Source organism: Aliiroseovarius sp. D2-2, from assembly GCF_055809455.1.
This window is the reverse complement of the sequence record NZ_CM147913.1, coordinates 1,483,868-1,539,926: the sequence shown is the minus strand read 5'-3', so window position 1 is coordinate 1,539,926 and position 56,059 is coordinate 1,483,868. Positions and strand designations below refer to the sequence as shown.

The 56,059-nt window shown below is 56.1% G+C and carries 56 protein-coding genes, 2 tRNA genes and 2 pseudogenes (2 of these 60 cut by a window edge); 20 read left to right on the top strand and 40 right to left on the bottom strand.

The features are described from left to right. The 4 genes from AC0L6A_RS07630 to AC0L6A_RS07615 form a co-directional block, all read right to left on the bottom strand. Positions 1-403 carry the 5' portion of a 6,7-dimethyl-8-ribityllumazine synthase gene (locus AC0L6A_RS07630; RefSeq protein WP_473293246.1) on the bottom strand. 149 nt of this gene lie to the left of the window's left edge, so only the first 403 of its 552 coding nucleotides appear in the window; the start codon lies at positions 401-403; its stop codon lies beyond the left edge, outside the window. Between the two features lie 3 nt (positions 404-406). Beyond that, a complete protein-coding gene (gene ribB / locus AC0L6A_RS07625; RefSeq protein ID WP_473293245.1) occupies positions 407-1,537 on the bottom strand; it encodes a 3,4-dihydroxy-2-butanone-4-phosphate synthase in 1,131 nt (376 codons plus the stop codon). A gap of 100 nt (positions 1,538-1,637) precedes the next feature. After that, positions 1,638-2,603 carry an MBL fold metallo-hydrolase gene (locus AC0L6A_RS07620; protein ID WP_473293244.1) on the bottom strand — a complete coding sequence of 322 codons (966 nt, stop codon included), beginning with the start codon at positions 2,601-2,603 and terminating at the stop codon, positions 1,638-1,640. 82 nt (positions 2,604-2,685) lie between these two features. Continuing rightward, positions 2,686-3,279, bottom strand: coding sequence for a riboflavin synthase (locus AC0L6A_RS07615; RefSeq protein WP_473293243.1), 594 nt, complete (start codon positions 3,277-3,279; stop codon positions 2,686-2,688). A 204-nt stretch (positions 3,280-3,483) separates the two neighbouring features. Here AC0L6A_RS07615 and AC0L6A_RS07610 point away from each other — a divergent pair, with 204 nt between their 5' ends. The 3 genes and pseudogenes from AC0L6A_RS07610 (at position 3,484) to AC0L6A_RS07600 (ending at position 8,079) form a co-directional block, all read left to right on the top strand. Further along, complete coding sequence (locus AC0L6A_RS07610) at positions 3,484-4,776, top strand: capsule biosynthesis protein (protein WP_473293242.1); 1,293 nt, start codon at positions 3,484-3,486, stop codon at positions 4,774-4,776. Between the two features lie 84 nt (positions 4,777-4,860). Continuing rightward, positions 4,861-6,003, top strand: coding sequence for a polysaccharide biosynthesis/export family protein (locus tag AC0L6A_RS07605; RefSeq protein WP_473293241.1), 1,143 nt, complete (start codon positions 4,861-4,863; stop codon positions 6,001-6,003). An 8-nt stretch (positions 6,004-6,011) separates the two neighbouring features. Further along, positions 6,012-8,079, top strand: a pseudogene (locus tag AC0L6A_RS07600) (capsular polysaccharide biosynthesis protein). Here AC0L6A_RS07600 and ribD read toward each other — a convergent pair. Together ribD and nrdR are read right to left on the bottom strand one after the other, a co-directional pair. Beyond that, positions 8,076-9,149, bottom strand: a complete 1,074-nt coding sequence (ribD, locus tag AC0L6A_RS07595; RefSeq protein ID WP_473293240.1) for a bifunctional diaminohydroxyphosphoribosylaminopyrimidine deaminase/5-amino-6-(5-phosphoribosylamino)uracil reductase RibD — start codon at positions 9,147-9,149, stop codon at positions 8,076-8,078. The pseudogene AC0L6A_RS07600 and the gene ribD sit on opposite strands and share 4 nt — an antisense overlap. A gap of 41 nt (positions 9,150-9,190) precedes the next feature. Next, positions 9,191-9,664 carry a transcriptional regulator NrdR gene (gene nrdR / locus AC0L6A_RS07590; RefSeq protein ID WP_473293239.1) on the bottom strand — a complete coding sequence of 158 codons (474 nt, stop codon included), beginning with the start codon at positions 9,662-9,664 and terminating at the stop codon, positions 9,191-9,193. 215 nt (positions 9,665-9,879) lie between these two features. On the opposite strand from nrdR, the gene AC0L6A_RS07585 reads away from it, so the two are divergent. After that, positions 9,880-10,083 carry a dodecin family protein gene (locus AC0L6A_RS07585; protein ID WP_473293238.1) on the top strand — a complete coding sequence of 68 codons (204 nt, stop codon included), beginning with the start codon at positions 9,880-9,882 and terminating at the stop codon, positions 10,081-10,083. A 64-nt stretch (positions 10,084-10,147) separates the two neighbouring features. Here AC0L6A_RS07585 and AC0L6A_RS07580 read toward each other — a convergent pair whose 3' ends face one another. The 4 genes from AC0L6A_RS07580 to AC0L6A_RS07565 form a co-directional block, all read right to left on the bottom strand. Further along, the gene (locus AC0L6A_RS07580; RefSeq protein ID WP_473293236.1) at positions 10,148-10,567 is read right to left on the bottom strand and encodes a secondary thiamine-phosphate synthase enzyme YjbQ; all 420 of its coding nucleotides are present in this window, start codon (positions 10,565-10,567) and stop codon (positions 10,148-10,150) included. Between the two features lie 652 nt (positions 10,568-11,219). Then, the gene (gene rpoD / locus AC0L6A_RS07575) at positions 11,220-13,202 is read right to left on the bottom strand and encodes an RNA polymerase sigma factor RpoD (protein ID WP_473293235.1); all 1,983 of its coding nucleotides are present in this window, start codon (positions 13,200-13,202) and stop codon (positions 11,220-11,222) included. A 192-nt stretch (positions 13,203-13,394) separates the two neighbouring features. After that, positions 13,395-15,362 (bottom strand): DNA primase, encoded by a 1,968-nt coding sequence (dnaG, locus tag AC0L6A_RS07570; protein WP_473293234.1) that lies wholly within the window; start codon positions 15,360-15,362, stop codon positions 13,395-13,397. A 37-nt stretch (positions 15,363-15,399) separates the two neighbouring features. Next, positions 15,400-15,987, bottom strand: a complete 588-nt coding sequence (locus AC0L6A_RS07565; RefSeq protein ID WP_473293233.1) for a TetR/AcrR family transcriptional regulator — start codon at positions 15,985-15,987, stop codon at positions 15,400-15,402. 146 nt (positions 15,988-16,133) lie between these two features. On the opposite strand from AC0L6A_RS07565, the gene AC0L6A_RS07560 reads away from it, so the two are divergent. From AC0L6A_RS07560 to AC0L6A_RS07515, 10 genes are all read left to right on the top strand, one after another. After that, a complete protein-coding gene (locus AC0L6A_RS07560; protein WP_473293232.1) occupies positions 16,134-16,421 on the top strand; it encodes a hypothetical protein in 288 nt (95 codons plus the stop codon). Between the two features lie 116 nt (positions 16,422-16,537). Continuing rightward, positions 16,538-17,830: a homoserine dehydrogenase gene (locus AC0L6A_RS07555; protein WP_473293230.1), complete on the top strand. Its 1,293-nt coding sequence runs from the start codon at positions 16,538-16,540 to the stop codon at positions 17,828-17,830. Positions 17,831-17,913: 83 nt separating this feature from the next. Beyond that, positions 17,914-18,675 carry a ceramidase domain-containing protein gene (locus tag AC0L6A_RS07550; RefSeq protein ID WP_473293229.1) on the top strand — a complete coding sequence of 254 codons (762 nt, stop codon included), beginning with the start codon at positions 17,914-17,916 and terminating at the stop codon, positions 18,673-18,675. Between the two features lie 100 nt (positions 18,676-18,775). Then, a complete protein-coding gene (glpX, locus tag AC0L6A_RS07545; protein ID WP_473293228.1) occupies positions 18,776-19,747 on the top strand; it encodes a class II fructose-bisphosphatase in 972 nt (323 codons plus the stop codon). Continuing rightward, positions 19,747-20,154 carry an isochorismatase family protein gene (locus AC0L6A_RS07540; RefSeq protein ID WP_473293226.1) on the top strand — a complete coding sequence of 136 codons (408 nt, stop codon included), beginning with the start codon at positions 19,747-19,749 and terminating at the stop codon, positions 20,152-20,154. Before glpX ends, AC0L6A_RS07540 begins: the two co-directional genes overlap by 1 nt. Beyond that, entirely contained in the window at positions 20,054-20,299 is a 246-nt protein-coding gene (locus AC0L6A_RS07535) for a cysteine hydrolase family protein (protein WP_473293225.1), read from the top strand. Before AC0L6A_RS07540 ends, AC0L6A_RS07535 begins: the two co-directional genes overlap by 101 nt. Then, positions 20,296-22,044, top strand: a complete 1,749-nt coding sequence (recJ, locus tag AC0L6A_RS07530) for a single-stranded-DNA-specific exonuclease RecJ (protein ID WP_473293224.1) — start codon at positions 20,296-20,298, stop codon at positions 22,042-22,044. The genes AC0L6A_RS07535 and recJ overlap by 4 nt, the downstream gene beginning before the upstream one ends. Before the next feature lie 88 nt (positions 22,045-22,132). Continuing rightward, a tRNA-Glu gene (locus AC0L6A_RS07525) sits at positions 22,133-22,207 on the top strand. Between the two features lie 129 nt (positions 22,208-22,336). Further along, on the top strand, positions 22,337-23,818 hold the full coding sequence (locus tag AC0L6A_RS07520) for a DUF4403 family protein (protein WP_473293223.1): 1,482 nt from the start codon (positions 22,337-22,339) through the stop codon (positions 23,816-23,818). Positions 23,819-23,916: 98 nt separating this feature from the next. Next, a tRNA-Glu gene (locus tag AC0L6A_RS07515) sits at positions 23,917-23,991 on the top strand. A 78-nt stretch (positions 23,992-24,069) separates the two neighbouring features. Here the strand turns inward: AC0L6A_RS07515 and AC0L6A_RS07510 are convergent. From AC0L6A_RS07510 to AC0L6A_RS07490, 5 genes are all read right to left on the bottom strand, one after another. Then, complete coding sequence (locus AC0L6A_RS07510; RefSeq protein WP_473293222.1) at positions 24,070-24,438, bottom strand: hypothetical protein; 369 nt, start codon at positions 24,436-24,438, stop codon at positions 24,070-24,072. Between the two features lie 75 nt (positions 24,439-24,513). Further along, positions 24,514-25,428, bottom strand: coding sequence for a GGDEF domain-containing protein (locus tag AC0L6A_RS07505; RefSeq protein ID WP_473293221.1), 915 nt, complete (start codon positions 25,426-25,428; stop codon positions 24,514-24,516). A gap of 62 nt (positions 25,429-25,490) precedes the next feature. Beyond that, positions 25,491-26,081 (bottom strand): heme NO-binding domain-containing protein, encoded by a 591-nt coding sequence (locus AC0L6A_RS07500; RefSeq protein WP_473293220.1) that lies wholly within the window; start codon positions 26,079-26,081, stop codon positions 25,491-25,493. 75 nt (positions 26,082-26,156) lie between these two features. Further along, positions 26,157-26,849, bottom strand: coding sequence for an HAD family hydrolase (locus AC0L6A_RS07495; RefSeq protein WP_473293218.1), 693 nt, complete (start codon positions 26,847-26,849; stop codon positions 26,157-26,159). Between the two features lie 48 nt (positions 26,850-26,897). Further along, positions 26,898-27,176, bottom strand: a complete 279-nt coding sequence (locus AC0L6A_RS07490) for a DUF3572 domain-containing protein (RefSeq protein WP_473293217.1) — start codon at positions 27,174-27,176, stop codon at positions 26,898-26,900. 92 nt (positions 27,177-27,268) lie between these two features. Here AC0L6A_RS07490 and AC0L6A_RS07485 point away from each other — a divergent pair, with 92 nt between their 5' ends. Continuing rightward, positions 27,269-28,654 (top strand): diguanylate cyclase domain-containing protein, encoded by a 1,386-nt coding sequence (locus AC0L6A_RS07485; protein WP_473293215.1) that lies wholly within the window; start codon positions 27,269-27,271, stop codon positions 28,652-28,654. Positions 28,655-28,676: 22 nt separating this feature from the next. Here the strand turns inward: AC0L6A_RS07485 and AC0L6A_RS07480 are convergent, their stop codons facing one another. The 4 genes from AC0L6A_RS07480 to AC0L6A_RS07465 form a co-directional block, all read right to left on the bottom strand. Continuing rightward, entirely contained in the window at positions 28,677-29,207 is a 531-nt protein-coding gene (locus tag AC0L6A_RS07480; protein ID WP_473293214.1) for a periplasmic heavy metal sensor, read from the bottom strand. Continuing rightward, entirely contained in the window at positions 29,204-29,617 is a 414-nt protein-coding gene (locus tag AC0L6A_RS07475; protein ID WP_473293213.1) for a hypothetical protein, read from the bottom strand. The genes AC0L6A_RS07480 and AC0L6A_RS07475 overlap by 4 nt, the downstream gene beginning before the upstream one ends. Beyond that, positions 29,604-30,191 (bottom strand): RNA polymerase sigma factor, encoded by a 588-nt coding sequence (locus tag AC0L6A_RS07470; RefSeq protein ID WP_473293211.1) that lies wholly within the window; start codon positions 30,189-30,191, stop codon positions 29,604-29,606. Before AC0L6A_RS07470 ends, AC0L6A_RS07475 begins: the two co-directional genes overlap by 14 nt. Positions 30,192-30,271: 80 nt before the next feature. Beyond that, positions 30,272-30,850, bottom strand: coding sequence for an EF-hand domain-containing protein (locus AC0L6A_RS07465; RefSeq protein ID WP_473293209.1), 579 nt, complete (start codon positions 30,848-30,850; stop codon positions 30,272-30,274). A gap of 194 nt (positions 30,851-31,044) precedes the next feature. Here AC0L6A_RS07465 and AC0L6A_RS07460 point away from each other — a divergent pair, with 194 nt between their 5' ends. Further along, positions 31,045-31,467 carry a DUF983 domain-containing protein gene (locus AC0L6A_RS07460; protein ID WP_473293208.1) on the top strand — a complete coding sequence of 141 codons (423 nt, stop codon included), beginning with the start codon at positions 31,045-31,047 and terminating at the stop codon, positions 31,465-31,467. Positions 31,468-31,486: 19 nt separating this feature from the next. After that, positions 31,487-32,188 (top strand): NUDIX hydrolase, encoded by a 702-nt coding sequence (locus AC0L6A_RS07455; protein ID WP_473293206.1) that lies wholly within the window; start codon positions 31,487-31,489, stop codon positions 32,186-32,188. A gap of 3 nt (positions 32,189-32,191) precedes the next feature. Here AC0L6A_RS07455 and AC0L6A_RS07450 read toward each other — a convergent pair whose 3' ends face one another. From AC0L6A_RS07450 to AC0L6A_RS07435, 4 genes are all read right to left on the bottom strand, one after another. After that, entirely contained in the window at positions 32,192-33,094 is a 903-nt protein-coding gene (locus AC0L6A_RS07450; protein WP_473293205.1) for an EamA family transporter, read from the bottom strand. Between the two features lie 44 nt (positions 33,095-33,138). Further along, positions 33,139-33,666, bottom strand: coding sequence for a lipocalin family protein (locus AC0L6A_RS07445; RefSeq protein ID WP_473293204.1), 528 nt, complete (start codon positions 33,664-33,666; stop codon positions 33,139-33,141). Between the two features lie 37 nt (positions 33,667-33,703). Further along, positions 33,704-34,747, bottom strand: coding sequence for an aldo/keto reductase (locus tag AC0L6A_RS07440; protein ID WP_473293203.1), 1,044 nt, complete (start codon positions 34,745-34,747; stop codon positions 33,704-33,706). A gap of 69 nt (positions 34,748-34,816) precedes the next feature. Beyond that, positions 34,817-35,596: an SDR family oxidoreductase gene (locus AC0L6A_RS07435; RefSeq protein WP_473293202.1), complete on the bottom strand. Its 780-nt coding sequence runs from the start codon at positions 35,594-35,596 to the stop codon at positions 34,817-34,819. A 103-nt stretch (positions 35,597-35,699) separates the two neighbouring features. On the opposite strand from AC0L6A_RS07435, the gene AC0L6A_RS07430 reads away from it, so the two are divergent. The 3 genes from AC0L6A_RS07430 to AC0L6A_RS07420 all read left to right on the top strand — a co-directional run bounded on the left by AC0L6A_RS07430 (position 35,700) and on the right by AC0L6A_RS07420 (position 39,582). Next, positions 35,700-37,307 (top strand): peptide chain release factor 3, encoded by a 1,608-nt coding sequence (locus tag AC0L6A_RS07430; protein ID WP_473293200.1) that lies wholly within the window; start codon positions 35,700-35,702, stop codon positions 37,305-37,307. Between the two features lie 3 nt (positions 37,308-37,310). Then, complete coding sequence (locus tag AC0L6A_RS07425) at positions 37,311-37,934, top strand: hypothetical protein (protein WP_473293199.1); 624 nt, start codon at positions 37,311-37,313, stop codon at positions 37,932-37,934. A 178-nt stretch (positions 37,935-38,112) separates the two neighbouring features. Continuing rightward, the gene (locus AC0L6A_RS07420; protein WP_473293198.1) at positions 38,113-39,582 is read left to right on the top strand and encodes a DEAD/DEAH box helicase; all 1,470 of its coding nucleotides are present in this window, start codon (positions 38,113-38,115) and stop codon (positions 39,580-39,582) included. A 91-nt stretch (positions 39,583-39,673) separates the two neighbouring features. On the opposite strand, the gene AC0L6A_RS07415 is transcribed toward AC0L6A_RS07420, so the two are convergent. The 17 genes and pseudogenes from AC0L6A_RS07415 to nuoF form a co-directional block, all read right to left on the bottom strand. Further along, on the bottom strand, positions 39,674-41,335 hold the full coding sequence (locus AC0L6A_RS07415) for a ribonuclease J (protein ID WP_473293197.1): 1,662 nt from the start codon (positions 41,333-41,335) through the stop codon (positions 39,674-39,676). Beyond that, positions 41,332-42,111 carry a type III pantothenate kinase gene (locus tag AC0L6A_RS07410; RefSeq protein WP_473293195.1) on the bottom strand — a complete coding sequence of 260 codons (780 nt, stop codon included), beginning with the start codon at positions 42,109-42,111 and terminating at the stop codon, positions 41,332-41,334. Before AC0L6A_RS07410 ends, AC0L6A_RS07415 begins: the two co-directional genes overlap by 4 nt. Positions 42,112-42,122: 11 nt before the next feature. After that, positions 42,123-42,875 (bottom strand): biotin--[acetyl-CoA-carboxylase] ligase, encoded by a 753-nt coding sequence (locus AC0L6A_RS07405; RefSeq protein WP_473293417.1) that lies wholly within the window; start codon positions 42,873-42,875, stop codon positions 42,123-42,125. A 4-nt stretch (positions 42,876-42,879) separates the two neighbouring features. After that, positions 42,880-44,316 (bottom strand): NADH-quinone oxidoreductase subunit NuoN, encoded by a 1,437-nt coding sequence (nuoN, locus tag AC0L6A_RS07400; protein ID WP_473293194.1) that lies wholly within the window; start codon positions 44,314-44,316, stop codon positions 42,880-42,882. Between the two features lie 12 nt (positions 44,317-44,328). Then, positions 44,329-45,874, bottom strand: a pseudogene (locus AC0L6A_RS07395) (NADH-quinone oxidoreductase subunit M). After that, positions 45,874-48,021 (bottom strand): NADH-quinone oxidoreductase subunit L, encoded by a 2,148-nt coding sequence (gene nuoL / locus AC0L6A_RS07390; protein ID WP_473293193.1) that lies wholly within the window; start codon positions 48,019-48,021, stop codon positions 45,874-45,876. The pseudogene AC0L6A_RS07395 and the gene nuoL overlap by 1 nt, the downstream one beginning before the upstream one ends. A gap of 6 nt (positions 48,022-48,027) precedes the next feature. After that, entirely contained in the window at positions 48,028-48,333 is a 306-nt protein-coding gene (gene nuoK, locus AC0L6A_RS07385; protein ID WP_108856011.1) for an NADH-quinone oxidoreductase subunit NuoK, read from the bottom strand. After that, positions 48,333-48,890 carry a hypothetical protein gene (locus AC0L6A_RS07380; RefSeq protein WP_473293191.1) on the bottom strand — a complete coding sequence of 186 codons (558 nt, stop codon included), beginning with the start codon at positions 48,888-48,890 and terminating at the stop codon, positions 48,333-48,335. Before AC0L6A_RS07380 ends, nuoK begins: the two co-directional genes overlap by 1 nt. Next, the gene (locus tag AC0L6A_RS07375; RefSeq protein ID WP_473293189.1) at positions 48,890-49,504 is read right to left on the bottom strand and encodes an NADH-quinone oxidoreductase subunit J; all 615 of its coding nucleotides are present in this window, start codon (positions 49,502-49,504) and stop codon (positions 48,890-48,892) included. The genes AC0L6A_RS07380 and AC0L6A_RS07375 overlap by 1 nt, the downstream gene beginning before the upstream one ends. Beyond that, positions 49,501-49,908, bottom strand: coding sequence for a carboxymuconolactone decarboxylase family protein (locus AC0L6A_RS07370; RefSeq protein ID WP_473293188.1), 408 nt, complete (start codon positions 49,906-49,908; stop codon positions 49,501-49,503). Before AC0L6A_RS07370 ends, AC0L6A_RS07375 begins: the two co-directional genes overlap by 4 nt. A 9-nt stretch (positions 49,909-49,917) precedes the next feature. Continuing rightward, on the bottom strand, positions 49,918-50,409 hold the full coding sequence (nuoI, locus tag AC0L6A_RS07365) for an NADH-quinone oxidoreductase subunit NuoI (protein WP_473293187.1): 492 nt from the start codon (positions 50,407-50,409) through the stop codon (positions 49,918-49,920). A gap of 3 nt (positions 50,410-50,412) precedes the next feature. Next, positions 50,413-51,450: an NADH-quinone oxidoreductase subunit NuoH gene (gene nuoH / locus AC0L6A_RS07360; RefSeq protein ID WP_473293185.1), complete on the bottom strand. Its 1,038-nt coding sequence runs from the start codon at positions 51,448-51,450 to the stop codon at positions 50,413-50,415. 14 nt (positions 51,451-51,464) lie between these two features. Further along, positions 51,465-52,223, bottom strand: a complete 759-nt coding sequence (locus tag AC0L6A_RS07355; RefSeq protein WP_473293184.1) for a hypothetical protein — start codon at positions 52,221-52,223, stop codon at positions 51,465-51,467. A gap of 17 nt (positions 52,224-52,240) precedes the next feature. Then, complete coding sequence (nuoG, locus tag AC0L6A_RS07350; RefSeq protein ID WP_473293183.1) at positions 52,241-54,259, bottom strand: NADH-quinone oxidoreductase subunit NuoG; 2,019 nt, start codon at positions 54,257-54,259, stop codon at positions 52,241-52,243. 60 nt (positions 54,260-54,319) lie between these two features. After that, positions 54,320-54,739: a DUF5333 domain-containing protein gene (locus AC0L6A_RS07345; protein WP_473293181.1), complete on the bottom strand. Its 420-nt coding sequence runs from the start codon at positions 54,737-54,739 to the stop codon at positions 54,320-54,322. A 121-nt stretch (positions 54,740-54,860) separates the two neighbouring features. Continuing rightward, positions 54,861-55,319 carry a hypothetical protein gene (locus AC0L6A_RS07340; RefSeq protein WP_473293180.1) on the bottom strand — a complete coding sequence of 153 codons (459 nt, stop codon included), beginning with the start codon at positions 55,317-55,319 and terminating at the stop codon, positions 54,861-54,863. Between the two features lie 8 nt (positions 55,320-55,327). Next, positions 55,328-56,059, bottom strand: the 3' portion of a protein-coding gene (gene nuoF / locus AC0L6A_RS07335) for an NADH-quinone oxidoreductase subunit NuoF (RefSeq protein WP_473293178.1). The gene runs 564 nt beyond the window's last position; only the last 732 of its 1,296 coding nucleotides appear in the window; its start codon lies beyond the right edge, outside the window; its stop codon occupies positions 55,328-55,330.

The following is a 56,059-nucleotide window of genomic DNA, read 5'->3' as shown; positions in this document are numbered from 1 at the left end:
GGTCTTTCACATCTGCACGCACTTCGGCTTGCTTGCGGTTTTCGACCGTCAGGATGCCGTTGCCGATACACAGCCCGTTCAGGCCCATCAGTTGGATCGCACGCGAGCTGTCGTTGCAGACAGTTTCATAATGGGTGGTTTCGCCCCGGATCACACAGCCCAGCGCCACGTATCCGTCAAAGTTTGACAGGCGGTCTGCTATGGAAATCGCGGTTGGCACTTCCAGCGCTCCGGGCACTTCAATCAAATCCCATGTGCCACCAGCGGCCTCGATCTCGGCCTTGGCGCCGGCGACCAGATTATCAGCGATATCCTTATAGTAAGGTGCAACAACGACCAGAAGCTTCACAGGCTTATCAAAGCTTGGGCGGTCCAGAATGTAGTGCTGCTCTGCGATGGCCATGGATCAGTCCTTTTGAATGGGGCGTGTGCCAGTGATGGTCAGCCCGTAAGCGTCCAGACCCACATAGCGCGTCTCGGGGCTGTCGGTCAAAAGCACCATTTCATTAAGGCCCAATGTGGACAGGATTTGCGAGCCCAATCCGATCTGGCGCACCGTGCGCGGGCCTTCTTCTTCGTCCGCGTGCAGTGTCTTGCGCGGCTCACGGAACAGGCAGACAACGCCACGGCCTTCACCTGCAATGATATTCATTGCGCGCGGCAGTTCGTCGGCGGGTTTCGGGCCTAGACCCAACACATCCTGCGCTTCTTGCAACGCGTGGGTGCGCACCAGCACAGGCGCATCGGTCGAGATGTCGCCCTTGATCAGCACAACATGCTCAATCTCGTGGGTCATATCGGTGAAAATCCGCATTTCCCACTCGCCCCCAAACTCCGAGGTGATGGTCTCGCGACCCGTCTCACGCACCAGATTGTCGTGGCGACGACGATAGGCGATCAGGTCCGAGATGGTCCCGATCTTAATCCCATGTTTCTGTGCAATTTCAACAAGCTCTGGCAAACGTGCCATGGTGCCGTCTTCGTTCATGATCTCGCAAATCACACCAGATGGATTGCGGCCCGCCAGACGGGAAATGTCCACGGCGGCTTCGGTGTGCCCTGCCCGCACCAACACGCCACCATTGCGCGCGCGCAGTGGGAAGACGTGACCGGGGGTCGCGATTTCGGCCGGGCCATTGGCTGGGTTGATCGCTGTCTCGACCGTCAGCGCGCGGTCAGCAGCGGAAATCCCGGTGGTCACACCTTCGCGCGCTTCGATCGACACGGTGAAGGCCGTTTCATGACGCGAGGAATTGTGCATTGCCATCATCGGCAAGCCCAGTTCATCGACGCGTGCGGCTTCCATCGGCAGACAGATAAGCCCGCGCCCATGGGTCGCCATGAAATTCACCGCAGTTGCATCACACGCATCCGCCGGAATGACAAAATCACCCTCGTTCTCGCGGTCCTCGTGATCCACAAGAATATAGATCCGCCCGGCCTTTGCCTCGGCGATGATCTCTTCCGTAGAAGCAATGGCATCCGACAATCCGGCTTCGACCGGACCAGGCGTTTCGAAAGTCGTGCTCTCAGACATAGCGCGTTCCCCTTAAGGTTCGGGGCTGAGTAGCGCAGCCGCGCGTTCAATGCCAGCCCAAAGGCGGCAGGGAAAGGGACCAAGACGTCACGGCAAATGCTTAAAACTGCCAGAGCGCCGGGACGAACTGATAGGCATCCCCTGCCCTGCGCACATGACCCACGCCCGGGAATGGGAAGTGATAGCCCAGAACAGCAATGCGATCCGTGGCCACCATATCCAGCAGACGATTGCGGGTGGCACCGGTTTGTGCCCCGTCTGCGTCGCGGCCCGAGAACCATTCAGGATGTGCAAAATTCAGGATCGCATGCGTCATGCAATCGCCCAGCGCGATCAATTGCTGACCGTCACTTTCAACAGCCACCGACATGTGGCCCGGCGTGTGTCCCGGTGTGTCGATCAGGCGGATGCCCGGCGCGATCTCGTGATCATTGCCAGCCAATGTCCATTCCAACCCTTCGGCCGTAATCGAATTCACAGCGCCCAGTACGAACTGCTGATCTTCAGGTGAGACACGATCCACCAGACCGTCTTGCATCCAGTGGGTGCGCTCGGCCTCGCCCATGATGTATTCTGCGTCCGGGATCACAGGCTCGTCGAAATCATCGCGAATACCCCAGATGTGGTCAGGATGCGCGTGGGTGATGGCGACATGGGTGATTCCCATTGGATCAATCCCAGCGGCCTCAAGGTTTTCCATCAACCGGCCCGTTGTATCAAACCAGCGATTGCCTGATCCCACATCGACCAGAACCTTCGCCTCGCCCAGTTCGATATACATGTGGTTGGTGTGGGAATAGCCAACGTCGGGATCAATATAATGCGCAGCCATGAAGGCCAGCTTTTCCTCTTCGGGCGCGTTCATAGCCTGCCCACCAAAGGGAATGGTGAAATACCCATCTGAAACGATGGTGATTTTCGCCTGCCCCAGCGTGAAACTGAAATGCGCCGGATTGCCATCGGTCGGCGCGCCCAGCATGGCTCGCGCTGTGGCAGGCATTGCAAACGCGGGTGCAACTGCGGCCAAGCGCAGCAAATCACGACGAGTGGGGCGAATGAGGGGCATGGGCGGTCTCCGTCACAAAAGGATTTCGCCAATCATATGCCCATATACGAATATTTCAAACAGAGATCACAGCAAACACAAATCAGGACTGACCGTAATCGGCCAGACGGGCCACATAGCGCGCCAGCGTATCAATCTCGAGGTTCACCCGGTCGCCGACCTTCGTCTGCCCCCAATTCGTGACCTCTTTTGTGTGTGAGATCAGATTCACGCCGAACACGTCGCCCTCAACCTCGTTCACAGTCAGGGACGTGCCGTTCAGCGCAACAGATCCTTTAGGGGCGATGAAGCGTGCCAGATTGGACGGCGTTTTGAACCGCACGCGGGTGCTGTCACCTTCAACGTCCATTGCGACGATCTCGGCCACCCCATCAACATGTCCGGACACGATATGACCGCCCAGCTCATCCCCGACTTTCAAGGCGCGTTCAAGGTTCACTTGATGCCCAACTGCCCAGTCACCGAGATTGGTTTTCGACACGGTTTCAGCTGAGATATCAACATCATACCAATTCTCACCCAAGGTAACGACGGTCAGACAAACCCCGTCGGACGCAATGGACGCGCCGATGTCGATCCCGGCCGTGTCATAAGCAGTTGATATCCGCGCGCGCATGTCACCTGCTTGCTCCAGCGCTTCAATACGCCCTACATCAGTGATGATCCCGGTAAACATGTGTTGCCTCCTCGTCGGTCTGTTGACCTTCGGTCTAGAGTAATTTTCCTTGGGTTTGAAGACATGAAGCAACCAGTCGAGCGTCCCGTGTGAAATCGCGAGATTTGGCCCCATTTTTGCCGCAAGTCACTGTTAATTCCCCTATAACCAACTACAGGTATCCCTATTACATCGTAGTCATCAAGCGATCTGGTGAGTTTCAGTATGGCGCGCATCACGGGCGAGAACCGTAACTTTTTGTTCCTGCAAGGTCCCCATGGGCCTTTCTTCTGGCGCCTTGCCAAAATGCTGGGCCGATCAGGTGCAAAGGTGTGGCGCGTAGGCTTTAACCGTGGCGATCAAGCATTTTGGCGCGACAAATCAAGCTTTATCCCCTTCACCGATCCGCAAGAGCAATGGTCCGAACGGTTTGAGCAGATTGTCGACACACATGGCATCACCGATATCGTTCTTTATGGCGACACAAGACCGATCCACGCGCAAGCAGTTGAGCAGGCCCGCGCACGGGGATTAACCATTCACGTGTTCGAAGAAGGGTATTTGCGCCCCTACTGGGTCACCTATGAACGTGATGGATCGAACGGAAACTCCCGCCTGATGGAGTATTCGGTGGATGATATGCAGCGCATTCTTGCAAATGCAGAACCCGACATTCCCGAAGCTCCTGCCCATTGGGGGGACATGCGCCATCATGTGTTTTACGGGGCGCTTTACCACTGGTTTGTGATGTTCCTGAACAAGCGATATCGCAACTTCCGACCTCATAGATCGCTTAGCGTCGGGAAGGAATTTCTTCTTTATCTTCAACGTCTTGTTTTAATGCCCGTGATCGCGGCCAACCGTATCTCTGCCACGCTGCGCATTCGATATGGAGGCTTTCCGTATCATCTTGCGCTGCTTCAGTTAGAACATGATTCAAGCTTCCAGATGCACAGCCCCTTCACCACGATGACCGAGTTTTTGGAACGGGTCATCTCGGATTTCGCCGAAGGCGCTGCAACACATCATCACCTGGTGTTCAAAGCCCACCCCCTTGAAGATGGGCGCGTGCCACAACAGCGCGAAATTCGCAGATTAGCTCAGTTCTACGGGATTGCGGACCGCGTACATTATGTGCGCGGGGGAAAGCTCGCAAAATTGCTCGATCACGCGCGGTCGTCGGTCACAATCAACTCGACCGCAGCGCAGCAGGTTCTGTGGCGCGGGCTTCCACTGAAGCTTTTCGGTGACGCGGTCTATGCAAAGCCTGAGTTTGTGTCCGAGCAATCATTGCCTGAATTCTTTGAATCCCCAACTCGGCCCGATAAGCGCGCCTACCGCGACTACAGGCATTTTTTGTTGGAATCCAGTCAGGTAGCAGGCGGTTTTTACTCCTCGCGTGGACGTCGGCAACTATTGCGCCAAGTCGTTGATATGATGCTATCGCCGCATGATCCCTATCATGCGTTGGAATATGGCACAGCGGCACCTCGGCAACAGTTAAGCGTCGTCAGCTAACCCTTTCTCATCACTGCTGGAAAACGCTCCTGTCTCACGATAGATTGCTGAAAATGAATCAAACCTCCATGAAGGGGTCGGGCAGTGAACGCTAAAAAAACAATTTGGACCAAACACTTGGCCTTGACGGCGGCATTAGTTGCCCTCGCAGCTTGTGGTCTGCCCCGCAGCGGTCCAAGCAAACAGGAAATCTACGCAGGTTCTGTTGAGAAGAACGGTGATGCATACATCGTTGACGTAGATACACGTGTGGCACGTGAAGCGGCTGAGGTTCCTGCAATTGGGTTCAGCAAAAGTTTTCAGAACAGTAGCGTTGTTGGCTCTGACACAATCCGGCCGGGTGACGTTCTTGGCATCTCGATCTGGGAAAACGTCGAAGACGGCATTCTGACAACAGCAGGTGCCCCTGCTACGCTTGAGCAAGTCCAAGTCGATGGCGCTGGCAATATTTTCATTCCCTACGCGGGACGTGTGAAAGCAGCCGGAAATTCGCCCGAGGCCATTCGCCGCGTGATCACCAGCAAGCTTGCCGAACAAACACCTGACCCGCAGGTCACCGTCCGTCGCATGGCCGGTGACGGGGCTACGGTTTCGATCTCGGGCGCGGTTGGAGGACAAGGTGTCTATCCGATCGAACGTCCAACCCGCACCCTGAATGCCATGCTTGCTCGTGCTGGCGGCGTATCGATTGAGCCTGAAATTGCTAAAGTCAAAGTAATCCGTGGCCGCAAAACTGGCGAAATCTGGTTTGAAGACCTGTTCAGATACCCGAATATGGACATCGCCCTGCGTGGGGGTGATCGCATTCTTGTCGAAGCCGACACCCGCACCTACACAGCGCTTGGCGCCACTGGCACTCAAAGCCGCGTTGGCTTTGAAAGCCAGACCCTTTCTGCGGTTGAAGCGATTGCACAGGTTGGCGGGTTGTCCCCGGCTACGGCAGATCCGACCGGCGTTTTCGTTCTGCGCAACGAAAGCGCAGATGTTGCTAACGCGGTTCTGCGCCGATCAGACCTTCGCGGATCGCAGCGGATGGTCTACGTCCTGAACCTGACCGAGACCAACGGACTGTTCATGGCCCGCGACTTTGTGATCCGTGATGGTGATACGGTTTATGTGACCGAAGCTCCCTATGTTCAGTGGTCGAAAGTGCTGACTGCCCTGACAGGTACACTTGCCACAGCAGGATCAATTTCGGCGCTGAATCAAAGCCTAGCTGCTGATTAAACGGGCCAATGCCCGTGAGCGATCATAACGAAAAGAAACAAGCCGCCGGGCAGCAGATGCCCCGGCGGCTTTTTGTTTATAATGGCGGCTTTCTGACACAGCCGCGCATCAAACGAATTCTAGAGCTCTCGGGTTGGAAAATCCGGCTTGGCGTTCCTGCAGCTGACGACTGGGTCGGCACATGGGGCAAAAGCCCCACCTCTGGCCGGGGCGAGGCTATGGCCGCAAGAAAAGACAGTTCAGTTCTGCGTGTTGAAGACGCATTTCTAAGGTCCGTTCTGCCCGGTCGGTCCGGCGAACCCCCTTTGGGTCTATTGCTGGATGACTTGGGTGTACATTTCGATGGCTCCTCCCCTTCGCGGCTTGAACACATCCTAATGAACGACCCGCTGGATGACAGCGCATTGCTAAACCGTGCGCGCGTCGCAATTGAGCGTATGAAATCTGGCCACCTGTCCAAATACAACGCGTTCCTGCCTTCTTTACCCGTGCCTGATGCGCCTTATGTCCTTGTGCTGGATCAGACCGCAGGGGACGCGTCGATCCGCCATGGTGGAGCAACTGAGGCGAGCTTTCGCGACATGTTGGTCGCCGCCCGTCTGGAACATCCCCATGCGCGTATTCTGATCAAAACACATCCCGAAACGCAGGCTGGCCACCGCAACGGTCATTTTGGTCCTGAAGATGCAAACGAACAGGTTCAGCTTATCACCGGTGCCGTCAGCCCATGGGCGCTTCTGGACGGAGCCATGGCGGTCTACACTGTCAGTTCAGGCATGGGGCTCGAAGCCATTTTGGCGGGCCATAAGCCGCAAGTGTTCGGCCAGCCGTTTTATGCGGGATGGGGTTTGACCGAGGATCGGCAGCCCATGAACCGACGCAACCGCAAACTGACACGTCCACAACTGTTTGCCGCTGCAATGATGATCTATCCCACTTGGTATGATCCCTATCGCGATATGTTGTGCGAGATTGAACAGGTTCTGGACACGTTAGAAGCGCGTGCGCGGGCATGGCGCGAAGACAACCAAGGCTACGTCGCCAGCGGTATGCGTCTATGGAAACGTCGCCCGCTGGCCGAGCTCTTCAAAGCGGGCACTGCAATGGTGTTTGATGACAATGCCGCGCGCGCCGCAAAGGGGGCCGATACGTCGCAGCGCCCGCTGATGGTTTGGGCTGGGAAAGAAACATCAGAACACAGCGCGCACCAAACGCCCCTACGCATTGAAGATGGTTTTCTACGCTCGTGCGGGTTGGGGGCAGAGCTTACTCCGCCCTTGTCGTTGGTGCGTGATGATCTAGGCATCTACTATGATCCGACGCGCGAAAGCAGGCTGGAACGGCACATAGAGAACGCGACCACCCTGCCCGACCATGGCCGCGAACGGGCTGCGCGATTGATCGATCGCATCACGACAAACCGGCTGGGCAAATACAATCTGGATCGCCCGCTGCCTGTGGGTCTGGACGATCTGCCGTCGGGAAACCGCATTCTTGTGCCGGGACAGGTGGAAGATGATGCCTCGATCAAACTGGGGACATCAACAGTTGCAACCAATCTGGATTTGCTGAAGCGCGTGCGGATCGAGAACCCCGACGCAGTGATCATCTACAAACCGCATCCGGACGTCGAAGCCGGATTGCGAGAGGGGCGCATTCCGACGGACGAGGCTTTACGTCATGCGGATCTGGTCGCGGATGAGTCTGACCCCATCGCGCTTTTGGATCATGTCGATGAACTGTGGACGATGACGTCCACCATGGGGTTCGAAGCCCTTTTGCGCGGGCGTCCTGTCACCTGTTTAGGTGCGCCCTTCTATGCCGGATGGGGATTGACCAATGATCTGGGCGATGTTCCAGACAGGCGGCAAGCGCGACCAGATCCTGATCGCTTTGGCGCATGCAGTTTTGATCGACTATCCGCGCTATTTCGATCCAATCACCAAAACGGCTTGTCCGGTCGAAGTGGTTGTGGATCGCCTTGCGTCCGGTGATCTGCCCAAAGGACGCCACAGCACACGGTTACTAGCCAAATTGCAGGGACTATTCGCCAGTTACGCCTACCTATGGCGTTAAGGGCTTGCGCGCCAACGGTGCAAGACATCGCCACCAATTTCGCGACACTCGACCAACGTTAATCTGGGGGCTTCGGCCAGTCGGCTTAAGCCCATTGCAGCCAAAGACGGTCGCCCTTCGGCACCAATCGCAAGGCCCGCGCCATAGCCCACAAGCTCATCAACCATTCTGGCCATCAGAAGGGACGCGGCCACCCCGCCGCCGCCTTCGCAGTAGACACGGGTCAATCCACGCGCGCCAAGTGCCTCAAGAACCGAGGCTGGATCCAATGCGGCCTGCGCTTCGCCCACTTCAATCAGTGTTGCCCCGATATCTTTCCAGACCGACAGCAGCTCGGGCGCGGCGCGGCGACCATGGCAAATCCACAAGGGAATTTCCTTTGCGGATTTCGCAAGTTTGCTGTCCAGCGGAAGGTCCAAGTGCCGTGACAAAACCACCCGCACCGGCTGGTGTTCTATTCCCAACCCGCGCACCGTCAGCGATGGATCATCATCACGAGCCGTCCCTGCCCCGATCATCACCGCATCATGGTTCGCACGCATCGCATGCACATGGCGGCGCGCAGCAGGCCCGGTGATCCACTGGCTTTCACCACTGGCTGTTGCGATACGCCCGTCAAAGCTGCTGGCAAGTTTCAGTGTCACCGTTGGGCGACCACGGGTGACGCGGCTTAGAAAGCCTGCCTGATCAATGCGCGCTTCGTCCTTGCAAAAACCCGTTACAACCTCGATGCCCGCATCCTTAAGCTTATCGAAGCCGCCGCCATCCACTCGTGGATCGGGATCGCCCAAGGCGCACACAACACGCGCGACACCGGCAGTGATCAACGCGTCCACACAAGGAGGCGTTTTTCCGTGATGGGCGCAGGGTTCCAGCGTGACATAGGCTGTGGCCCCTTGCGCAGCAGCACCTGCCTGAGCAAGCGCAACTGTCTCTGCATGAGGTCGCCCCCCCGGCTGCGTCCACCCACGACCCACAATCCGGCTATCACGCACAATGACACAGCCCACAGCGGGATTGGGCCACACGCGCCCAAGACCCCGCCGCGCAAGCGACAGGGCCAGGCGCATATACCTGAGAATCCGCGCCGGTCTTGTCCGCAGTCATAAGGCTACTCGTCGTCTTCCATCGGAATATCTGGTCGCAGCTCGCTGACAAACTTGTCGAAGTCATCGGCAGCTTGGAAGTTTTTGTAAACGCTGGCAAACCGCACATAGGCAACGGTGTCGATCCGGGCCAAAGCCTCCATCACAATCTCACCGATTGTCTTCGACTGAATGTCGGTCTCGCCCATACTTTCAAGACGCCGAACAATGCCCGAGATCATCTGATCAATCCGCTCTGGATCAACCGGACGTTTCTGCATCGATATACGGATCGAACGCTCAAGCTTCTCACGGTCAAAGTCTTCACGGCGACCGTTGGACTTTATCACCACGAGATCACGCAATTGCACCCGTTCATAGGTTGTAAAGCGTCCCCCGCATGCCGGACAAAAGCGACGTCGCCGGATCGCGACGTGATCCTCGGCTGGGCGGCTGTCTTTTACCTGAGTGTCGATATTTCCGCAAAACGGACAGCGCATGGGCGATCCCCTTCCTTCACTGAACCATGTGGGTGTGGGTCTATAACCACTTATCCACAGGCACTATAGGCGAGCCTCTAGGTCTTGTGTAGCCCGAATTGCACACACCAAGATAGAGCCCGCCCAGCGTCAAGTGGGAATGGCGGAAAATACTCCCCTGCCCAGCAAGCTTTGATGGTTGAATACTGGCGCAATCAAACACAGGAGGGCTAAAAATGTCCGTAGCACGAGTTACAGAAATTTCCGCAACATCAAAGAAAAGCTTCGACGATGCCGTTGAAATTGGCGTTGAACGCGCCTCAAAAACCCTGCGCAACGTGGTTAGCGCTTGGGTGAAAGAACAATCCGTATCGGTCAAGGATGGCAAGATTGAGCATTATCAGGTGAACCTGATGGTGACTTTCGTTCTGGAAGGCTGACCCCCCAAAACGCAGAACGCGCCGTAGATGAAACCCATCTGCGGCGCGTTTTTGTTTCCGGTCGTCAGTTTGAAAGATGCCCCACCACCTGCCGCCGATGCGAGGCCGTACGGTGTTCAAACAGATATATCCCCTGCCATGTCCCCAACGTCAGCTGCCCATCTAGCACTGGGATCGATAGGTTCACAGGCAGCAACGCGGATTTAATATGCGCCGGCATATCATCCGGTCCCTCATACGTATGCGTTAGATAGCTCATGGTTGGGTCCGTGCTGGGTGGCACCAACCGGCAAAAGAAATTGTTCAGATCTGTTTGAACCTCAGGATCAGCATTTTCCTGTATCAGCAATGAACAAGACGTGTGGCGTACGAATAAGGTAAGCAATCCATCACTTGCGTTTTGCGCGCGCAGCCAAGACGTCACTTGGCCTGTAAAATCATACAATCCCGAACCATGTGTGGTGATCTCAAACACGTTGATCATGTGCTTATCCTGACAAGAAAAAACCGGCGCGCAAATGCGTCACCGGTTTGATCTAACAAAGGCTGGTGCGACAGATCAATGTCAAGCACGCAGGACAGCGATTATGCTTTGGCCTTCTTTTCGAAACGGCGCTTAAAAATGCGCGAAAGACGGGCGAAGTGAGCCCATGCCATCGCTTTTACGTTTCTCAAGTGCCTTCAACGCAAGCACGCGCCCCAGTCGAACCGCCGATACCTTATTTGCAAAACCATCGCGTCGGCGCGGCGTATCAATTTGCCAATCTGGCTGCAGAGCCAATGGCTTTCCCCTCACAACATCATACATTTCAAATTACCCAGTGTTTGCCAGTAAATAGACTGGCGTGAACATTTCCCCGCCACATTCCTGCCACAAACCGCCACATTTTTAAATCCTAAGGTGGGGTTTTTTGTTCGTATTTTAGGAAACAATCTGTTCAGACCGGTGAATTATGTCTGATGGGTAGAACGGCTATTGTACACTTCCTAGCATAGGTGGAGTGGCTTTAACCCGCACTCTGGCAACCTGGATTTCTAGGAATCACACGTCATGTATGCCTCAGCCGGGCATCTCGGTGGGCCCAAACAAAAACGCCCCGCATTTTGCAGGGCGTTCGTTAAGACTGTAACTGGCTTTACTGATCCAAGAAGCTGCGCAGCTTACGGCTCCGGCTTGGGTGCTTCAGCTTGCGAAGCGCCTTCGCCTCGATCTGCCGGATCCGTTCGCGGGTCACGCTGAACTGCTGCCCCACTTCTTCCAGAGTGTGGTCGGTGTTCATGCCGATACCAAAGCGCATACGCAGAACGCGTTCTTCACGGGGCGTAAGCGACGCCAGAACCCGCGTCGTGGTTTCCTTGAGGTTTTCCTGAATGGCGCTGTCCAAAGGCAGCACGGCATTCTTATCCTCAATGAAGTCACCCAGCTGGCTGTCTTCTTCGTCGCCAATCGGCGTTTCCAGAGAGATCGGCTCTTTGGCGATCTTCATCACCTTGCGCACCTTCTCAAGCGGCATTTGCAGCTTTTCGGCCAGTTCTTCCGGTGTCGGTTCGCGACCGATCTCGTGAAGCATTTGGCGACCGGTACGGACCAGCTTGTTGATCGTTTCGATCATATGGACCGGAATACGGATCGTGCGGGCTTGGTCCGCGATCGAACGCGTGATCGCCTGACGGATCCACCACGTCGCATAGGTCGAGAACTTATAACCGCGGCGATATTCAAACTTATCAACCGCCTTCATCAGGCCGATGTTACCTTCCTGAATAAGATCAAGGAATTGCAGGCCACGGTTGGTATATTTCTTTGCGATCGAGATCACGAGGCGCAGGTTGGCTTCGACCATTTCCTTCTTGGCCTGACGTGCTTCTTTTTCACCCTTTTGAACCTGCTGCACAATGCGGCGGAATTCAGGGATATCGACGCCAACATACTGACCGACTTGCGCCATGTCGCCACGCAGCTTTTCAACCTTGTCGGTCGACTTTTCGATGAAGGCCTGCCATGCGCGCCCGGTCTTCTCGCCCATCTCGTCCAGCCATGTCGGGTCCAGTTCCCGGCCACGATAGGCTTCGACGAACTCACGACGGTTGATGCGGGCTTGGTCAGCCAGTTTCACCATCGCGCTGTCAATCGACATGATGCGTCGGTTGATGCCGTAAAGCTGGTCAACCAGCGCTTCGATACGGTTGTTATGCAGGTGCAGCTCGTTCACCAGCTCGACGATTTCCGAACGCAGCTTCTGATAAGCGCCCTCTTCCTTCTTCGAGAAACTGTCATCCTCGTTCAGGGTCGCGGACATGCGCAGATCCTGCATTGCGGACAACTGCTCATAATCACGTGCGATCAGCTCGAGTGTTTCAAGGACGCGCGGTTTCAGCGCCGCTTCCATCGCAGCAAGCGACATGTTGGCGGCTTCATCCTCGTCATCATCATCATCGTCGTTGTTGATGGGATTGCCGTCTGCATCCAGTTCCTGCGCTTTTTCCTTCTTCTCGGAATCAGGCGCGGCACCATTGGCGGCCGGTGCCACCTCTTCTTCTTCATCCTCTTCCAGCTGGTTGCCGAAAGTCGCATCAAGGTCGATCACGTCGCGCAGCAAGATGTCTTCGTTCAGAAGTTCTTCGCGCCAAATGGTAATCGCTTGGAATGTCAGTGGGCTTTCACACAAGCCCGAGATCATGGTGTTACGGCCGGCTTCGATCCGTTTGGCGATCGCAATCTCGCCTTCACGCGACAGAAGCTCGACCGATCCCATTTCGCGCAGATACATGCGGACGGGATCGTCGGTGCGGTCCAGCTTTTCGGTCTCGGCGGTGGCCACGGTGACATCGCCACCAGCGTTTTTGGTCACCAGCTCGGTCGAGCCCTTGTCTTCGTCTTCCGCTTCTTCATCTTCGATGATGTTGATGCCCATTTCGGACAACATCGACATCACGTCTTCGATCTGCTCGGAACTGACCTGATCGGGCGGCAGAACCTGATTAAGCTGATCGTAGGTGATGTAGCCACGCTCGCGCGCCTCGGCGATCATCTTTTTGACCGCGGCCTGAGACATATCTGTCATCGGCTCGGCGTGCTGATCATCTTTTTGATCGTTAGCGGTGTCCTTGGCAGCCATGGGCTCTCCTTGCACGAAAGATGCGGGTCTGGGCCGTTTGCGGTGATGCGAAGCGTCCTTCGCTGACGGCCACCCGCGCTTGGGTGATTCGGGACGGACGCAACACTGATTCGAATCAGTGATTCGTCCACAGCTGTAAGGTGGGTGCTTTAGCGGGGCTTTGCAAGCAGTCGACCCCGCTTGGCGAACGCATTAGTGGCTTTTTCGCTTCGCCGGATCAATTTCCGCCAGCAGAGCGTCCAATGCATCACGCTCTTCCCGGTCCATAAGCGATCCATTGTCCGCAATTTCATAGGTGGTTTTGTCTTCGGTTTGACTGCGCAGCGCGTTATTTCGTGCCTCGGCCGCCTGCCCCAACCGCCATGTCACGCCTTCGTCCGGCAGGGCTTCCATGTCAGCTTGCGCATCTTGCACCTCGCGACGGACCCCGCGCAAAGCTTCCAGTTTGGTCATTTCTTCGGTCAGACAGGCCAGTACGATTTCATCATCATCGATGGTTCGAATGGCAGGTGTGATACGCACATGGTTCAGCGTGAAGAGCTTATCCAGACAATCCCCCCCGACCCGGTTCAAAAGCGCTTCCTCAAGCGCCTCCGCACCGGAATGTGCATGCCCCAAAATCTCCCGTTGAAGATCGGCGTGATTCGTCCCGACCATGTCCAAACGCTCCATCCGGCTTTCAACCTGATCCAGCATGTCAGGGCGACGGATCAAAATGGCCAAGATCACGGATTCTCGTAAGGATTCTTGAGCCAGATCGTCGGCCGTTGCCAGCATAGATTCCTTGGTCGAGGCCAGCACCGGCGGTGTTTGCTGCCAACCCCGCCCCTTGCCGGGTTGCCAAGCGCGTTTTTGACCGCCCTGCCCTTTTGGGCGCGCCCGGAACAGCTCCCACCGTTTATCTTTGATGGCTTGGCCATAGTGATTACGGATCGACTGGTCCTGAATGCGGGCAATGGCAATGCGCAGGTCTTTATCCAGCGCAGCTTTGCGTTCGGGGCTGTCAAAAACCTTGCCCTCGGTTTCGCGCCGCCACAGAAGGTCCACCATCGGGATGGCCCCATCAATCAGCGTCTGCATGGCGCTGGTCCCGCTTTCTTTCAGCAGATCGTCGGGGTCCTTGCCTTCCGGCATGATTGAAAACCGTAAGCTTTGCCCGGCTTCCAGCAAAGGCAGTGCATTGTCGATCACCCGCATCGCGGCGCGTAGACCGGCAGTATCCCCATCAAGCGCGATGATCGGCTCGGGCGCGACGCGCCAAAGCAATCGCAGTTGATCTTCGGTGATAGCGGTTCCAAGTGGGGCGACCGTCGCACCGAACCCGGCTTCGGACATCGCAATCACGTCCATATACCCTTCGGCCACGATCAAAGGTTGCCCTTTGCCCGCCGCTTCACGTGCGGGGCCGTGATTAAAAAGGCTGCGGCCTTTGTCAAAAAGCTCGGTCTCGGGTGAATTCAAGTATTTGGCGTTGTCGTTCGGGTCCATCGCCCGGCCCCCGAATGCAATCGCCCGTCCACGCGCGTCCCGAATGGGGAACATGATCCGCCCACGGAACGTGTCATAGGGTTTGCCACCCTTCTGACTGGGCTTGGCCAAACCCGCGCCAAGGATCAGATCATCCTCGACATTCTTGGCCTTCAGATGATCCCAAAGCCCTTGCCAGGCATCCGGTGCGAACCCAATTTCCCAACGATCCAGTGCGGCTTCGTTCAGGCCACGACGGGTCAGGTATTCACGCGCTTCAGCCCCCGCACCGGTTTTCAACATGAGGCGGAAATGGCTGACCGCCATCTCCATTACGTCGACAAGCAGCGTGCGGCGATCCGCTTTTTCCTGCGCTTTCGGATCGCGCGCGGGCATCTGCATGCCTGCCTCTCCGGCCAGAATCTCGACCGCTTCAATGAACGAGACATTCTCGGTCTCTTTCACAAAAGAAATCGCATCCCCTTTGGCATGACAGCCAAAGCAGTAGTAAAACCCCTTCTGGTCATCCACATGAAAAGACGCGGTTTTTTCCTGATGAAAGGGGCACGGCGCCCACATGTCGCCTTTGCCCTGATTGGATTTTCTCTGGTCCCACATGACCTTACGCCCAACAACCTGTGTCAGGCTGAGGCGGGTGCGCAATTCATCTAGGAAACCGGGTGGCAGAGACATGTACTATATATCGGGTCGATGGCGGACAGAGTCCAGCCTAAGCACCAACTGCGCCGCGCACCATATCCCAATACCGATCCGCCACAGCTTCGCGCGACAGACGGCCCCCTTCGCGATACCAAGTGTTTACACCTGTCAGCATGGCAATCAGCGCCATGGTGGTCAGACGGATATCCGGCACGGTGATGGCACCGTCTTTTTGCCCTGCCCGCAAAATGGCTTCCAGCTCGCCCTCATACTGACGCCGCAGAACTTCGATTGCGGCGAAATTGTCATCCGTCAGGTTGCGCAGCTCCATATAAGCAATGAAAACCGCGTCGGGGCGTTCTAGGTGAAAGCGGATGTGAAAACGGGTGAAGGCCTCAAGCCCGCCCAGCGCGCCCTGTCCTTTGGGTTCTTCTGCCCATGCGGCCAACAGATCGTCCATATGCGCACGCATCAGGTCGAAAAGCAGGCTTTGTTTGTCTTTGGTATAAAGATAAAGCGCACCTGCCTGCACACCGACCTCGCCCGCAATTTGGCGCATCGACACGGCCGCAAACCCATGGCGTGCAAACAGCGTCAGCGCCGCCTCACGTACGCGGGGGCCAGTGATTTCGCTATGTGATCCAGTTTTCCGAGCCATAATCAAATGAGTAACTGAACAAACGTTCATATCCAAGCGTTTCGCGACGTCCCGCCAACATTGCACGCTGGCCGTCATGCTGCCTTGCAGCGCCCGAATGGGCTGTCTATGGTCGCCCAGACCAAAGCATCAAGGACCACCGCCAGATGACTCGCCCGTTCATGACCAGTTTGCTTCTGGCCTTCGGCACTCTTGTCGCCTGTTCGGACATGCCCGATTTCGCGGACGGGTCAACTCGGAACGCCCCCTTCCCGAATATCATTGCCATGGACGACATTGTGGGCCAGATTCCTGCGGATCAGGGTAATTATGGAACCGGTTCTTTGGCGGCACGTGCTGCATCCCTGCGCGCGCGCGCCGATCGGTTGCGGCGCAGCGCCGTGGTGGACGGGGCTACCAAGTCGCAAATGCAGGCGGCATTGGCGCGCCGCTAAGATTGCCCCGCCCGACTTTCAAAGGATTTTCCCCAATGCGGGCCAGCCTTGGATTGCACAGGGCCGCGCCTTTGGCTACACGTCGCTGAACGACAATAATGCCGACGGAGACTGACATGAGTGAGATTGCCCCCCTTCGCCTTGGGATTGCAGGTCTTGGCACCGTCGGCATCGGCGTTGTAAAGATCATTCGTCGGCAAGCTGCCATGCTGGAAGATCGTGCGGGACGTCCCGTTGTGATCTCGGCCGTATCAGCCCGTTCCAAAGACAAAGATCGCGGCGTCGATCTGTCCGACTATGGCTGGGAAGACGACCCCGTCGCACTGGCCAAGCGTGATGACGTGGACGTGTTTGTCGAATTGATGGGAGGCCATGAAGGCCCCGCAAAAGACGCCTGTGAGGCAGCAATCGCCGCAGGCAAAGACATCGTCACCGCCAACAAAGCGCTCTTGGCCCACCACGGACAGGAGCTGGCCTTGGCCGCTGAGGCCGCAGGCACACGCATCCGCTATGAGGCCGCTGTCGCAGGTGGCATCCCAATCATCAAATCCTTGATGGAAGGTCTGGCTGGCAACGAAATCACCCGCGTCATGGGCGTGATGAACGGCACATGTAACTATATCCTGACCCAGATGCAGGCGACCGGCCGCGGCTACAACGCCCTGTTCGATGAATGCGCCGATCTGGGATATCTTGAAGCCGATCCGAACCTTGACGTTGGCGGCATTGATGCAGGTCACAAACTGTCGATCCTGTCCTCGATCGCCTTTGGTACGCAGGTAAATTTCGACGCGGTAGAGCTGGAAGGCATCCAGCGTATCCAACTGGAAGATATTGAACACGCTGCCGAAATGGGCTTCCGCATTAAGCTTTTGGGCGTGGCTCAGATGACGGGCCGTGGGCTTGAACAGCGCATGTCGCCCTGCCTTGTGCCTGCTCTGTCCCCATTGGGGCAGCTTGAAGGTGGCACCAACATGGTTGTCGTCGAAGGTGATGCGGTTGAACAAGTTGTTCTGCGTGGACCCGGCGCGGGCGAAGGCCCTACCGCCAGTGCTGTGATGGGCGACGTGATGGACATCGCGCGCGGCATCTCAATCCCGGTATTCGGCCAGCCTGCCAAGACACTGCGTCCCGTGACGGGTGCCAAAGCCGCCAAGCCTGCGCCTTATTACCTGCGCATGTCCCTTTTGGACAAACCGGGTGCGATGGCCAAAGTCGCTGCTGTTTTGGGGGACGCCGGGGTTTCGATCAATCGGATGCGCCAAACCAGCCATGACGAGAAACTGGCCCCAGTACTGATCGTCACGCATAAATGCACCCGCGACGCATTGGATGCTGCGATCAAAGGATTTGCTGAAACCGGTGTTGTCGATGGTGATCCCGTGGCCATTCGGATCGAAAATCTGTAACTCAGATCGCGCAACGTTAACCCGCTTTGCACTAGACCGCTTCGCTTGAGCCCGACAGAGTACCTTCGGAAAAGGAGGCGTTCTTGGACTGGTACACGCCGATCGATATCTATTGCGAACGCGTCAGCGCGGCGTTTTGGGCGGAGCCTCTGAACGCCATCTCAAACCTAGCGTTTATAGCCGCCGCCCTTTGGGGCTGGATCGAGGCCAAACGCCGGGATCGCCTTGACCCGATGACCATGATCTTGATCCTGCTGGCCGGCATGATTGGCATAGGCAGTTTCCTGTTCCACACGTTTGCCAATGCCTGGTCCAGCCTCGCAGACGTGATCCCGATCTGGACCTTTGTGCTTTTGTTCGTATTGGTGGCCCTGCGCCGTGTCGCGGGCATTCAACCGGGCAAAATCGGCATAGGTATCGCCGTGATCGCCGCCGCCATTGCCATACTGTTCGCTTTCGGCGGAGATGGGTCCGGAAGTCAGACCTCTGACGCAAATCTCATCACTGAAACGGAAGCCGCCACAGCGCCGCTTGGAAGCGAAGATACGCATGACCACACGGATGAAAACAGCCTGCTGAACGGCTCAGAGCAATATCTGCCCGCCGTTCTGGCTTTGCTGGCCTTCACCTTTATGACGCGCCGGAATGGTCACGAGATTGCACCCTGGATCACCGCAGCTACAATCGTTTTCATGGTCTCGCTCACCGTCCGAACGCTCGACATGCATCTGTGTGAAATCTGGCCCACCGGCACCCATTTCATTTGGCACATCCTGAACGGAACGATGATCGCGTTGCTCTTTCAGGGGCTCATTCGCAGCCCGGATCTTCGGGAAACCACCTGAAAGCGGCGAATGACGCGCTTTTCGCCATGTAAGGCACTTGCCCCTGCCCCCCCCGGCGCTTAAACCGGAATCCAAATAGAGACAGTGAGGATTGCCCCTTATGGCTGATAAAGTCGTTTTTGCCGACCGCATGCTTTCGCTTGGTTTGGCCCGTGTTTCCGAAGCCGCCGCCACGGCCAGTGCCGACCTTGTTGGTCGCGGAGACGAGAAAGCCGCCGATCAGGCTGCTGTGAATGCCATGCGCGATCAGCTGAACCTGCTGGAAATTCAAGGCACCGTTGTGATCGGCGAAGGCGAGCGTGACGAAGCCCCGATGCTTTACATTGGTGAAGAGGTCGGTTCTGGTGATGGTCCCGCCGTGGACATCGCTCTGGACCCGCTTGAGGGCACAACCCTGACAGCCAAGGACATGCCGAATGCACTGACCGTGATTGCAATGGCGCCCCGCGGAACGCTGCTTCATGCCCCTGACGTCTATATGGAAAAGCTGGCCATTGGTCCGAGCTATCCGAAAGATGTTGTATCATTGGCAATGTCGCCCAAGGAACGGGTCGAAGCACTGGCCAAAGCCAAGGGTTGCGACACCAAAGACATCACGGTCTGTGTTCTGGAACGTCCGCGCCACGAAGAAATGATTGCGGGCATCCGCTCAACCGGTGCCGCCATCCGCCTGATCACCGATGGTGACGTGGCCGGTGTCATTCACTGCGCGGAGGCCGAGATCACTGGAATTGACATGTATATGGGTCGCGGCGGTGCGCCTGAGGGCGTTCTGGCAGCATCCGCGTTGAAGTGCATGGGTGGTCAAATGTGGGGTCAGCTGACTTTCCGCAACGACGACGAACGTGGCCGCGCAGCCAAGGCGGGCATCACCGATCTGGATCGCATCTATTCGCGCGATGAAATGGTCACAGCAGATGTTATCTTTGCCGCCACAGGTGTCACCGATGGCTCGATCGTGTCTGGCATCAAGCGCGAACCCGGTTGGCTGACCACCGAAACACTGCTGATGCGTTCGAAAACTGGATCGGTTCGTCGCATGATCTACCGCAACCCGGTTTCTGCCGACTGATGCTTGGGGCCCTCATCCTGATTGATATTCAGGAAGGGTTTGACGACCCGTTCTGGGGCGCGCGCAACAATCCAAACGCCGAGGCCAACGCCGCCCGGCTTTTAACCCATTGGCGGGCGCACACTGCGCCCGTCTTTCACATTCAGCACCTGTCCACGACCGAAGGCAGCCCGCTTAATCCAGATGGCGGGCTTGTTGCGCTGAAATCGATGGTGTCACCTCGTGATGACGAGCCTGTTTTGACCAAACATGTGAACTCGGCTTTTATCGGTACGGATTCTCGAAAAAAGGCTACGGAAGCTAGGCGTGACCGAAGTCACAATCTGCGGGCTGACCACCCCGCATTGTGTGTCGACCACCACGCGCATGGCCGCCAATCTGGGCTTTACTGTGCAATTGATACATGACGCTTGCGCGACGTTCACGGGCAACGCGGATAGCTCTTGGCGCGACGGCCAACCACCTACGGCCAATCAGATCCACGATGCAGCATTGGACCAGCTTAACGGAGAATTTGCGCAGGTGTTGTCGACCGATCAGGTGCTTGGATGAACGCGTTTTTAGGCATTGAAAGCTCTGTGACCGGGCGCAAATGGATCGGCCCCTCACCCGAGGTGGAACGCCAGGCCGAGGCTATTGCCCAGCAAACGACCTTGCCTGCGCCCCTTTGCAAGCTGCTGGCGCAGCGAGGCGTTCCGGCCCACGAGGCGAAGGGATATCTGGATTCCACTCTGCGCGACCTTCTGCCAGACCCGCGCAAGCTGAAGGACATGGACAAAGCGGCGACGCGTATCCTTGCCGCCCTAGATCAGAACGAGAAGATTGCTGTCTTCGCGGATTACGACGTAGATGGCGCGACCTCGGCCACCCTATTGATCGACTGGTTTCGGCAACTCGATCGCAAAATCACCCTATACGTCCCGGATCGGATCACCGAAGGATACGGCCCCAACACCCCCGCAATGGAAAAGTTGGCTGAAGATCACAGCCTGATCATCTGCGTTGACTGTGGGACGCTAAGCTTTGAACCCATCGCGGCAGCGCGCGCGAAGGGTGCAGACGTCATCGTGTTGGATCACCACCTTGGCGCTGAGACATTGCCAGATGCGAATGCCGTGGTGAACCCGAACCGCCAAGACGAAATCGACGCCCCCGGCTATCTTTGTGCCGCAGGCGTCGTCTTCCTTGTTCTGGTCGAACTGGGACGCTTGCTGCGCGAAGCTGGGCGCGGTGGACCCGACCTGATCTCAATGCTTGACCTTGTGGCGCTTGGCACTGTTGCCGACGTCGCCCCGCTTATCGACGCAAACCGCGCCTTTGTCCGGCAGGGCCTGAAGATCATGGCGCGCCGTGCACGCCCCGGCATGGTTGCTTTAGCCGATGTTTCCGGGCTGAACGAAGCCCCGCGCGCTTACCATCTTGGGTACCTGTTGGGACCGCGCGTGAACGCTGGTGGTCGCATTGGCAAAGCTGATCTTGGCGCGCGATTGTTGTCGATGACGGACGCAAACGAAGCCAACTCCATCGCTGAGAAACTCAATGAACTCAATGCAGAACGTCGCGAGATTGAAGCCCGTGTGCAAGACCTTGCTATGGAGCAAGCCGAGCAGCGTGGGTTTGATACGCCTTTGGTTTGGGCCGCGGGCGATGGTTGGCATCCCGGCGTTGTTGGGATCGTTGCAAGTCGCCTGAAAGAAGCCACCAATCGGCCGTCCATCGTGATCGGATTTGACGGGGAAGACGGCAAAGGCTCGGGTCGCTCGGTCAGCGGAATAGACCTTGGCGCGGCCATTCAAAAGTTGGCAGCCGAAGAGGCTATCCAAAAAGGTGGCGGTCACAAAATGGCAGCAGGCCTCAGCCTGTCACGTGACCAATTAGAACCCGCCATGGCACGGTTGAACGAGTTGATGGAAAAACAAGGTGCCGGCGCACTTGGGGCTGCAGATCTGGTTCTGGATGGCGTCCTAATGCCCTCCGCGGCCACCGTCGACCTGATCGAAACCTTGGAAGAGGCCGGACCCTTTGGAGCCTCTGCCCGCGCCCCGCGTTTCGCCTTCCCCGATGTACAAGTGTTTTTCGCCAAACGCGTTGGTCAAAATCACCTGAAAATCAGCTTTGGCGACGGGTTGGGGACACGGATCGATGCGATCTCTTTTGGGGCTTTCGATGGTCCACTCGGTCCGATGCTGGAAAACCACGGGGGGGCCCGCTTTCATCTTGCCGGGCGACTCGAAATCAACCAATGGCAGGGCCGATCCAGCCCTCAATTTCGGTTGGAAGACGCGGCAAAGGCCTGAATTAACTTGATTTTATCAGGCTGCAAAAAAGTAAAAATGCCTCTTGCGCGACTCTGGGCTTTGACATAGAAACCCCTCACCACAGCGTGGCCCGTTCGTCTATCGGTTAGGACGCCAGGTTTTCAACCTGGAAAGACGAGTTCGATTCTCGTACGGGCTGCCACTTTTCCCACATTATCTTTAAGTTGCGCGCGCAATTCACGCCATTTGCGGTGAAACTCTTGTGCAGATGCCCCTTGCTGCTGGGTGCAATTCCTCGCACCATCAGCCAACTTGATAAACACCGATGGTCATGATGTTCCGTAAAAGCTTCCTTTGCCTTGTTTTGTCTGCTTGGTCTGCAGTGCCAGCCAGCGCGCAAGAGTGCGATCCAACCACCCATTCTTACATTACCCTCCCCTTAACGATCCCGCTGCAAGAGCTGCAAACGCAGCTAAATACCTCGGTCGATGAAGTGATGCGTGGGATTGAAAATGATCCTGTTCCAGGCCGATTGGTGGATGACACACTCGGCTGGGCCGCACGACGGTCCGAAATCATTCTACGCCCAAGCGCGAATGGCGGCCTGATTGCGGAAGCCAACATACGGGGCAATGTGAAATTGACCGGTGGCATTCAAATCGTGCGTGGAGCGGTCGGTGCGCTTTTGAACCAAGTGGCCCCCGCGAACATCCCGATCAGCCAGTCCAGCAAGCTGGAGGCGCATGTTGTTGGAGATTTCAGACCAACCCTCAGAGAAGACTGGAGCTTAAACCCGCGCGCTGTGGCATCGGTACAGGTGACACAAGCCGAAGCGGTGATCGCGAAGCTGGGTAAAATGTCGTTCCGCAAGTTGCTTCAACCCACGGTCCAAGAAAAAGTCGACGAGCAGATGGCCAAGCTTAACCGCGATCTGCCTAAAGATCAGTTCCTGCGCAAAGAAGCGCAAGACCTGTGGGACGATTCCCACAAAGTGATTGAGGTTCGGGGCGATGTACCCGGTTGGATTGTGACCAAACCCGTACGGTTCGAGGCGGTTCAACCCTTTGTCGATCAACAGGAAAATGCCCTGCGTTTGGGGCTAAGCCTGTGCTTTGAGGCCGTTGGCGTTCTGACCCCGAAGCGACCCGATCGCCCCAAGCGTAGCGAAGTCCCGCCGCTGCAATTCATCGATGCAATCGAAACCGGTGGTATCTCAATCAGATTACCAGTGTCTGCAAGCTGGGACCGGCTTAGCGACATCGCCACATCCGAGATCACGCAGGCCGAGATGAAATGGCCGCAAAGCGGACGCGCGTTCAACATGACCCTGTCCAAGGCGGCCCTTAGCGGGACCGACGAGGGGGAGATGACGGTAAAACTTGGACTGACAGCCTCGAAAGGTTGGTTCAGCCGTGTTCTGTTTGGGCAGGAATTCGAAGGGGATCTAACCTTCACCGCCACCCCTCAGCTTACGGACAACAAGCTGACTTTGATCGATGCGCGTATCTCAGAAGAAAGCGACAACCTGCTGCTAAAGTCGGCCAAATGGCTTTTGAAAGGGAAATTGGAAGAGCTTGTCGAAACCCATGTGCATGCGGACCTTTCCGATGTGAAAGCTGAAACAGAAGCATCAACCAAGGAAGCCTTGCGCCGTCTTGCACAGGACATGCGTTACGATGGGTTTGGCGTAAGCTTCAACGATGCTGACATCAACTTGATTGGTTTCTCCCCAAACGACCGCGGATTGGAATTTACGCTAAGTGGCGTGACAACCACGCAAGACGCGCACGTGACCTTCGTTCCACAATTTTGAACCCGTTGAGGCCCCCAAGGTTGGAATTTCAAATTTCTTTGATTTCCCCTCTTGCGCTTCGAAAAAGGCTCGCCTAATAACCCGCCTACCAACAGCGTGGCCCGTTCGTCTATCGGTTAGGACGCCAGGTTTTCAACCTGGAAAGACGAGTTCGATTCTCGTACGGGCTGCCACTTGGTTCTTCCCTATCAGCACGTTGATACCGTCGCTTGCCATCTGGCAAGCGAGACCTCGTCTGCACAAAGCAGGTGCTAGTAGCCAACCAAAAACGTTGCCCTGCCCCCCGGGCTATCGAAGATTACCGTTTGAATGTCGCCATCAGGGGCGTAGTCGGCAGACACATCCATACAGATCGGTGCACCCGTTAGACCGCGCGTAAATTGGCGACAGTATTTGTCGCCATCCAAGGTCCAGGTGCCCGCGAAGGCAATACCGTTAAACACCCCTTCCAAAGACCCGTCAGCTTTAATGTAAACTTGCGAAACCTGTTCGCTGCTAAGCTGCCGACCTAGAATGGATCGAATGATATCGCCTGTTTGAGAGGCAGCCGGATTGACCAGCGACCACGTCCAGGAAATCGCAATCAAAAGAGTAACTATTGTACGCGATAACAATGGCATATGTGGCCTCGGATTTGGTAGGGTCTTTGTCGTGCTAAGGCCTGTCCACAACCCTGTCAACCAAACACGGAAACCTTACCGCCTTACTGTATAAGCAGCCCTGCCAGCGTGCTTTGACGCATATAGGGCCTTGTCCGCATCTTCAGCCATTTTCAATGGATCCGGTTGCGCGTAACTGGTTGATATCACCACACCAATGCTGGCCGATACACGACATTCAATATCTCTGAACACGATTGGGTTCTCGATACGCTGGATCAATCTTGAAGCTACTTTTTCCAGACGCGATGGGCAAACTTGATTGTCCATCACAATCACGAATTCATCCCCCCCTATTCGTGCGACCAAATCTTCGTCGCGTGTCTCTTGCTGTAGGATATCGGCAACTGCCTCAAGCACTGCATCCCCAGCCGCATGACCATGTGTGTCGTTGACGGATTTGAAAAAATCGAGGTCCAGATGCACAAGCGAAAACGGCACATTGCGTTTCAATTGCCGATTCAGTCTCAGATCAAGCGCACGACGATTGGCCAGCCCCGTCAGCCCATCCGTATGTGCTTCGCTTTTCGCGACTTCCTTTTCGTCATGAAGCCGATGGGCCAGTTGATTTGCAATGTCCATCGCAGCGGTCTTTGCTTCAACCAGATACAGCATCTCGACCGCAAGCTCGGTTGGTGCGAAATCCGACCCCGTCAATTCATAGCGCACGACTGCCTCGGCGATGGAGTACCCAAAAGACAGGTTCAACAAAACGCAGTCCATGTCCGGCATTAGCGCCACCGCCCCGGTCAGGGGCGTTTCGTATTCATCCCGAACTTTCAACCGAACACGTTTGGTGTCTATTTTCCGGACATCTTCAATCCGCTTGATATTTCTTGGGCGTTTAAGTTCGAGCAGACCAAAAACGTTTCGCCCGATAATTTCGCGATCCCCAAACACTTTCTGAATGGTCGGCCCTGCGTGCTGAACGATCCCCATACTATCAATCATCAGATGCATTGGCAGGACACGATCAAGAACACCGCAGGTAAAGGGGATAGGCCGTTCCATATTCATGAAGCGTTACCTGTTGCCCACAGGAATTCGCGCCCCTCGGCGTGTTGGCACTCAAGTAGCTCCGCCAAGATCACGACGCTGTCTTTCTTCTCGGCAGACACCTCTAGAAAAACCAACGAGCCAAAATCATCCGCCAGCGCACGCAACACCCCCAAAAGCACGTATGGCGCACCTTTCGTGGTGTTATCACAAGTGATTTCAAAGCGATGTGGTTGCTGTTCATCCACCTGGATATTAGGCAAGCCAAGGTCGGGAACAGCCAGTCGCGCGCGCCCCTTTAGGTCTTCGAGCGAGTGTAGGAAATCTGTGTAATCAACACCACCGAATCTCAGCAATCTGCGAACTCTTTCAACACGCGAATCCGTCACTAGGAACGTGCCGAAATCTTCCAGTATTGATTGCCGTTCCCGATCAAGTTCGATGGACAGTTGTTGAAGGATCGACTGCCCGATCTGGTCATCATAGTGGAACAATGGCTCAACGGTGTTGAGGCTCAGATCGAGGTTGGCAAGCACCTTCGACCACACCTGATTTCCATAAGTCAGGCGCACAAAGAATTCGAATGTCCACAGGATCAAGCCATGCATAGTCACCACACAAGTAAGTTGCTGGCGACGATGTAACAGCCTAAAACTTAACAAACCGCAAAGCCGGGCTAGAACCTATACCAGTTGGTCCAACCACGCTGGAATTTCACCAATATCGGCTAAAACAACATCGGCAAACGGGTTCAGTTCTTCTCGCGTGGCCACTCCTGTCAGTACGCCGATGGTTTTCATGCCGGCAGCGCGCCCGGCCTTCAGATCATGCAGGCTGTCACCAACCATACCTACCTGTACGGCTGGAACATCTACATGGCGGGCAAAAGCCAGACAGGGGCTCGCATCAGGTTTCACGCCATTCCCGCTGTCATATCCAGAAACGAAATCAAACAGACCCGACACATTCGCCCCTTTCAGATGCTGGCGTGCGGGACGCTCTGCGTCATTTGTTGCTACACCAAGAGCCAGTCCCCTTTCGCGAAGATGGTTCAGCAAAGGGGCAAGCGCAACAGCCTCGACCTGAGGGGCCGTTTCAGCTTCGTCGTTAAGAAGTGTTTCCAGCTCAGTAGCGGACATGTCGACATGTTTTTGCAGGGCAATGACGATTTCCGCCGGAGTACCCGCAATTACGACGCTATCGGGGGAGAACTCCTGACTGGTCATGTCGAACCCGATATCTTGGCCAATATGTGTGGCCCGTTCTACATCCCCATTCGTTAGACGCAGAAGCACCTTATGTGTCCACGCTTCCCAAGTGGCTTTGAAATGGAAAAGTGTACCGTCTTTGTCAAAAAGAAGGGCTTTAATGGTCATGGGGGCTCCTGCCTGTCGTTTAAGAAGGACACTGCCCATATCCAGCCTTCAGGTCCAGTGTAAATCCGCCCCTCCGGGCAAGGCTTGTCGCACCATTGCCACCTGCCCATAGGGAAGCCCTTGGGCATCGCAGGCCTGCATCACCCATTGATCATTCATCATCAAGAAATCCATCATCGCGGCCAAGAACTGAGGATCTCCCGCGTTTTCACGCAACGTGTCCTGATCCGCCCCCGTCGCCCCCATGAAAACTGGCAAAAGCTCTTCGTTCCCGACAAGCCAACCAAGCATTTTCAGCGCAATTCCTTCTGCCTGATCCGGTGTCATTTTAACATTCCTTTGCATTTGGAAAGGATTTCTTAACCAATCGGTCGCAGAGTGTCTGCACTCCTTTGTCAACAACTAGCAAAAATGGACCCATGAGCGGTAGGATTCTCATAGCAGATGATCTGGCGACCAATCGCATCGTACTGAAGGTCAAACTGACCGTTTCTTGCTATGATGTCATACAGGTCGAACGCGTCGATGACGCGCTTGAGACCGCACGCCGTGCGCAGCCCGACCTGATCATTCTGGGGCGCGGTCGCAAGGGGCAAAGCCTGTCTATTTGTGCGACGCTGAAGAAAGATCCGATTCTGTCCTCGATCCCTGTGATTTTGATTACGGACAAAGACGATCGCAGCTCGCGGATCGAAGCTTTGCGCGCGGGCGCTGAGGATGTTTATTCCCGCGGCGGGAACGAAAGCACATTGTCAGCGATGGTGCGCAACCTGATCCGGACACGCGGCACATATGAAGAAATCATGCGCCACCGCGACATATCCACAGAATTTGGCTGCGCGGAAGACGCCGCCAGCTATGTCCCAGCGGCGCATATTGCAATCGTAGCCCCAGACCCAGAACATGGCCTGCTTTGGCGCCGAAACCTATCTTCAGAAATGCCTCACCGGCTGGAAGTGATGACAATCACGCAAGCGTTGGGGGACATGAATGCCGTCAGAAATGTTCCCGATGCCTTTGTCATCAGCGCGTCACTGTCGGAAGAAACCGATGGGCTGCGTTTGGTCAGTGAATTGCGGTCGCGCGTGCATACCCGCAACGCAATCATCGTTGTTGTCCATGCCGAGGATCGGCCAAATGACGGCGCTATGGCGTTGGATTTAGGGGCCGATGCGGTCATGCACCCATGTTTCGAAGCCATCGAATTGTCGCTGCGCTTAAAGGCCCTTCTCTCCCGCAAGCTAGAGCTTGATGCGCTGCGCAAACGCTTCGATCTTAACCTGTCGCTCGCCGTGCAGGATCCGCTGACCGGATTGCACAACCGTCGTTATGCTCAAAGCTATCTGAGCCGGTTAGAGCAAGAAGCGCTTACCAATGGGCAATCCTATGCGATCATGGTGCTGGACCTTGATCACTTCAAATCAATCAACGACCGATTTGGTCACGGGGTTGGTGACAAGGTTCTGGTGGACGTCGCAAACCGTATGCGTAAAAATCTACGTGAATTTGATCTTCTGGCGCGGTTCGGGGGCGAAGAGTTTCTGGTGGCCCTACCAGATGTCAGCCCCAAAGACGTCGCAGCGATGGCAGAACGATTGCGCCGTACAGTTGGGGATTACCCAATTAACGTGTCAGAAACCGTTACGCCCGTTCATGTGACCGTGTCAGTTGGCGTCGCTGTCTGGGGCGATCAAGAGAATGATACCCGAAGCTCGCATGAGCTCACCCAAGCGGCAGACGAAGCGCTCTACGCCTCAAAATCTGAGGGTAGAAATGTTGTGACCTTCGGCAAATCGGCTGCCTAAGCTTCGACGTAAGCGCCCCCAATCACTGACCATTTCGGCGCGATTTACGGTCTATCGTGGCCTCAAGCCGATCGGCAAAGGCCTTTCGTTCCTCGGGCGTCATGCTCACAATACGATCAACCACAAGCGTTCGCAGGCTTTCCCCTCGGCTTCGCAAACGATCTGCTTGTTGTGACATCGTGCTTTCAAGAGCGTTTTTGTCAAATTGTTCCGCCCTCAGAATCTCTAAAAGCGCCTCGAAATCACGTTCCAAGTTTTTACGGTTTTCTTTGAACGAACCACCCTCACGACGAAAATTGCGACCAATTTCGCGACGGTCTTTTGGGTTTAGAGCTTTGGCAATCGGGGCAAATCCAAGGTCTCGGATCGCACCGCGTTCTGGGCCGCGAGCGTCGAAATTTGCGCGATCATGACCGGAAAGCTTCGCGCCAAGGATAAGCCCCAGAACCAAAAGGTTCAGCGTAAGTGATACCGCCAAAATGATGCGCGTCACACGACGGCGCGAATTCCCCTCGGACTTAGGTGCCTGCGTTTTCTGATCAGAAGCACTCATCCCTCATCCTCCGCAAATAGGGCTGTTCCCAAATATCCCGGCGCCAGATCTTCCAACGCGTAGGACGTATCGGCAACGACGTAATCACCCGACAACACCAACCCACCTGACAGCGTTTCAAGCTGAACAGGCTGTGTGAAACCGATCCAAACACCCGCCACCGTGGCTGTCGCAAGGCTTGCGGCAGCCGGCCAGCCCCCAATTGCGGCCAGTATGGATTGCAGCCATCCGCCTTCTTGGGTTCCCTGCCCTACAACCGACAGAGTTACAGTCGTAGGCAAATGAGCCTCAGCATCCGCAATGATCGCAGAGAAGAAATCAGCCGAAGGCTCGGCTTCCACCTTACGTGCTGCATCAAAGAACAGCTCTAGTTCATCGTCCAGCAGGGGCTGCTTGTCAGTCTTCGCCATATCCCAACTCCTCACGTCGTCCGGCCAGATCCTTGGCCAATGCTCTTTTGCCCCGGGCGGTTAAACTTTCCACCGCCTCGACACTTATGTCCATAATCTCTGCGATCTCAGGGTTAGTTGCCCCTTCGATATGCCGAAGCGTCACCGCGATCCGCTGCCGTTCGGGCAGTTGGTTCAGCGCGTTTTGCAACGCCTGCGCCCTGTCTACATCCATCATGCTCTGAACGGCTGATGGACGCCCGTCTTCGGGATCCCCGGCCGCGTCGATGTTAACAGTGCGCCGTTTGCGCAGCCGATCCGTACACAGGTTGGACACCACACGATAAAGCCAAGTTGAGACTTGGGCTTCCCCTGTGCGCCAGCTTGCTGCTTGTTTCCACAAACGCAACATCGCCTCTTGCGTTACGTCCTCGGCCTCGGCCCGATCACCGCCAAGCAGGCGCGTCGCAAACCCCAACGCGCGCGGCGCAAGCCTGTGGGTTAAAAGCTGTGCAGCCATTGGATCGCCATTGCCGTAAAGCACCAGCAACGCTTCGTCAGAAGCTTCTTCATAAGCATCCAAGGCCATGTTCATACGTCCTGCCTAGTCCGTTCCGTAGCACAAGACAACGTGGCAACGCCCTGCCCCGTCAGAAAGGGCGTTGCCGGTTGCTATCAGCCCTTGCGATCGCGCGATTTGCCGCCATGGCGCATGAACATCTCTTTCTGCGCGGCATCGAATTCAGCTTGCGAAATCGCGTTGTCGTCATCCGTATCGAAACGATCAATCAAGCGTTCAAATCTGGACAATTCGGGGGAAACCTCCTCAAAGCTTAACGAGCCGCTCTCATCCACATCCTTCTTGGCTAACCGGTCTTCGATCTTCCAACCCATGCGTTTTTGCATCATCTTGCCCGCGCGCTTGCCGTCGCCTTTGCCCTTTTCCATACGATCAGCCATGCGCTTTTCGGCCTGCGCCTTCAGCTCTTCCAGCGTCAGCTCTCCGTTCCCATCAGCATCGGCCGCATCGAAGCGCGCCTTTGCGAAGGATTGCAGATCTTCGATGGTGATCTGACCACTTTTGTCCATATCCACATCCGCAAATTCCATCATCATGAAGCCGCCTTTGCGCCCCATCATGTCACGCCCACCTTCTTTGCCTCCAAAGGCCATGGCTGCGGTCGATGTCAGTGTCAGGGCCGCGCCCAGACCAAGTGCAATTGCGGTGGCAGCTGTTTTCGCGTTCAGTTTCATTTCAAACTCCTGTGTTTACTTGCCTGTGCGACGCAGTGTTTTGTTCGTCGCTATGTATCTTCAACGCAGGAGCCACGTGTTTCCGTCGCCAAGTCCCCAAGATTTCCGCGACATCGCGCCGCAAGTGCGTTTCATGGCATGATCTGCACTCGTAAATCTGTATGATAGCCGGATGCGCGAACAAGGATTCACTCATGACTGAGAATGTCGAACTACACATGGAAGAGATGCCATCAGCATCTGAGATCGCAGAGCGTGAGATGAAGCCTGCCCTACGCAAAGGTTGGGGAAAGCGTTGTCCAAATTGCGGGACGGGCAAACTGTTTCAGGGGTACCTGAAGGTCCATCACGATTGCACAGTATGTGGTGAAGAGCTGTATCACCAACGCGCGGATGATGGCCCGGCCTATCTGACAATTATCGTAGTCGGTCATATCATGGCGCCAATGCTGCACATTTTTTATGTCAACCTGGTGCAAGATCCGTTGATGCTTGCAACCATTTTCACGGTTGGCACGGTGGCGGCTTCGCTTTACCTATTGCCTAGGTTCAAAGGCTTCATGATTGCCTTCCAATGGGCCAAACGCATGCATGGGTTTGCCGGCAAAAATTCTTAGACCGCGATAGGATACCAAAATGGATAAATCCAAGATCATCCGCGACGCAGCAACCGTCATTCTGATCCGGGACAAATCCACGCGCCCTCAGGTTCTTATGGGACAACGCGGTGCAAATGCAGCCTTCATGCCCAACAAGTTTGTTTTTCCGGGTGGCGCATTGGACGCGACAGATGCAAGCGTTCCGCTGGCAGATGCCGGCGCAGAGCCCTGTCTGACCCGGCTAGGAGAACAGGCTGACGCGTCGAAAGCTCAGGCCCTTCTGGTCGCCGCAATCCGCGAGCTTTGGGAAGAAACCGGGCAAATTCTGGGTGAGGCTGGTCGCTGGGACGGCACGATCCCAGAGGACTGGAAGAATTTTGCCGATGCTGGTTTTATTCCATCGGCCAAAGGCATGTCTTTTGTTTTCCGCGCCATCACGCCCAAAGGCCGCACCCGTCGATTTGACGCGCGCTTTTTCTCGGTCGACGCCGATGAACTTCAGACGGATATCGACGACTTCTCGCGCGCCTCAGACGAGCTGAGCCATTTGCAGTGGATCCCGCTTGATGACGTACGTCGGTTTGATCTGCCTTTCATCACCGAAGTTGTGTTGGCGGAAATCGTTGGCAAGCTCCCAAATCTTGGCGCCCCTTCCGAAGTTCCGTTTTTCAACAATTCGGATGAGGAAAGCCTGTTTGAACGGCTGGGTGGGGTCGGGCCATTGACTGCCGCCGGATAGGCGTCACTTCAAAAACAGCACCAAGACCAAAACTGATAGCAGGATCAGCGCGGTCCCTGCATATTCGCGGCCGCTGACCTTCTCGCGGAAGACAAAAAGCGTGGCGGCATAGGAAAACAGCAACTCAATCTGGCCAAGCGCTTTCACAAGCGCTGCGTTTTGCAATGTGAACGCAGTAAACCAGCAAAAACTCCCGATCATCGAGCTTAGCCCGACAAGCACTCCAACACGCCACGCCGAAAAAACGCGGCGGATCTCGCCTTTTTCGCGTAGAGCCATCCATGTTGCCATAACCAACGACTGGAACGCCGTCACCACAGCCAAGGTGAACCCCGCCCGCGAGATGACATCATCGACATCCAGCGACAAAGACGCCCCGCGATAGCCGATGGCCGAGAATGAGAACAATAGCCCCGCACCAAGCCCAAGGGCCGCCGCTTTGTTGAAAAACCGTCGCCAGCCCTTCCCGCCTTCCGGCGGGTCGGACAGCAAAATAAGCCCAAAGAAGCCAATACCAATCGCCAAGGCTCCGGCCAGATTGACACCTTCCCCAAGAACCAACAGCCCGGTCAGAGCGGTCAGAACAACCTCGGTTTTTTTGAAGGTGATACCGACTGCAAAGTTACGTTCGGCAAACAATGCGACAACGCAGATGGTGGCCAGAATCTGCGCGATCCCTCCCACAGACGCGAACAGGAAAAAGCGCGCATCCGGGCGTGGAACGTCATACCCGCTAAGCGCAAAATACCCGGCCATCAGCAACGCAACCAATGGAGCGGAATACACGAAACGCGCAAATGTCGCGCCCGTTGCGCTTAACCGCGTGTCTTTCAGCCGCTTTTGCAGCATGAAACGCAGGTTCTGCGAGAACGCAGCCAGTATGGTGATCGGGATCCAAGCTTGCATGTTCATGCCATCGCATGATGCGGCACCCGGAACAAGGGCCCGGTCTAACGCATCCGCAACCGGCTTTTGTCATAGCCGTTAAACGCCAGCATATCCGCGGCCGCCTTGATGCGATCCTCGCCCCCTGATCGTTTTCGGTCGACGATCCAACCGAAACTGCCCGACGGTGTGCCAATCGCCGCGGTGCGATAGTCCGCATCCACCCAAAGCACCCAGTATTCGGTGCCAAAGGGCGGTGAGCCAACGATAATACGTCCCGCCGTGTTCATGCTGGCGTCATAACGCTCACGAGACCCGGTGGAATTGCTCACAGTAATTCCGGACACGCCACCTGCTCCGGTCTCGACCACGACATTGCCATAAAGGGGTTTTTCGCCGGGATGTACAAATTCCCCCCGGATCACCCAGTTGCCAGCAAACCTAGCTGCATCAAACCGGGTGGTCGAACTGATCGGCCGTTTGGTATTGCGGTGAAACTCCACCCCGTCGCTGCCGCCACCCAGACAGGCGGTCAGCGCTGGCGCAACGGTGGACGCCGCCAGTAATTTGAAAAGATTGCGCCGATCAATCACAAGGAACCTCGTTACTTAGCTTAAGAAATACAAACCGTTAGTAAGGCATCGGATGGGCTTGGTGCGCCACATTGATATCTGCCAGAACCTCATCTGTCAGGACAAGATCTTTGCCGTCAAGAATGTGCCCCAGCTGCTTCATCGAAGATGCCCCGAAAATGGTAGATCCCATAAACGGTCGCCCGACCGAGAAGGCCAGCGCCATCTGCGTCAAATCAAGACCATGTTTGTCAGCAACCGCTTGATACGCATCAACGGCCGGGAACGCGCGTTCGGTGACCCGACCGCCAAGGCCCGGATAGATATCGAGGCGCGACCCTTCAGGCACAGCACCCTTTTGATACTTCCCGGTCAGAAGCCCCGTTGCCAGCGGTGAATAGGACAGAATTCGCGTGCCTTCATTCATGCAAAGCTCGGCCAAATCGGTATCGGCCAAGCGGCACATCAGGCTGTATTCGTTCTGGACCGAGATAACTTCGGGCGTGCCCATGTCACGGGCAAGGCGCAGCCACTGCGCTGTGCCCCACGCGCTTTCATTGGACAATGCGAAGTGGCGCACTTTCCCGGCGGCAACGACTTCGGCCATCGCCGTCAACACGTCACGCATATGAGCCTCGACCTCGTCTTTGTTCTGGCCGGAGGGATCAAAGGTCCAGTTCTGGCGAAATGCATAGCTGCCGCGCATGGGCCAGTGGGTTTGGTAAATGTCGATGTAGTCGGTGTTGAGCTTTGCCAGAGACGCGTCCACCGCTTCGTGAATAACGGCACTGTCATAGCCCTTGCCGCCCCGTTTCCAGCCCGGATTGTCACCTGACACCTTGGTCGCGATGATAACCTCGTCGCGCCGACCGGTTTTCGCAAGCCAACCACCGATGGTTGCTTCGGACGCCCCACAGTTTTCGGCCTTGATCGGGTTCACCGGATACATCTCGGCGGTATCAATGAAATTGCCGCCATGATCCAAGAACATGTCGATCTGATCGTGGCCTTCCGTGTCGGTATTGGTGGACCCCCACAGCATCGAGCCAAGGCAAAGCGCGCTGACTTCAAGTGCGCCATCAGCAAGTTTGTTCATACGCATTGTGTTTCTCCCTTGGCGTTTGCCATGTTGTTCTGGCAGCAAATTTTGGTGAAGTGGGTATTCGTTGGGTCAGAGCGTTGTGTTGGTCGCACCGCCATCCAGAAGCACATTCTGACCGACCATGAAGCCAGCATGTTGCGAACACATGAAGGCACAAGTCGCGCCGAATTCTTCCTTGGTGCCATAACGTCCCGCAGGCAGCGTGACAAACTTCTGTGCACGTGCTTCGTCAAAAGACACACCACTTGCATCCGCAGCCGCTTGATCCAACGTGATCATGCGATCCGTGTCATGCAGGCCCGGCAGCAAATTGTTGATGACAACACCCTGCCCCGCCATCTGGCGCGAGACCCCCGCCACAAAGCCAGTCAGCCCGGTGCGCGCGGTGTTGGACAGACCCAGAACCGCAATCGGAGCTTTCACGGAGACGCTGGTGATGTTGACGACACGGCCCCAGCCGCGATCTGCCATGCCCGGAATCAACGCCTGCATCAACGCAATGGGCGTCAGCATATTGGCGTCGAAGGCTTCGATGAACGCGTCACGTTCCCAATCGGTCCAAGTGCCCGGGGGCGGCCCGCCTGCGTTGGTGACAAGGATATCCACGTCACCAGCAGCTTGCAGCACCCGCCCGCGACCTTCTTGCGACGTGATGTCGGCGGCAACGGTTTCGACGCTCACTCCGGTTTCTGCACGGATGGCCTCGGCCGCTTCAAGCAAAGGTCCTTCGGTGCGCGCATTCATCACAAGCGACACACCTTCGCGCGCCAATGCCTGTGCGCTTCCGAAACCCAATCCCTTGGACGACGCGCAAACCAGTGCACGTTTGCCGGAAATTCCCAGATCCATCTTATCCTCCACCATGTTTGTCCCAGACCTAGCAGCGCTTCCCGCCCGATGGAAGACACCATCCGTATTGCGCCACCTTGCCCCCGTCGCTATATGCCACCCTATGTTGGACACGAATACAAACCGCCCCGAATTGCCGCCCGAGATTGCGCGCCGTCGCACCTTTGCGATCATCAGCCACCCGGACGCCGGCAAGACGACCCTGACCGAGAAGTTCCTTCTGTATGGTGGCGCCATTCAGATGGCTGGTCAGGTGCGCGCCAAGGGCGAAGCGCGCCGCACACGGTCCGACTTTATGAAGATGGAGCAAGACCGGGGCATCTCGGTCTCGGCGTCTGCGATGTCGTTCGATTTTGGCAAGTATCGGTTCAACCTCGTTGATACGCCCGGCCACTCTGATTTCTCGGAAGATACCTATCGCACGCTGACGGCTGTGGACGCGGCTGTGATGGTGATTGACGGGGCGAAAGGTGTGGAAAGCCAGACGCAGAAACTGTTCGAAGTCTGCCGACTGCGCGATCTACCGATCCTGACCTTCTGTAACAAGATGGACCGGGAAAGCCGTGATACTTTTGATATCATTGATGAAATTCAGGAAAACCTTGCGATTGACGTGTCCCCCGCAAGCTGGCCCATTGGCATTGGCCGCGACTTCATGGGCACTTATGACCTTCTGAATGACCGTCTTGAATTGATGGACCGCGCCGACCGCAACGTGGTTGCCGAAACGGTTGAGATCAACGGGCTGGACGATCCGAAACTTGCTGAACATGTGCCCGAACACCTGCTTGAGAAGTTTCTGGAAGAGGTCGAGATGGCCAAGGAACTTCTGCCCAAACTTGACCCGCAATCCGTGCTGGAGGGTCACATGACTCCGATCTGGTTCGGCTCTGCCATCAACTCGTTTGGGGTGCAGGAACTGATGCAAGGCATCGCCAATTACGGCCCCGAGCCGCAGCCACAACAGGCTGCCCCCCGCGCCATTGCGCCCGAGGAAAAGAAGGTCACAGGCTTTGTGTTCAAGGTTCAGGCCAATATGGACCCGAAACATCGCGACCGTGTGGCCTTCATGCGGTTGGCCTCGGGTCACTTCAAACGCGGCATGAAGCTGATGCATGTGCGTTCAAAGAAACCAATGGCCGTGACCAATCCAGTGCTGTTCTTGGCGTCAGACCGCGAACTGGCCGAGGAAGCCTGGGCAGGCGACATCATCGGCATTCCGAACCACGGACAATTGCGCATCGGCGACACCTTGACCGAGGGCGAGATGATCCGCGCAACCGGCATCCCATCCTTCGCGCCTGAACTGCTTCAGACCGTGCGCGCGGGCGATCCGATGAAGGCTAAACACCTTGAAAAGGCGCTGATGCAGTTTGCCGAAGAAGGGGCCGCAAAGGTCTTCAAGCCGAATATCGGATCTGGGTTCATCGTGGGCGTTGTCGGCGCACTTCAGTTCGAAGTGCTCGCCAGCCGGATCGAGCTGGAATACGGGCTACCCGTGCGGTTCGAACAATCTCAATTCACGTCCGCCCGTTGGGTCCTTGGAGACAAGGATGAAGTCGAAAAGCTGGTAGACGCCAACAAGCAACACATTGCCCATGACAACGACGGGGATCCGGTGTTTCTGACGCGTCTTCAATGGGATATCGACCGTGTTGAACGTGATTATCCGGAGCTACGCCTGTCCGCCACCAAGGAAATGATGGTGTAAGACATGTGCCCGTCACGCCCCTCGCCCCTGCAAAACCGCGTTTTGCCCACGGGTGAGATTGTGGCGGACAAGGCCCGTGGGATGTTCACCGGAAATCGGGGTATTTTGCCGTTTACAGATGGCGAAATGGGAACTTCCCGTTGGAAGCATCAGCACTGGATCATTTGCGATCTGAAGCACCCGAAGGACCGGTATCATGGCCCAATGCCGGCCCGTGCATGGACTCCGTTGTTTTTCTTGGACGAAGCCGTCGCTTTGGCGGCAGGCCATCGCCCCTGCGCTTATTGTCGACCTGCAGCTTACCAAATGTTCAAGGCCGCATGGAGCGCAGCGTTCGGCCCAATGAACCACGCTCAGATCGACCGGCAATTACATCATGACCGCGTGACGCGGGGACGTAAGCAAGTTCGCTATCAAGCAAATTTGGATACCCTCCCCATCGGAGTCTTCGTCCTTTTCCAAGGCCAACCACATCTGATTTCCGAGAACATGCTGATTCCATATACGCCCAGCGGTTACGGCGCTCCGATCACGCGCCCCGCACTTCAAGTCGACGTCCTAACCCCCGCGCCCACCGTTGAAATCTTGCGTCAGGGGTTCCACCCAAAATTGCACTTTTCGCTGTAACCTGTGCAGACAGCGCAACGATTTGCCAGCAATCCGCCCAATCTGACCCATGTCATTGACCATAGCGCCTTTTTTCTTTAACTCCTTTGCTCAATCGAAGGGACGCTTTAAGCGCACGCCACACGGGCCTTCCCTTTACAGACGCACGGGCGCGAGATGTCCGTGATACAGGACATACATGACCAAATTTTCTGATCTAAAACTCAGCCCCAAAGTACTGAAGGCTGTCGACGAAGCGGGCTATGAAAGCCCCACCCCAATTCAGGCAGGTGCAATTCCTCCGGCTCTTGAAGGCCGCGACGTTCTTGGCATCGCCCAAACCGGCACCGGTAAAACTGCTTCTTTCACATTGCCCATGATCTCGGCTCTTGCGCGTGGCCGCGCCCGCGCACGTATGCCGCGGTCGTTGGTTCTTTGCCCCACCCGTGAATTGGCGGCTCAGGTGGCCGAGAATTTCGACGTATATGCAAAACACGTCAAACTGACCAAAGCCCTTTTGATTGGTGGCGTTAGCTTTAAAGAGCAAGACCAGCTGATCGACCGGGGCGTTGACGTTTTGATCGCGACACCAGGCCGTCTTCTGGACCATTTCGAACGTGGCAAACTGCTTTTGACCGGCGTACAGATCATGGTTGTAGATGAAGCGGACCGGATGCTCGACATGGGCTTCATCCCCGATATCGAACGCATCTTCGGCCTGACACCGTTCACGCGCCAGACCCTCTTTTTCTCGGCGACTATGGCGCCCGAGATCGAGCGGATCACCAACACGTTTCTATCGAACCCCGAACGGATCGAGGTTGCCCGCCAGGCCACAACGTCTGAGACCATCACGCAAGAACTTTGCATGTTCAAAGCCTCGCGTCGTGATCGTGCGGCGTCTGAGAAACGCAAACTTCTGCGCGCTTTGATCGACCGTGAAGGCGACAAATGCACCAACGCGATCATTTTCTGTAACCGGAAGACGGATGTGGATATTTGCGCGAAATCTCTTAGCAAATACGGCTATGACGCTGCCCCGATCCATGGGGATCTGGAACAATCCAAACGGATGCAGGTTCTGGATGGATTCCGTGCCGGTACGCTTCGCTTCTTGTGTGCATCAGATGTGGCAGCCCGCGGGCTTGATATCCCGAACGTTAGCCACGTGTTTAACTATGATGTTCCCGGCCACGCCGAGGATTACGTCCACCGCATTGGCCGAACCGGTCGCGCCGGTCGTGAAGGCAAAGCCATCATGATTTGCGAGCCGCGTGACGAGAAAAATCTTGATGCAGTGCAACGCCTGATCGAGAACGAAATTCCACGCGTTGAAAACCCTCTTTCGAACGAAAAGCCTCAGCGCAGCCGTGCGAAATCTGATGAAGAGCGCACAGAAAAGCCCGCAAGGCCTGCCCGTAAGCGCAAGTCGGACGAGGTTAAAGACGCTGCTGTTGAAAAACCCGCACCGTCTGAGCAACCCAAGAACGAGCCACGAAGCGAACCGAAACGCGAAGCCAAGGCCGAGCCAAAGCAAGATCGCAACAAGTCCCGTGACCGAGGTGATCGGAATAATCGCGGACGTCGTGACAACAACAAAGTGGTTGGAATGGGCGATCATATGCCTGATTTCATTGCAAAAAGCTTTGATGAACGGCGCGCAGGATAACTTTATCAACACTGCCAAATGAAAAAACGCGAAGCCTTGATGGCTTCGCGTTTTTCGTTTGTATCATCTGAACCGGGCTAAGCGCCGCTGTTTACTCCAAACGGCTGACGATAATGGTCGCTTCAGGTTTGCGGCCAATCTCATCATTCGTGGTCTTACGGGCAATGCGCTTGAGTTCTTCTGCCAGCTTATCCTCGTCACGCAGAGTTTTGTTTGACGCGCGCATCAGGAATTGGCCCAGATCTTCTTCCAGAACATCCACCAGTGGGGCTTTAGACCGGCCAATTTCTGGCAGACCCATTAGTTCCACCCACGGCTCGCCCAGCGGGTCTTCCCCATCAAGGATCACGTTCACAATGACATGGCCGTTCAGCGCCAGACGAATCCGATCGCGCACAACCCCATCAAGTGACCCAATCAGAATGTCACCATCCAGATAAATGCGGTCCGTTTCTACGTGCTCGACGACGCGTGGTTTGTCACCAGTCAGATCACACATCGCGCCGTTCACCACGACCATCGACGCGCGGCCTGCGGCCTTTGCAAGTTTCGCGTGTTCTCGCAAATGGCGGTGTTCGCCATGCATCGGGATCACCATCTCGGGATCAATGATTTCGTGTGCGCGCAATAGGTCAGGTTGGTTTGCGTGGCCTGACACATGGTAGCGGTCATTTTCAGCGACCAGTTCTACGCCCATCTCTGAGAACGCATTCATGATGCGGATCACACCGCGTTCGTTGCCGGGGATGGTCTTGGAGGAAAACAGGAACATGTCCCCTTCCGCCATGGTCAGCCCCATATATTTGCCGCGCGCCAGCTGAGCTGATGCGGCACGGCGTTCACCTTGGCTTCCCGTCACGATCAGCATCAGGTTTTCACGCGGAATGTCACGTGCGTCTTCCGGTGTCACGGTGGTTGGGAAATCACCCAGCACACCGGTCTCAATCCCTGCTTCGATCATCCGCCGCATCGCACGGCCCAGCAAACAAATCGAACGGCCAGCGGCTTTACCAGCATCCGCAAGCTGCTTCACCCGCGCCACGTTCGACGCAAATGTCGTCGCCACCACCATGTGCGGCGCTTCTTTCAGAAGTGTCACCAGCTCGGGGCCAACCTCGGCCTCGGATCGTCCGGGATTGGGGGAAAACACGTTGGTGGAATCGCAGACCAATGCTTTCACGCCGGGCTTAGCGATCTCGCGCCACAGGTCTTCGTCAAATTTGTCGCCCAACACTGGGGTCTCATCCAGTTTGAAGTCGCCCGTGTGTACGATCCGGCCGGCGGGCGTATCAATCACCAAACCAGCACTTTCCGGGATCGAGTGGCTGAGCGGCATGAAGCTGACTTTGAACGGACCAGCATCAATCACCTGCGGATAAACCCCTGCTGTGATCACGGCCTCGGACACCTGCCCCGCTTCCTCCATCTTGCGCTGCGCATGATACCGCGTGAACGGTCGCGCATGAATCGGAGCCTTCAGCTTGGGGTACAAACGCCCAACCGCACCCACGTGGTCCTCGTGCGCGTGGGTGATGAAGATCGCCTCAAGTCGGTCAGCATTTTCAGCAAGCCATGTAACGTCCGGCATGATCAAGTTCACACCCGGAGTGGTGTCCATATCTGGGAAAGTCACACCCAGATCCACAAGGATCAGACGTTCCTTGCCGGGTTTGCCGTAGCCATAGACATAGGCATTCATGCCGATCTCGCCGGCGCCCCCCAATGGGAGGTAAATCAGACGGTCAGCACTCATAAGTTGCCCTGTTCCTTATTGTAATCGTAGATGCGCACAAGCCCGTGCATGGTCAGATCCTCGTCGATCTCATCGTATAGTTGCGCACCTTGTTCAAAGAGCGGCGCGAGCCCTCCAGTTCCGATGACCTTCATAGGAAGGCCGTATTCGTCTTTCACCTTTTGCACCAGCCCTTGCACAAGGCCTACATAGCCCCAGAAGATTCCAGACTGGATGCAGCCCACTGTGTTGGTCCCAATCACCTTCTCAGGTTGGGTCACGTCCACATGTGGAAGGGCAGCGGCCCCTTGGTGCAGAGCCTCAAGCGACAGGTTCACGCCGGGTGCAATCACGCCGCCAATATAGGCACCATCATGGGCCACCACGTCGATATTGGTGGCAGTTCCGAAATCCACCACCATGCAATCGCCGCCGTAACGTTCGAAACCAGCTACGGCGTTGGCCAGACGGTCAGGACCGGGCGTGGTGCCCTGATCCACGCGTGGGGCGACAGGCAATAGGCAATCGGGCTTGCCAACCACAAGCGGGCGACAGCCAAAGAAACGATCCGCAAAGACACGTAGGTTCCAGACCACGCGTGGCACGGTCGAGCTGACCACAACCCCGGTGATCTGCGGATCGATCTTGTAGTGATTGATCAGCGTCGAGAACCACGTGAAATAGGCATCTGCCGTACGCGAATGGTGGGTTGATGTTCTGAGCGTGCACAGAAATTTCTCGCCATCCCAGATCGAGAAGACGGTGTTTGTATTGCCGCAGTCAATGGCCAGAAGCATGTGCCACTCCCTTAGAAAAAGATCTCGGCCGCGGGGATGATCTCGCGCGCTTTGGCCGTTGATAGGACAAGGTTGCCAGCCGCGTCCACTGTTTCAAATCGTCCCACATACTCGTCACGTGTCGTGCGGGCGGTAATCGTATCACCCAGTCGGGCTGCGCGGGCCAGCCAAGCCTCGCGGATCGGTTCGAACCCATAGGTCACAAACTGTGTCTCATAGTGATTATAAGCCGGAGCAAGGAAGCCAAGAAACTCTTCCGGTGTCAGCCGGACACCCGTTTCGCTTGAAAGACTGACAGGAGCAACCGCCCCAGCCTCTATCTGCTTGCTTTGTGGTGCCTCAATTAAGTTAACGCCGATCCCGATGGCGATGTGACTGACCTTCCCACCGGCAAGGCCTGCGCTTTCCAAAAGGATGCCCGCGACTTTGCCACCGTTCAGCAAAACGTCGTTTGGCCATTTCAGCGACAACCCTTCGGTTCGCCCGGTTGCGGTCGCGAACGCATCATAAAGTGCTAAGGATGCCACGAAACTGCGCAAGGCGACTTTGTCCGGCGTCTCATTCGGGCGCATGGCAAGCGTAGCTGAAAAATGCCCTTTGGGTGCGGCCCATGCCCGTCCACGGCGTCCGCGCCCTGAGGTCTGCTCCAACGCAAGGATCCATGTAGGGCCCAAAAGGCCCGGCGCGATACGCCGGGCCTCTTCATTGGTGCTGTCCACCGTGGTCAGAACGCGTTTCTCAACACCGTCTGGCCATTTGGGCAGTCCATTATTTGACAAGGGCTTCTGCAGCGGCCGCTGCCGCGCCTTCGATGCCGAAGAAATTCACAACACCCAAAAGGATGATCGCAGCAGACCCCATTAGGGCAGCCCATGCGGCGGGCGACATGTTCAGTTCCAACCCTTCGCCTTCTTCGCCGAAATACATGAAGTATACGATGCGCAGGTAATAGAACGCGCCAATCACGGATGCGATCACACCGGCGACGGCCAGCCATGTCAGGCCAGACTGAACGGCAGCGACAAGCACACCATACTTGGCAAAGAAGCCCAACATCGGCGGCACACCGGCAAGCGAGAACAGCAAGACCAGCATCGCCAGCCCTTTCAACTTGTCGTTCATAGCAAACTGGTTCAGGGCCGAGATATCAGTGACCGGACGTCCGTCACGCTCCATCGACATGATGAAGGCGAAGGTGCCGATGTTCATCGTCACGTAAACGGCCATATAAAGCAGCATCGCTTGGATGCCGTATTCGCTTCCAGCTGCCAAACCCATCAGGGCAAAACCCATGTGGGCGATGGACGAATACGCCATCAGACGCTTGATGTTGGTCTGCCCAATGGCCGCGAATGCACCCAGGAACATGGACAGCACCGCCAAAAGCGCGATGATCTGCTGCCAATCGCCCACGGCCTGACCAAACGCGTCAAACATAACGCGGGCAAACAGACCCATGGCGGCCAGCTTCGGCGCGGTGGCGAAGAAGGCAGTGACGGGCGTTGGTGCGCCCTCGTAAACGTCAGGCGTCCACATGTGAAACGGAACAGCCGAGACTTTGAAGGCCAGACCGGCCGTCACGAATACCAGACCGATTAGAAGACCAAGGCCAACTTGTCCGTGGTTTGCAGCTTCGATGATGCCTGAGAAGACCGTGGTGCCGGCATAGCCGTAAACCAGCGATGAACCATAAAGCAAAAGACCCGAGCTTAGCGCGCCCAGTACGAAGTATTTCAGACCGGCTTCGGTCGACTTCACACTGTCGCGGTTCAGCGACGCCACGACGTAGAGAGAAAGCGATTGCAGCTCAAGCCCCATGTAAAGTGACATCAGGTCTCCGGCAGAGACCATCATCATCATGCCGACCGTGCCCAGTGTCACAAGGATGGGGTATTCGAACTTCAGCAAACCACGGCGCGCCATGGTTGCTTCACCCATCACCAACACAGCGGCGGCGGACAGAAGGATCGCCACCTTGGCAAAGCGTGCATAGGCATCATCAAGGAACATGCCGTTGAAGGCGGCGGTGTTGCCGTCCCCGCCTGCAACCATCAGGGCCACGACAACCATCACGGCGCCGGTGACCCATGTGATCGGTTTGGCCAAGGCATCCTTGCCCGTATAGACCGCGACCAGAAGTGCCACCATCGCATAGATCGCTAGGATCAGCTCGGGCAGAACCGTTTGAATATCAACAGAGCTCATCTTTCGCTCTCCTTAATGCGATGCGGTCTGCGCCATTTCTGCAGCGTCTGCAGGAATAGCGGCATGGAAATTGGTCAAAAGCGCCTCGACCGAGGGGCCAATGATGTCGGTGACCAGCGATGGGTAAACACCCAGCAGCAGGGTCATGAAGATGAGCGGTGCGAAGATCGCTTTCTCGCGGCCATTCATCTCGGTGATCGACTTCAGGCTTTCCTTGATCAGGTCGCCAAAGACGACACGGCGATACAAGTAAAGCGCGTAAGCGGCCGAGAAGATCACACCAGAGGTCGCAACCAGCGCCACCCAGGTGTTGGCTTTGAACATGCCGACAAGCGTCAAGAATTCCCCAACGAAGCCCGATGTACCTGGAAGGCCCACGTTTGCCATGGTGAAGAACATGAAGATCAGCGCGTAGGTCGGCATACGGTTCACAAGGCCTCCGTAGGCCGAAGATCTCACGGGTGTGCATGCGGTCATAGATGACGCCCACACATAGGAAGAGAGCGCCCGAGATGAAGCCGTGGCTGATCATCTGGAAGATCGCGCCGTCCAAACCTTGTTGGTTGAGCGAGAAGATACCAGCCGTCACGTAACCCATGTGAGCCACAGACGAATACGCGATCAGCTTTTTCATGTCCTCTTGCACCAGCGCCACCAGCGAGGTGTAGACGATGGCAATCGCTGACATCCAAAGGACGAAGCACGCCATCACGTCTGCCCCAACCGGGAACATCGGCAATGAGAACCGCAGGAAGCCATAACCGCCCATTTTCAAAAGGATCGCAGCCAGCACGACCGAACCAGCGGTCGGCGCTTGTACGTGCGCATCAGGAAGCCATGTGTGCACCGGCCACATCGGCATCTTCACCGCGAAGCTGGCAAAGAACGCAAGGAACAGAAGCGTCTGTGCGCCCCCTACAATCTGGATGCCCAACAGGCTGAAATCTTCCGAACCGAACTTGTGCGCCATCAGCGTCGGAATGTCCGTCGAGCCTGCGTCGATGAACATATAGATCATCGCCACCAGCATCAGGACCGAACCCAGGAAGGTGTAGAGGAAGAACTTGAAGGACGCATAGATGCGGTCCTTGCCGCCCCAGATACCGATGATCAGGAACATCGGGATCAGGCCTGCCTCGAAGAACAAGTAGAAAAGCACCAGATCCAGCGCCATGAAGACACCCAACATCAGGGTTTCCAAGAGCAGGAAGGCAATCATGTATTCCTTCACGCGGGATGTGACACCCCAGCTGGCCCAGATGGTCAGCGGCATCATGAAGGTGGTGAGCATCACAAACAGGACCGAGATTCCGTCCACACCCATTTTGTACTTCAGGCCCATGATCCACTCGCCCTCTTCCACGAATTGGAAGCCGGTGTCAGCAGGATCAAACCCAGTGATTATCAGAAGCGAGAAAAGGAAAGTTGCCACAGTAGCCGCAAGCGCAAGATATTTCGCGTTGCGTGCGGCCGCTTCGTCATCGCCGCGCAAGAAAAGCGCAAGGATCACAGCCGCGACCAGCGGCAGGAAAGTAATGATGGAAAGCAGGTTGTTCATTAGTGCGCTCCACCGCTGAAGAGGATCATGATTGTCACCAGGGCGACGATGCCAAGGACCATCGCGAATGCATAAGAGAAGACGTAACCGGTTTGTGCGCGACCTGCCTGTTTGGTGAACCAAGGCACGATGCCCATGGCAACGCCATTCAGGAAGCCGTCAATCACATTGCCGTCGCCGCGTTTCCACAAGAACCGACCGATGGCAAAGGCAGGTTTGACGATGAGAATGTCGTAGATCTCGTCAAAGTACCATTTGTTCAAAAGGAAGTTGTAGACCAGCGGGAAGGTATCGGCGAGCCGCTTCGGCAGGCTCGGGTTCTTGATGTAGAACCAGAAGGCCGTGACGAAACCGATCAGCATGGCGACGAAGGGTGAGACCTTGACCCATTTGGGGGCGTGGTGAGCTTCGTCTATGACGTCGTTGTCTGCAGCCATGAAGATCGCACCCTTAGGGGCGGTCCCGTGATGGGCCGCTGCAACCGGCGCATGGGCCGGATCAGCCATCGTTTCAGCATGTGCTTCCTCGGTGGCGTGACCTTCATCAGAATGCGTGTCCGCGGCGTGATCGTCACCATGGGTGTCCGCAGCTTCGCCGTGCCCGGCATCTGCTTCCGCGTGGCTTTCGATCCCGAAGAAGTGGTTAACCTTGTGATGATCGCCAAAGAATGAGCCGTACCAGATCATACCAGCAAAAATGGATCCCAACGCCAGAACACCCAGCGGGATGGTCATGACCAGAGGGCTTTCATGCGCGTGCTCATGCGTGTGCTTGTCGCCGCGCTGCTTGCCGTAGAAGGTCATGAACATCAGACGCCAGCTGTAGAAGCTGGTGAACAGTGCCGCGATGACCAGCATCCAAAAGGCGTAACCGCCTTGCGTGCCAGCGTATGCGCTTTCGATAACAGCATCTTTCGACAGGAAGCCCGCAAAACCGATTGTGGTCAGCGGAATGCCGACACCGGTGATGGCCAGCGTGCCGATCATCATCGCCCAGAAGGTGATGGGCAGTTTCTTACGCAGGTTGCCGTAGTTCCGCATGTCCTGTTCGTGATGCATTCCGTGGATGACCGAACCGGCTCCAAGGAACAACATCGCTTTGAAGAACGCGTGGGTGAACAGGTGGAACATGGCGACCGAGTAGACGCCGACGCCCGCGGCCACAAACATGTAACCAAGCTGAGACATGGTCGAATACGCAATCACGCGTTTGATGTCGTTTTGAACCAGACCAATGGTCGCGGCCACAAAGGCTGTGGTGGCGCCAAGGAAGACGATGAAGCCTGTGGCCTCGGGCGCGTATTCCATCAAGGGCGACATGCGGCAGACAAGGAAGACACCCGCGGTCACCATGGTCGCGGCGTGGATCAAGGCCGACACAGGTGTCGGGCCTTCCATAGCGTCCGGCAACCAAGTGTGCAGGAACAGCTGTGCTGATTTCCCCATCGCGCCGACAAACAAAAGGAACGCCAGAAGGTTGGCTGCGTTCCAGTCACGCCACAAGAAGTGGATGTCAGTCTCAGCCAGTGCAGGTGCTGCTGCAAACACATCGTCCAGACGGATGCTGTCGGTCATGTAAAACAAGCCGAAGATGCCAAGCGCGAAGCCGAAGTCGCCAACACGGTTTACCACAAAGGCTTTGATCGCTGCGGCGTTGGCCGAAGGCTTTTTGTAGTAAAAGCCAATCAGCAGATATGAGGCGACACCAACGCCTTCCCAGCCAAAGAACATCTGAAGCAGGTTGTCCGAGGTCACCAGCATCAACATCGTGAAGGTAAAGAATGACAGATAGGCGAAGAAACGTGGGCGATAGCTTTCACCCTCGAACTGCGGATCGTGGGCCATGTAGCCCATCGAATACAGGTGCACCAGCGAAGAAACCGAGGTCACAACGATCAGCATGATCGCGGTCAGGCGGTCCAGACGGATCGACCAGTCAACCGACAAGCTGCCCGATTGCACCCAATCCATCAGGTGAATGGTCTGCGTCTCGGTCCCCAGTCCTAGGAAGGTGATCCACGACAAAGCGGCGGCCAGAAACAGCAGCCCCGTTGTCAGAACTTGCGCGCCCTTGTCGCCGATGAACCGGTGACCAAAGCCCGCGATCAGCGCGCCGATAAGGGGGGCAAAAAGGATGATCTGTGTCATTTGCCTTTAGCCTTTCATCACGTTGACGTCTTCGACAGCAATCGTGCCGCGGTTGCGGAAGAAGCTGACAAGGATCGCAAGACCAATGGCAGCCTCGGCGGCGGCCACGGTTAGAACAAAGAGCGTGAAAACCTGCCCGGTCAGATCGCCCAGATAGGACGAGAAGGCGACAAGGTTGATGTTCACGGAAAGAAGCATCAGTTCGATCGACATCAGCAGAATGATGACGTTCTTGCGGTTCAGGAAGAGCCCGAAAATGCCGATGACGAACAGCGCCGCACCAACTGCGAGATAATGTTCAAGACCTACCATCAGTTTTTCTCCTGATATTCAATTCGTTCCCCGCGTAGTTCGGGGTAGTACAGATTGCATCCACAATCTTCTCCGTCCATGCTCGAAAAATCCCGAAACCTGACCTTGAGCCCCATGGACTTGGCAAGTCTTTGTATCTCAAGTGAGTTTGTCCGATCTCCAAGCGCCTTGAGGCGCGCCATCACAACAGGGTCATATTTTGGATTGGTTAGAGCGTCACCTATATCGTCCAGTGGCAAATGCGTCTGGCTTTGATAGGTTTGGATTTGGACTTCCTGATAGCTTTTGCAATCTAGAACATGGATCTCTTCTGTCAGAATACGAGGATCCGTATGAGCGTTAAACCAAGCGATTGGTTCAGCAACGTAGCCAGCTCCTATTTTTTCAAACTGCATCCAAACATGGTGAGCCCCTTGTTCTGAACATTGACCGTTTGGTGCCGGATGAAGCACTCGTCTGTCGGCAGCATCTGCTGCGACATTCTCCACGATACATGACGCAAGCAACAATGTTGCCACAACCAGAAATGCCCCCGAACTTATAAGCGATTGCGCCATCACAGCCCCTGCCCCGGTTTCACGTCGATGATCTCCATCGCTTTGGCCGGGTCGCGGTGCATTTGTGCGATCACGTTCTGGCGCTTCACGTTGGTACGGTGGCGCAGGGTCAGAACGATGGCGCCGATCATGGCGACCAGCAGGATCAGGCCTGCCAGTTGGAAGAGCAGGATGTAATCGGTGTAAAGGATTTGGCCCAAGGCCAGCGTGTTGTGCACTTCGTCAATTGCAGGCGTGACAGATGCTCGGGCGGCCTCGGCCCCGTCGGCAAACTGCCAGACGCCGAAGATCGTGCCCAGTTCCATCAAAAGGATCACACCGATCAGAAGCGCCAGCGGCAGAGACTTCGACATCTCGGCCTTAAGCGCCGCGAAGTCCACGTCCAGCATCATCACGACGAACAGGAACAAAACCGCGACCGCGCCCACATAGACGATCATCAACAGCATGGCCACGAACTCGGCCCCCAGCAGGACAAACAGTCCCGTGGCGCCGATGAAGGCAGTGATCAGCCACAAGACCGAGTGTACGGGGTTCCTTGCCATCACGGTAAAGAAGCCGCCCACCACAGTGGTCAGGGCAAAGAGGTAAAAGGCGAAATCGGCAACGCTCATGCGTCCCCCTCCTGATTTTCATCAAAGACGGCTTGCGCTTCTTCAAGCGCTCGGTTCATCGCCGGCAGGCCGCCCAACATGGACATTTGATAGATCACTTCCGCGATCTCTTTTTCGGTGGCACCCGCTTCCATAGCATGGCGCACGGTCACTTTCAGCTGCGGTCCGGCTTGGGCCCCCGCTGCGACAAGCCCGGCAAGCCCCACCAACATGCGGGTTTTTGCGTCCAGACCGTCTTTGTTGAAGGTGTTGCCAAACATCATGTCCATCATGTCTTTCGGCATGGTGGGCATCAGCTTGTCGAGACCTTCTGGAACGAACTTCTCGAGCGCAGGATTGAAGGCGCGAAGCATCAATGTGCCCTGCTCCATCATCTCAGCGTATTTTTTTGAAAAGTCGTTCATTGGATTTCCTTAGCGGTAGGGCGCATCAAGTTCGATGTTGCGCGCGATCTCGGCTTCCCAGCGTTCGCCGTTCTCAAGAAGTTTTTCCTTGTCATAGAACAGCTCTTCGCGGGTTTCGGTTGCGAACTCGAAATTTGGGCCTTCGACAATCGCATCTACCGGGCAAGCTTCCTGACAGAAGCCGCAATAGATGCATTTGGTCATGTCGAGGTCATAGCGCGTGGTACGGCGCGAGCCATCTTCGCGGGGTTCCGCGTCGATGGTGATTGCTTGTGCCGGGCAAATCGCTTCGCACAGTTTACAAGCGATGCAGCGTTCTTCCCCATTCGGATAGCGGCGCAGTGCATGTTCACCACGAAAACGCGGAGACAGCGGGCCCTTTTCGAACGGATAGTTGATCGTTGCCTTCTTCGAGAAGAAGTACTTCAGGCCCAATTGGAACCCTTTGAAGAAGTCCATCAGCAGGAAGTATTTCGTTGCGCGTGCGTAATCAAATGCCATCGATCAGCCCCCTACAGTCCAGCGGGCATAAGCGCCCCAGAATGCCCCGTATTGGGCGAAGAATGCGACCAGAACGACCCAGCCCAGCGACAGCGGCAGGAAGACTTTCCAGCCAATACGCATCAGTTGGTCATAGCGGTAGCGCGGCGTGATGGCCTTCACCATCGAGAAGACGAAGAAGAAAAAGAAGATCTTCGCAAACAGCCACAGGATGCCATCTGGCAGTGCCTCGACCGGTGACAGCCAGCCACCGAAGAACAGGATCGAGATGAGCGTACACATCAAAACGATGGCCACATATTCACCGATCATGAACAGAAGGAATGGGGTCGACGAGTATTCGACCTGATACCCAGCCACCAGTTCAGATTCCGCTTCCGGAAGGTCAAACGGTGGGCGGTTGGTTTCGGCCAGCGCCGAGATCAGGAACAGAAAGACCATCGGGAAATGCGGCAGCCAATACCAGCTCAGCAGCCCCTTGCCGTCCTGTGCCATCACGATGTCACCGAAGTTCATCGACCCGGTCGAGATGATCACACCGATGATGATCAAGCCGATCGACACCTCGTAAGAAATCATCTGCGCTGCGGATCGCAGCGAGCCAAGGAATGGGTATTTCGAGTTCGATGCCCAGCCCCCCATGATCACGCCGTAAACCTCAAGCGAGGAGACCGCGAAGACAAACAGGATCGCCACGTTCACATCCGCCAGCACCCAGCCGTCGTTGAACGGGATCACCGCCCAAGCAACCATGGCCAAGACGAAGCTCAGCAGAGGCGCAAGCATGAAGACAAAGCGGTCGGCACCAGCCGGGATCACGATCTCTTTCAAGACATATTTCAGGAAGTCCGCGAAGGACTGCAATACGCCAAACGCGCCAACCACGTTGGGCCCTTTGCGCAACTGAACCGCTGCCCAGACCTTGCGGTCAAAATAGAGCAGGAAGGCCAGCGCCACCAGAAGTGGGACCACGATCAGCAAACACTGACCAATGATCAAAAGCGTGATGCCCAGATTTGTTGTGGTGAAGAATTCAATCATTTCTCTTCATGCCCTTAGACCGTCGGTATTCCATTTTCAAAGCAACTCTGGGCGGTGACAGCCGCGTCAATTGTGATCAGCCCCTCAGGAAGGGTCTCTGACACCCAAAAGACGGCTTTGCCAGTCCAGATGCTATTGTCTCGTGTCACGCTCGTTAGGACATGTCGGGCGAACCCGTATCCACGGCTAAGCGTGTATTGCGCGGCGGCACATTCCGCATATGCCGCGACATTTTCGTTGTTCACTTCACCCTCGAGACGCACATTGATCTGAACCAATTCGTCGTCCAAGCGTTTGGTTTGGACACCCAGATAGGTGATGTCCCACGCCAGGTTTTCTTCGTCCATCGACACCCCGGCTTCGCCGCTGTCTGTCGCAATGGGCGACGCGCTCGCTGCGATCTCGACGTTCTCGTTCGCAGGTTTCTCGATTGCAAGTGTTTCTTCTACGGGTGTCTCGTCCTTAGCAGCGGCACGTGTTTTGATTGGTTTAGCAGCCCACCAGCATCCTGCTGGCTTCTTTGCCCCGTCATACTTTGACGTATACATAACCGCACGATCACCATTCATAAGGTCATCTGCTGGCGCATCTTTGGACTGTTCAACCAGCCCGCGATCACCAGTCGCAGAGCCCCTGCAGTCACCAAGCCCTACAGCGTTTTTCATGGCCCCACCGACGCGATCCATGAACGCACAGGACGACAGCACAGTGACAATCACCATTGCGCCAAGAAGCCGCCTGCTTACCGTTCCTATGGTCGTCTGAGTGATCATCTTCTGTACCAATCCTGTTACTCCGCCGCCAAAGGCACGGCGCGGTTACGGGCTTGCGCCGAAAGCTCGGCCATCACTTCGGATGCACGTGCAATCGGGTTGGTCAGATAGAAGTCTCCAATCACATAGCGGAAGCTAGCGTTGCCCATCTTTTCGACCGGAAGCGCCTGCCATTCGTTTTCGGCAACCTGATCAACACCACCCAATACCGGAGCGGCTTCGACCATCGCGCGACGCAGGCCGGCTTGTGTGTCCCACGGCAAGGTTGCACCAAGCTCAGCAGACAATGCCCGCAAAATCGCCCAGTTTTCCTTGGCCTCGCCTGGCGCAAAGTTTGCGCGAAGAGCCAATTGCGGACGGCCTTCTGTGTTCACGAACAGGCCACCTTCTTCCGTATAGGCAGCACCCGGCAGGATCACATCGGCGCGCATCGCACCGCGATCCCCGTGGCTGCCCTGATAGATAACAAACGGGCCGTCTGCGATTTCGATCTCATCTGCGCCCATGTTAAAGATTACGTCCGCGCCCATGGTGGCCGCTTCCATGCCACCTTCGGTCACAGCGCCCAGATCCATTGCGCCCACACGGCCAGCGGCGGTGTGCAGGATCATCAGCTTGGAATTCGTGTCAGTGGCCAGCTTCATAGCGTTCGAAAGAACTGCCAGTCCGTCAGCTTCGCGCAAAGCACCCTGCCCCACGATCACCACAGACGGCGCGTCTTTCACAGCGCCGTAATCTTTGCCTACGATGCTGTTCAGTGCAGCGCGGTCATTGCCCACATGCGCATAATCGTAAGTCAGATCAACAGCTTCACCGACCAGACCAACCTGTGCGCCCTTCAGCCACGCCTTGCGGATGCGCGCGTTCAGAACCGGAGCCTCAACCCGCGGGTTGGTGCCAATCAGCTGAATGAACTTGGCGCTGTCGATGTCTTCGATCGACGCGGTGCCGACATAACCTGAGCGGTTGCCAATCGGCAGACGCGCATTGTCGGTGCGGCATTCCACGTTGCCACCCAACCCTTCGATCAATGACTTAAGCGAGAATGCAGCCTCGGCCGACGCCAAGTCGCCGACAAGACCAGCAACCTTGCTGGCACCTTTCATGGCGCCCGCAGCTTTGGCCAGTGCTTCGCCCCACGAGGCTTTGCGCAGTTTACCGTTTTCGCGGATGTAAGGCGTGTCCAGACGTTGACGACGCAGTCCATCCCAGATGAAACGTGTCTTGTCGGAAATCCATTCCTCGTTCACACCATCATGGTTGCGCGGCAGAACCCGCATCACTTCGCGGCCTTTGGTGTCCACGCGGATGTTTGACCCAAGCGCATCCATCACGTCGATGGTCTCGGTCTTGGTCAGTTCCCACGGGCGGGCCGTGAACGCGTACGGCTTCGAGGTCAGCGCCCCAACCGGGCACAAATCGATGATGTTTCCCTGCAAGTTGCTGTCGAGCGTTTGGCTCAGATAGCTGGTGATCTCGGCGTCTTCACCGCGACCTGTTTGACCCATCTGGTTGATACCGGCGATTTCTGAAGTGAATCGAACGCAGCGTGTGCAGCTGATGCAACGCGTCATTGCGGTGCCCACCAACGGGCCCAAATCCAGATCATCGACCGAGCGCTTCATCTCGTTAAAGCGCGAGCCGGACAGACCGTAAGCCACGGCCTGATCCTGCAAATCACACTCCCCGCCCTGATCACAAATCGGGCAATCCAGCGGGTGGTTGATTAGCATGAACTCCATCACGCCTTCACGGGCCTTCTTGACCATAGGCGAGTTGGTTTTCACAACGGGCGGCTGCCCTTCAGGACCGGGACGCAGATCGCGCACCTGCATGGCGCAGGATGCTGCGGGCTTTGGGGGACCGCCCACAACTTCGACCAGACACATGCGGCAGTTGCCGGCAATCGACAGACGCTCGTGATAGCAGAAACGCGGCACCTCGATCCCGGCCACTTCACAGGCCTGGATCAGCGTCATTGCGCCATCAACTTCAACTTCCATGTCGTCAATGACGATCGTTTTCAGGTCGCTCATCACGGTCCCTTTTTCGTTTCATGAGCCGGTGTTTTCACCATGCCCACACAGTCATGCCCCTTAGCGCTCGTATAGTAACGAGCCCGCAAAGGAGCGCTTTTCAATCTCGGCGCGGCCAACCACGCAATAGGTTTCTTCTTGACCCTTCACCACACCCTTCGAAGCCAACAATGGCTCGGCGATGGCGCGGAAACGGTCCTGTTCGGATTTACTGTCCACATAGGCCATCACCTCTTTCGAGGAAAAACCAAGCGACACAGCGTGCTTTCTAAGCGAGAATGCCTTGTTCAGCAGGCGCAGTTTGCGCAGCCCGAGCTCGGAACAATTCTCGTCGATCAAATAGGCAACAGACGCGCCCAACAGCTCGGAGTGCATCCTGCTGTCACCACGCAGTGTATTAAAGTCAGTGGCCGACGCCATCCCAACACTTGCGGTTGCGGCCAAACCAGCGGCCAAGAAAACGGTGCGAATACTCATCATGACAAATCTCCTTTGTTCACAAAGGAGATGGGTATGACAGGCATTGTCATGCAATAACAACATGCCAAAACGGGTGCAAAAGCACCTGTTTTCATGGGGTTATGCATGACAGAATTTTTCATTACGCACAGACCCTCGGCAGATGAACATATCCGTCTTCGGTCACGAATACCGGAGCCAGCATTTCTTCAGGCTGCATCGTTCGACCAATCTGAGTGCAGGCCTGCGTTGCCACGTTAAACAGCGTTGTAAGGTTAGCGGTGGCAGCTGCACAGCTGGTCACCGGCGCGTTTTGAGCCTTCACGCTTATGATCGTAATGCCGTTCTGTTCGACATCTGTGTTCTGCAATTCAGCCGTCTCGGTCTCGTCTCCGGTACATACAAGCGCCATGCCAGCACCAGCCGCGAAATTGGCGAACTTGTAATCGTAGGTTACGCCCGATTCCACGATCTGCCCATTTTCACTCGACGACAGATCATACTGCGTCTTAGGCAGCGGAATGGTGCGCGTGTTGCAAGCAGTTAAGCTCAACACAAGCGTTGTTCCCAGAAACGTATTTATGATGGTTGAATTGAACATGTTTTCACTCACTCAGCTGCGATACTAACTTTACCTTGTTTGTTTACTCGAATGCGGTCTTCTATTTCGTCGCGGAAATTGCGGATCAGGCCCTGGATCGGCCATGCAGCCGCATCACCCAATGCACAGATCGTGTGGCCCTCGACCTGCTTGGTCACGTCCCACAACATGTCGATCTCGTCCACGTCAGCCTCGCCTTTCACCAGACGATCCATCACGCGCATCATCCAGCCTGTGCCTTCACGACACGGCGTGCACTGGCCGCAACTTTCGTGTTTATAGAACTTCGACAGGCGCCAGATCGCTTTGATGATGTCAGTGGACTGGTCCATCACGATCACGGCAGCGGTGCCAAGACCCGACCCCAGCTCTCCGCGCAGATAGTCGAAATCCATCACAGCATCGCGCATATTTTCAGCGCGCACACACGGCACGGACGAGCCGCCCGGAATAACCGCTTTCAAGTTGTCCCAGCCGCCGCGAATGCCGCCGCAATGCTTTTCAATCAGTTCTTCAAAGCTGATCGACATCGCCTCTTCAACCACACAAGGGTTGTTCACGTGGCCCGAGATACCAAACAGTTTGGTACCCGCGTTATTCGGACGACCAAAGCCCGCAAACCATTCCGGCCCACGGCGCAAGATGGTCGGGACAACGGCGATAAATTCCACGTTGTTCACCGTGGTCGGGCAGCCATAAAGACCCGCGCCCGCCGGGAACGGCGGCTTCATGCGCGGCAT

What these genes read in the sequence shown, in the direction of transcription:
- nuoH (WP_473293185.1), bottom strand. Translation starts at nt 51,450, where the DNA reads ATGATTGAATTCTTCACCACAACAAATCTGGGCATCACGCTTTTGATC.
- nuoK (WP_108856011.1), bottom strand. Translation starts at nt 48,333, where the DNA reads ATGGTAGGTCTTGAACATTATCTCGCAGTTGGTGCGGCGCTGTTCGTC.
- ribB (WP_473293245.1), bottom strand. Translation starts at nt 1,537, where the DNA reads ATGTCTGAGAGCACGACTTTCGAAACGCCTGGTCCGGTCGAAGCCGGA.
- AC0L6A_RS07370 (WP_473293188.1), bottom strand. Translation starts at nt 49,908, where the DNA reads ATGAACGACTTTTCAAAAAAATACGCTGAGATGATGGAGCAGGGCACA.
- nuoI (WP_473293187.1), bottom strand. Translation starts at nt 50,409, where the DNA reads ATGGCATTTGATTACGCACGCGCAACGAAATACTTCCTGCTGATGGAC.
- AC0L6A_RS07380 (WP_473293191.1), bottom strand. Translation starts at nt 48,890, where the DNA reads ATGGCGCAATCGCTTATAAGTTCGGGGGCATTTCTGGTTGTGGCAACA.
- glpX (WP_473293228.1), top strand. Translation starts at nt 18,776, where the DNA reads ATGGCTGATAAAGTCGTTTTTGCCGACCGCATGCTTTCGCTTGGTTTG.
- AC0L6A_RS07620 (WP_473293244.1), bottom strand. Translation starts at nt 2,603, where the DNA reads ATGCCCCTCATTCGCCCCACTCGTCGTGATTTGCTGCGCTTGGCCGCA.
- AC0L6A_RS07375 (WP_473293189.1), bottom strand. Translation starts at nt 49,504, where the DNA reads ATGAGCGTTGCCGATTTCGCCTTTTACCTCTTTGCCCTGACCACTGTG.
- dnaG (WP_473293234.1), bottom strand. Translation starts at nt 15,362, where the DNA reads ATGTCTCTGCCACCCGGTTTCCTAGATGAATTGCGCACCCGCCTCAGC.
- AC0L6A_RS07440 (WP_473293203.1), bottom strand. Translation starts at nt 34,747, where the DNA reads ATGCGTATGAACAAACTTGCTGATGGCGCACTTGAAGTCAGCGCGCTT.
- AC0L6A_RS07420 (WP_473293198.1), top strand. Translation starts at nt 38,113, where the DNA reads ATGACCAAATTTTCTGATCTAAAACTCAGCCCCAAAGTACTGAAGGCT.
- rpoD (WP_473293235.1), bottom strand. Translation starts at nt 13,202, where the DNA reads ATGGCTGCCAAGGACACCGCTAACGATCAAAAAGATGATCAGCACGCC.
- AC0L6A_RS07470 (WP_473293211.1), bottom strand. Translation starts at nt 30,191, where the DNA reads ATGAACATGGCCTTGGATGCTTATGAAGAAGCTTCTGACGAAGCGTTG.
- AC0L6A_RS07565 (WP_473293233.1), bottom strand. Translation starts at nt 15,987, where the DNA reads ATGGCTCGGAAAACTGGATCACATAGCGAAATCACTGGCCCCCGCGTA.
- AC0L6A_RS07610 (WP_473293242.1), top strand. Translation starts at nt 3,484, where the DNA reads ATGGCGCGCATCACGGGCGAGAACCGTAACTTTTTGTTCCTGCAAGGT.
- AC0L6A_RS07455 (WP_473293206.1), top strand. Translation starts at nt 31,487, where the DNA reads ATGGATAAATCCAAGATCATCCGCGACGCAGCAACCGTCATTCTGATC.
- AC0L6A_RS07510 (WP_473293222.1), bottom strand. Translation starts at nt 24,438, where the DNA reads ATGCCATTGTTATCGCGTACAATAGTTACTCTTTTGATTGCGATTTCC.
- AC0L6A_RS07460 (WP_473293208.1), top strand. Translation starts at nt 31,045, where the DNA reads ATGACTGAGAATGTCGAACTACACATGGAAGAGATGCCATCAGCATCT.
- recJ (WP_473293224.1), top strand. Translation starts at nt 20,296, where the DNA reads ATGAACGCGTTTTTAGGCATTGAAAGCTCTGTGACCGGGCGCAAATGG.
- AC0L6A_RS07485 (WP_473293215.1), top strand. Translation starts at nt 27,269, where the DNA reads ATGAGCGGTAGGATTCTCATAGCAGATGATCTGGCGACCAATCGCATC.
- AC0L6A_RS07340 (WP_473293180.1), bottom strand. Translation starts at nt 55,319, where the DNA reads ATGTTCAATTCAACCATCATAAATACGTTTCTGGGAACAACGCTTGTG.
- AC0L6A_RS07505 (WP_473293221.1), bottom strand. Translation starts at nt 25,428, where the DNA reads ATGATTGATAGTATGGGGATCGTTCAGCACGCAGGGCCGACCATTCAG.
- AC0L6A_RS07410 (WP_473293195.1), bottom strand. Translation starts at nt 42,111, where the DNA reads ATGCTTCTGGCCATTGACTGCGGCAATACAAACACCGTCTTCTCGATC.
- AC0L6A_RS07585 (WP_473293238.1), top strand. Translation starts at nt 9,880, where the DNA reads ATGTCCGTAGCACGAGTTACAGAAATTTCCGCAACATCAAAGAAAAGC.
- AC0L6A_RS07465 (WP_473293209.1), bottom strand. Translation starts at nt 30,850, where the DNA reads ATGAAACTGAACGCGAAAACAGCTGCCACCGCAATTGCACTTGGTCTG.
- AC0L6A_RS07490 (WP_473293217.1), bottom strand. Translation starts at nt 27,176, where the DNA reads ATGACACCGGATCAGGCAGAAGGAATTGCGCTGAAAATGCTTGGTTGG.
- AC0L6A_RS07555 (WP_473293230.1), top strand. Translation starts at nt 16,538, where the DNA reads ATGAGTGAGATTGCCCCCCTTCGCCTTGGGATTGCAGGTCTTGGCACC.
- nuoL (WP_473293193.1), bottom strand. Translation starts at nt 48,021, where the DNA reads ATGACACAGATCATCCTTTTTGCCCCCCTTATCGGCGCGCTGATCGCG.
- AC0L6A_RS07415 (WP_473293197.1), bottom strand. Translation starts at nt 41,335, where the DNA reads ATGAGTGCTGACCGTCTGATTTACCTCCCATTGGGGGGCGCCGGCGAG.
- AC0L6A_RS07475 (WP_473293213.1), bottom strand. Translation starts at nt 29,617, where the DNA reads ATGGCGAAGACTGACAAGCAGCCCCTGCTGGACGATGAACTAGAGCTG.
- AC0L6A_RS07540 (WP_473293226.1), top strand. Translation starts at nt 19,747, where the DNA reads ATGCTTGGGGCCCTCATCCTGATTGATATTCAGGAAGGGTTTGACGAC.
- AC0L6A_RS07430 (WP_473293200.1), top strand. Translation starts at nt 35,700, where the DNA reads ATGTTGGACACGAATACAAACCGCCCCGAATTGCCGCCCGAGATTGCG.
- AC0L6A_RS07615 (WP_473293243.1), bottom strand. Translation starts at nt 3,279, where the DNA reads ATGTTTACCGGGATCATCACTGATGTAGGGCGTATTGAAGCGCTGGAG.
- nuoG (WP_473293183.1), bottom strand. Translation starts at nt 54,259, where the DNA reads ATGAGCGACCTGAAAACGATCGTCATTGACGACATGGAAGTTGAAGTT.
- AC0L6A_RS07560 (WP_473293232.1), top strand. Translation starts at nt 16,134, where the DNA reads ATGACTCGCCCGTTCATGACCAGTTTGCTTCTGGCCTTCGGCACTCTT.
- AC0L6A_RS07580 (WP_473293236.1), bottom strand. Translation starts at nt 10,567, where the DNA reads ATGATCAACGTGTTTGAGATCACCACACATGGTTCGGGATTGTATGAT.
- AC0L6A_RS07450 (WP_473293205.1), bottom strand. Translation starts at nt 33,094, where the DNA reads ATGCAAGCTTGGATCCCGATCACCATACTGGCTGCGTTCTCGCAGAAC.
- AC0L6A_RS07495 (WP_473293218.1), bottom strand. Translation starts at nt 26,849, where the DNA reads ATGACCATTAAAGCCCTTCTTTTTGACAAAGACGGTACACTTTTCCAT.
- AC0L6A_RS07345 (WP_473293181.1), bottom strand. Translation starts at nt 54,739, where the DNA reads ATGATGAGTATTCGCACCGTTTTCTTGGCCGCTGGTTTGGCCGCAACC.
- nuoN (WP_473293194.1), bottom strand. Translation starts at nt 44,316, where the DNA reads ATGAGCTCTGTTGATATTCAAACGGTTCTGCCCGAGCTGATCCTAGCG.
- AC0L6A_RS07435 (WP_473293202.1), bottom strand. Translation starts at nt 35,596, where the DNA reads ATGGATCTGGGAATTTCCGGCAAACGTGCACTGGTTTGCGCGTCGTCC.
- AC0L6A_RS07480 (WP_473293214.1), bottom strand. Translation starts at nt 29,207, where the DNA reads ATGAGTGCTTCTGATCAGAAAACGCAGGCACCTAAGTCCGAGGGGAAT.
- AC0L6A_RS07520 (WP_473293223.1), top strand. Translation starts at nt 22,337, where the DNA reads ATGATGTTCCGTAAAAGCTTCCTTTGCCTTGTTTTGTCTGCTTGGTCT.
- ribD (WP_473293240.1), bottom strand. Translation starts at nt 9,149, where the DNA reads ATGCGCCTGGCCCTGTCGCTTGCGCGGCGGGGTCTTGGGCGCGTGTGG.
- nrdR (WP_473293239.1), bottom strand. Translation starts at nt 9,664, where the DNA reads ATGCGCTGTCCGTTTTGCGGAAATATCGACACTCAGGTAAAAGACAGC.
- AC0L6A_RS07355 (WP_473293184.1), bottom strand. Translation starts at nt 52,223, where the DNA reads ATGATCACTCAGACGACCATAGGAACGGTAAGCAGGCGGCTTCTTGGC.
- AC0L6A_RS07500 (WP_473293220.1), bottom strand. Translation starts at nt 26,081, where the DNA reads ATGCATGGCTTGATCCTGTGGACATTCGAATTCTTTGTGCGCCTGACT.
- AC0L6A_RS07425 (WP_473293199.1), top strand. Translation starts at nt 37,311, where the DNA reads ATGTGCCCGTCACGCCCCTCGCCCCTGCAAAACCGCGTTTTGCCCACG.